The organism is Siphonobacter sp. BAB-5405 (genome assembly GCF_002872335.1).
Lineage (GTDB): Bacteria > Bacteroidota > Bacteroidia > Cytophagales > Spirosomataceae > Siphonobacter.
Genome location: NZ_NJAG01000021.1, coordinates 1 through 57,671, shown reverse-complemented (window position 1 = coordinate 57,671; position 57,671 = coordinate 1). Strand labels below are relative to the sequence as shown.

35 protein-coding genes and 1 CRISPR repeat array (1 of these 36 running past the window's edge) are annotated in these 57,671 nt (G+C 49.0%); of the genes, 20 read left to right on the top strand and 15 right to left on the bottom strand.

The window, feature by feature from the left end:
* The 7 genes from BWI97_RS16390 to BWI97_RS16360 all read left to right on the top strand — a co-directional run.
* Nucleotides 1-2,475, top strand: partial view of a family 78 glycoside hydrolase catalytic domain gene (locus BWI97_RS16390; RefSeq protein WP_102201879.1) — the 3' portion only. Its footprint begins 258 nt before the window's first position; only the last 2,475 of its 2,733 coding nucleotides appear in the window; its start codon lies beyond the left edge, outside the window; it ends in the stop codon at nucleotides 2,473-2,475.
* Nucleotides 2,476-2,684: 209 nt separating this feature from the next.
* Nucleotides 2,685-3,632 carry a hypothetical protein gene (locus tag BWI97_RS16385; RefSeq protein ID WP_146010964.1) on the top strand — a complete coding sequence of 316 codons (948 nt, stop codon included), beginning with the start codon at nucleotides 2,685-2,687 and terminating at the stop codon, nucleotides 3,630-3,632.
* Between the two features lie 286 nt (nucleotides 3,633-3,918).
* Nucleotides 3,919-6,030: a bifunctional aldolase/short-chain dehydrogenase gene (locus BWI97_RS16380; protein WP_102201875.1), complete on the top strand. Its 2,112-nt coding sequence runs from the start codon at nucleotides 3,919-3,921 to the stop codon at nucleotides 6,028-6,030.
* Between the two features lie 121 nt (nucleotides 6,031-6,151).
* Nucleotides 6,152-6,466: an L-rhamnose mutarotase gene (gene rhaM, locus BWI97_RS16375; RefSeq protein WP_094811795.1), complete on the top strand. Its 315-nt coding sequence runs from the start codon at nucleotides 6,152-6,154 to the stop codon at nucleotides 6,464-6,466.
* A gap of 151 nt (nucleotides 6,467-6,617) precedes the next feature.
* Nucleotides 6,618-7,898, top strand: a complete 1,281-nt coding sequence (locus tag BWI97_RS16370; RefSeq protein WP_102201873.1) for a TIM barrel protein — start codon at nucleotides 6,618-6,620, stop codon at nucleotides 7,896-7,898.
* A gap of 80 nt (nucleotides 7,899-7,978) precedes the next feature.
* On the top strand, nucleotides 7,979-9,364 hold the full coding sequence (locus BWI97_RS16365; RefSeq protein ID WP_102201871.1) for an FGGY-family carbohydrate kinase: 1,386 nt from the start codon (nucleotides 7,979-7,981) through the stop codon (nucleotides 9,362-9,364).
* A gap of 80 nt (nucleotides 9,365-9,444) precedes the next feature.
* Nucleotides 9,445-10,182 (top strand): (Fe-S)-binding protein, encoded by a 738-nt coding sequence (locus BWI97_RS16360; RefSeq protein ID WP_102201869.1) that lies wholly within the window; start codon nucleotides 9,445-9,447, stop codon nucleotides 10,180-10,182.
* A 58-nt stretch (nucleotides 10,183-10,240) separates the two neighbouring features.
* On the opposite strand, the gene BWI97_RS16355 is transcribed toward BWI97_RS16360, so the two are convergent.
* On the bottom strand, nucleotides 10,241-10,630 hold the full coding sequence (locus tag BWI97_RS16355; protein WP_102201867.1) for a hypothetical protein: 390 nt from the start codon (nucleotides 10,628-10,630) through the stop codon (nucleotides 10,241-10,243).
* A gap of 582 nt (nucleotides 10,631-11,212) precedes the next feature.
* Between BWI97_RS16355 and BWI97_RS16350 the strand changes: the two genes are divergently transcribed.
* The 5 genes from BWI97_RS16350 (at nucleotide 11,213) to BWI97_RS16330 (ending at nucleotide 19,294) form a co-directional block, all read left to right on the top strand.
* A complete protein-coding gene (locus tag BWI97_RS16350) occupies nucleotides 11,213-12,586 on the top strand; it encodes a lactate utilization protein B (protein ID WP_094811786.1) in 1,374 nt (457 codons plus the stop codon).
* A 12-nt stretch (nucleotides 12,587-12,598) separates the two neighbouring features.
* Nucleotides 12,599-13,186 (top strand): LUD domain-containing protein, encoded by a 588-nt coding sequence (locus BWI97_RS16345; protein WP_094811785.1) that lies wholly within the window; start codon nucleotides 12,599-12,601, stop codon nucleotides 13,184-13,186.
* Between the two features lie 405 nt (nucleotides 13,187-13,591).
* Nucleotides 13,592-16,729 carry a SusC/RagA family TonB-linked outer membrane protein gene (locus BWI97_RS16340; RefSeq protein ID WP_102201865.1) on the top strand — a complete coding sequence of 1,046 codons (3,138 nt, stop codon included), beginning with the start codon at nucleotides 13,592-13,594 and terminating at the stop codon, nucleotides 16,727-16,729.
* A 10-nt stretch (nucleotides 16,730-16,739) separates the two neighbouring features.
* Nucleotides 16,740-18,326 carry a SusD/RagB family nutrient-binding outer membrane lipoprotein gene (locus BWI97_RS16335; RefSeq protein ID WP_094811781.1) on the top strand — a complete coding sequence of 529 codons (1,587 nt, stop codon included), beginning with the start codon at nucleotides 16,740-16,742 and terminating at the stop codon, nucleotides 18,324-18,326.
* An 8-nt stretch (nucleotides 18,327-18,334) separates the two neighbouring features.
* A complete protein-coding gene (locus BWI97_RS16330; RefSeq protein ID WP_094811779.1) occupies nucleotides 18,335-19,294 on the top strand; it encodes a DUF1735 domain-containing protein in 960 nt (319 codons plus the stop codon).
* Nucleotides 19,295-19,349: 55 nt separating this feature from the next.
* Here BWI97_RS16330 and BWI97_RS16325 read toward each other — a convergent pair whose 3' ends face one another.
* From BWI97_RS16325 to BWI97_RS16305, 5 genes are all read right to left on the bottom strand, one after another.
* On the bottom strand, nucleotides 19,350-20,753 hold the full coding sequence (locus BWI97_RS16325; protein WP_102201863.1) for a BamA/TamA family outer membrane protein: 1,404 nt from the start codon (nucleotides 20,751-20,753) through the stop codon (nucleotides 19,350-19,352).
* Nucleotides 20,754-21,146: 393 nt separating this feature from the next.
* A complete protein-coding gene (locus tag BWI97_RS16320) occupies nucleotides 21,147-21,662 on the bottom strand; it encodes a DUF4136 domain-containing protein (RefSeq protein WP_094811774.1) in 516 nt (171 codons plus the stop codon).
* A 154-nt stretch (nucleotides 21,663-21,816) separates the two neighbouring features.
* On the bottom strand, nucleotides 21,817-23,304 hold the full coding sequence (locus BWI97_RS16315; protein ID WP_102201861.1) for an NAD(P)H-hydrate dehydratase: 1,488 nt from the start codon (nucleotides 23,302-23,304) through the stop codon (nucleotides 21,817-21,819).
* A 155-nt stretch (nucleotides 23,305-23,459) separates the two neighbouring features.
* On the bottom strand, nucleotides 23,460-25,940 hold the full coding sequence (locus tag BWI97_RS16310) for a PspC domain-containing protein (RefSeq protein WP_102201859.1): 2,481 nt from the start codon (nucleotides 25,938-25,940) through the stop codon (nucleotides 23,460-23,462).
* 58 nt (nucleotides 25,941-25,998) lie between these two features.
* Nucleotides 25,999-26,340 carry a PadR family transcriptional regulator gene (locus BWI97_RS16305; protein ID WP_094811767.1) on the bottom strand — a complete coding sequence of 114 codons (342 nt, stop codon included), beginning with the start codon at nucleotides 26,338-26,340 and terminating at the stop codon, nucleotides 25,999-26,001.
* A 253-nt stretch (nucleotides 26,341-26,593) separates the two neighbouring features.
* Between BWI97_RS16305 and BWI97_RS16300 the strand changes: the two genes are divergently transcribed.
* Genes BWI97_RS16300 through BWI97_RS16290 form a run of 3 tightly spaced genes read left to right on the top strand, consistent with a single transcriptional unit; the run spans nucleotide 26,594 to nucleotide 33,102 of the window.
* On the top strand, nucleotides 26,594-27,592 hold the full coding sequence (locus BWI97_RS16300) for an acyltransferase (protein ID WP_102201857.1): 999 nt from the start codon (nucleotides 26,594-26,596) through the stop codon (nucleotides 27,590-27,592).
* Nucleotides 27,589-28,749 (top strand): hypothetical protein, encoded by a 1,161-nt coding sequence (locus BWI97_RS16295; RefSeq protein ID WP_102201855.1) that lies wholly within the window; start codon nucleotides 27,589-27,591, stop codon nucleotides 28,747-28,749. The genes BWI97_RS16300 and BWI97_RS16295 overlap by 4 nt, the downstream gene beginning before the upstream one ends.
* A gap of 9 nt (nucleotides 28,750-28,758) precedes the next feature.
* Nucleotides 28,759-33,102, top strand: coding sequence for a C25 family cysteine peptidase (locus BWI97_RS16290; RefSeq protein ID WP_102201853.1), 4,344 nt, complete (start codon nucleotides 28,759-28,761; stop codon nucleotides 33,100-33,102).
* A gap of 151 nt (nucleotides 33,103-33,253) precedes the next feature.
* Here the strand turns inward: BWI97_RS16290 and BWI97_RS16285 are convergent, their stop codons facing one another.
* A complete protein-coding gene (locus BWI97_RS16285) occupies nucleotides 33,254-34,090 on the bottom strand; it encodes a universal stress protein (RefSeq protein WP_094808203.1) in 837 nt (278 codons plus the stop codon).
* 170 nt (nucleotides 34,091-34,260) lie between these two features.
* On the opposite strand from BWI97_RS16285, the gene BWI97_RS16280 reads away from it, so the two are divergent.
* On the top strand, nucleotides 34,261-35,940 hold the full coding sequence (locus tag BWI97_RS16280; protein ID WP_094808202.1) for a glutamine--tRNA ligase/YqeY domain fusion protein: 1,680 nt from the start codon (nucleotides 34,261-34,263) through the stop codon (nucleotides 35,938-35,940).
* Nucleotides 35,941-36,031: 91 nt separating this feature from the next.
* Nucleotides 36,032-37,801 (top strand): hypothetical protein, encoded by a 1,770-nt coding sequence (locus BWI97_RS16275; RefSeq protein WP_102201851.1) that lies wholly within the window; start codon nucleotides 36,032-36,034, stop codon nucleotides 37,799-37,801.
* A gap of 3 nt (nucleotides 37,802-37,804) precedes the next feature.
* Here the strand turns inward: BWI97_RS16275 and BWI97_RS16270 are convergent, their stop codons facing one another.
* From BWI97_RS16270 to BWI97_RS16240, 7 genes are all read right to left on the bottom strand, one after another.
* Complete coding sequence (locus tag BWI97_RS16270) at nucleotides 37,805-38,566, bottom strand: class I SAM-dependent methyltransferase (RefSeq protein ID WP_102201849.1); 762 nt, start codon at nucleotides 38,564-38,566, stop codon at nucleotides 37,805-37,807.
* A gap of 117 nt (nucleotides 38,567-38,683) precedes the next feature.
* The gene (locus BWI97_RS16265) at nucleotides 38,684-39,526 is read right to left on the bottom strand and encodes an endonuclease/exonuclease/phosphatase family protein (protein ID WP_102201847.1); all 843 of its coding nucleotides are present in this window, start codon (nucleotides 39,524-39,526) and stop codon (nucleotides 38,684-38,686) included.
* A gap of 95 nt (nucleotides 39,527-39,621) precedes the next feature.
* Complete coding sequence (locus tag BWI97_RS16260) at nucleotides 39,622-41,412, bottom strand: RagB/SusD family nutrient uptake outer membrane protein (protein WP_102201845.1); 1,791 nt, start codon at nucleotides 41,410-41,412, stop codon at nucleotides 39,622-39,624.
* A gap of 66 nt (nucleotides 41,413-41,478) precedes the next feature.
* Entirely contained in the window at nucleotides 41,479-44,763 is a 3,285-nt protein-coding gene (locus BWI97_RS16255; protein ID WP_102201843.1) for a TonB-dependent receptor, read from the bottom strand.
* 296 nt (nucleotides 44,764-45,059) lie between these two features.
* Nucleotides 45,060-46,274 (bottom strand): potassium/proton antiporter, encoded by a 1,215-nt coding sequence (locus BWI97_RS16250; protein WP_102201842.1) that lies wholly within the window; start codon nucleotides 46,272-46,274, stop codon nucleotides 45,060-45,062.
* 166 nt (nucleotides 46,275-46,440) lie between these two features.
* A complete protein-coding gene (locus tag BWI97_RS16245) occupies nucleotides 46,441-49,671 on the bottom strand; it encodes a hypothetical protein (protein WP_094808194.1) in 3,231 nt (1,076 codons plus the stop codon).
* Nucleotides 49,672-49,719: 48 nt separating this feature from the next.
* Entirely contained in the window at nucleotides 49,720-50,793 is a 1,074-nt protein-coding gene (locus tag BWI97_RS16240) for an FAD-binding oxidoreductase (RefSeq protein WP_102201840.1), read from the bottom strand.
* A 305-nt stretch (nucleotides 50,794-51,098) separates the two neighbouring features.
* Here BWI97_RS16240 and BWI97_RS16235 point away from each other — a divergent pair, with 305 nt between their 5' ends.
* Nucleotides 51,099-53,009, top strand: a complete 1,911-nt coding sequence (locus BWI97_RS16235; protein ID WP_102201838.1) for a M14 family metallopeptidase — start codon at nucleotides 51,099-51,101, stop codon at nucleotides 53,007-53,009.
* Nucleotides 53,010-53,228: 219 nt separating this feature from the next.
* On the opposite strand, the gene cmk is transcribed toward BWI97_RS16235, so the two are convergent.
* Nucleotides 53,229-53,915, bottom strand: coding sequence for a (d)CMP kinase (cmk, locus tag BWI97_RS16230; RefSeq protein WP_094808191.1), 687 nt, complete (start codon nucleotides 53,913-53,915; stop codon nucleotides 53,229-53,231).
* Nucleotides 53,916-54,161: 246 nt separating this feature from the next.
* Here cmk and ade point away from each other — a divergent pair, with 246 nt between their 5' ends.
* Both ade and BWI97_RS16220 read left to right on the top strand, forming a co-directional pair.
* Nucleotides 54,162-55,799: an adenine deaminase gene (gene ade / locus BWI97_RS16225; RefSeq protein ID WP_102201836.1), complete on the top strand. Its 1,638-nt coding sequence runs from the start codon at nucleotides 54,162-54,164 to the stop codon at nucleotides 55,797-55,799.
* Nucleotides 55,800-55,807: 8 nt separating this feature from the next.
* Nucleotides 55,808-56,455: a peptidylprolyl isomerase gene (locus tag BWI97_RS16220; RefSeq protein ID WP_094808189.1), complete on the top strand. Its 648-nt coding sequence runs from the start codon at nucleotides 55,808-55,810 to the stop codon at nucleotides 56,453-56,455.
* Nucleotides 56,456-56,720: 265 nt separating this feature from the next.
* A CRISPR array of direct repeats spans nucleotides 56,721-57,671; the repeat unit is 28 nt; unit sequence GTCTTAATCGTACCTAGTTGGAATTGAA.

Genomic DNA, 57,671 nt, shown 5'->3' with positions numbered 1-57,671 from the left:
AAGATCAATACTTCGCAATCCGTCTACGTCGATTATCAGGGAAAAAATCTGGAAAGTCGGCAACGGTATTTCTGGAAGGTAAAAATCTGGGATGAAAAAGGAAAAGCCTCGGGCTGGTCCAAACCCGACTGGTGGGAAATGGGCCTGCTGGCCAAAGACGACTGGAAAGCGGACTGGATCGGTATGGCGGGCGTGGTGGGCGAACCGCCCCGCTCGACGCAGGCCCGGAAGGAATTTCCGGTACGCGGCAAACTCGTGAAAGCCCGTATTTATGCTACAGGTTTGGGTGATTACGCCCTGCAAATCAACGGCCAACGCGTAGGTGATATGCTGCTAACGCCCGGCTGGACGGACTATCTCAAGAAAGTATACTACCAGACCTACGACGTCACGGAGCTACTCAAGGAAGGCAACAACCAGATCGACGCTTTTCTGGGGAACGGCTGGTGGAGCGGTGGCCTCGGCTGGGGCGGCGGTTTTCATCGGTATTCACAGGGCCCGCTACGGCTATTATGCCAACTGGAATTGACCTACACCGATGGTACGCGGGAGCTGATTACTTCGAATCCCAGCTGGAAAATTCGGTTGTCGCCCGTCATTTACGACTCCATGTACCACGGCGAGCATTACGATGCCCGGCAGGAAGCAAAAGGTACGGAGGCAGACGGCTGGGTAACGCCCGTCGTACTGAACACGGCCAAAAACCAGACGACCCTGTTTGGCCCCAATGCCGACGCCAACGCGAACGAACAAGCAGCCACGTTCGACATGAGTACCTTACAGGTGGTGGCTCAGGAGGCTCCTCCAATCCGCGTTACGGAAACCCGCAAAGCCGTAAAAGTGACGGAACCCAAACCCGGCCATTTCGTTTTTGACTTTGGCCAGAACATGGCGGGGATTGTGCATCTGAGTATTCCGAAAGGCGTGTACGGGCAGGAAGTAGCTCTGCATTTCGCGGAGTTGCTCCACGACGATGGAACCGTAGCTCAGGAAAACCTGCGTTCGGCCAAGTCTACGGATCGGTACATCTGCAAAAGCAATGGCGGAAAAGAAGAATGGGAACCCATGTTTTTGTACCACGGATTCCGTTACGTCGAAGTAATCGGTTTTCCGGGGAAGCCCACTGCCGACCAGGTCGTAGCGAAAGTCATTCATACGGATTTTGAGCCGATTGGCGAATTCTCTACCTCCGAGGATATTCTCAACAAAATCTACTCAAACGCCCGCTGGACGCTGAAGAGCAATGCCCTGTCCATTCCCACCGATTGCCCGCAACGCGACGAACGACTGGGTTGGATGGGTGACGCTCAGATTTTCGTGGCTTCTTCCTGCTATCTGATGGACATCAACAGTTTCTGGGCTAAGTATTCCAGGGATATTGCGGATTCCCAGCACCCTTCGGGGTACGTGTACGACGTTAATCCGAAGATGGTAGTGGGTGGCCCGTCGAAACCCGCCTGGGGCGATGCGACGCTGATTGTTCCCTGGACTTCCTACGAATTTTTCGGCGACAAACGAATCCTGGAAACCAATTACGCCAGCATGAAAGCCTGGGTGGAGTACATGAACCAGCACGCTTCCACGAAAAAAACGGGACTGTACTATTTCGCTGATCCCAGTGAAAAATGGTTCGGCTACGGCGACTGGGTTCCCGTCGTGGCCTCGCCCAGTAAGCCCATTGGCGGGGCGTATCAGGTTTATTCCAATACGCTCCTGGCGAAAGCGGCTACGGTTCTTAGCAAAACGGAAGATGCTACGAAGTACGCAGCCTTGGCCAAACAGTACACCTCGAAGTACAACGATCTCTATTTCAAGGACAACAATTACGAAGGCAAAACCCAGGCGGCCAACCTGATGCCGCTTACCTTCGGCATTGTACCAGAAAATCTGCGAGCCCGCATTGCTCAGAACGTAGCCGATGATGTGAAGGCTCACGACAATCACCTGACGACCGGTTTCATCGCTTCCCAGCAGATTCTGCCCCGCCTGTCGGATTACGGGTACAATGACCTGGCCTATCAGGTAGCTACGCAGAAAACGTACCCGAGCTGGGGCTATATGGCCGAAAATGGAGCTACGACGATGTGGGAACTTTGGAATTCGGACAAGGAAAAACCCGAAGGCATGAACTCCCGCAATCACTTTGCGTACGGTTCCGTCATTGAGTGGTATTTCCGGTATCTGGCCGGTGTGGAACCGATTGATCCGGGCTTCAAAACCTTCCGTATTGCTCCCAAGCCACCGAAAGACCTCAACTGGGTGAAGTTTTCGTATCAGTCGCTGTACGGCCCGATTGTGTCCAACTGGGAACGCAAAAACGGGAAGCTGCAGTTGAACGTCACCGTACCCCCCAATACGCAGGCCGAACTGGTACTGCCCCTGACAGCGGGCCAAACTGCTACGCTGGCCGGGAAGAAACTCAAAACCAATGCGACTACGCTGGCTCCGGGGTCGTACCGAGTGGAAATTCAGTAGGTCGAATCGCGTTAGGTCAGAAATCCTGGTTAGTTCGTAAACTACCAATCCGAACGAGGGTAAGATTCGTTACTTCAACGAACACTCCTTGAAAATTTCGAGTCGTGTTCGTTGAAGTGATCGTATAAAAGCGGTTTTACGTATTCGCGTGGATCGGTTTTTATGCAGGCAACGAATCCATACGTTATTCATTCTTAATCGGTAAGCTTATGACTCATTGGATTAACGTGTGTAATCTATCCGGGATGCTTTGCTTCGCTCTGCTGCTGGCCTGTTCAAATGATAAGAACGAAACCGTCGGCAACTGGCCCAATCTGCCCGTCAAAAGCAACCTGTTTTATTTCTCTTCCGGGAACATTCAGAAAGCAAATCTGGGTACCGGCCAGATTTCCAACATCGGCGGTAGTGGAGACAAGCCCGACCAGTCGATGGCGGTAGATGTTTCGAGGGATGGCAGCGAAATTGCCTTTATCTATTTTGGCTACGATTCGCAACAGGGAAAAGACATTCGCGAAATCCGAGTGATGGACACTAAGGGCAAACGCCTCAGTACCATTCCTTTACCCGAAAGTTTCAACCGGATCAAGATTTCCCCCGACAAATCTAAATTCATCTGCCAAAGCACGACGCAGGATATTTCCGTCGTGTTCGATCGGCAGGGAAAAATGATTACGGATATGCAGGGGGCTCGTTACTTCGCTTGGACGCCCGATAACCGGATTATTCTGACGTCGGAATTGGGCAGCATTTTCCTGACCGATGCTTCGCTGACGGCGGGTTCACTGATAAAAAAATTAAGTTCTCCCGTACGCGAACCGGACGTGAGTCCTGACGGACAACGCGTGGCGTTTTACAATGCCGGAAACGTCTGGTCTATGAAACTGGATGGCAGTGATTTAAAGCAGCATACTACTTCTTCACTGGAGGTTTTTGCTCCCAGCTGGAGTGCGGATGGGAAACACATGTCGGTATTATGGTCCGCCAGTCAGGAACGGAATCATCTGGGTTCACCCAAGGTCTTTCTGATTCCGGTTCAAAATACACCAGTGGAAGTTTCCGAAAACAGTCGCGATGCTATTATGCTGCATGAAAAATGGCCCGATCATCCGGATGGATATACTGAGCTTTCCAGCCGTTCGCAGGCGATGTTGCGATAATAAGGAAGCGATCTGTATGCCCGGGGTTATAACCCCGGGCTAATTAAATTAAACCCCGTTGGGGTTTTTAGAAGATCGGACTTTATGCTACTGAAACCTTAAACCACTCTTCAAACCTGATCCCCACTCAAACAGCCTTTTTCTAACCTTCTGGCTACGAACTCCTTCGAACGAGCAGCCATACAGAGCAGGATGGTTCACCCTAACAGACCATGACAGCTCATTCTTTTTCCTTTGGTTCATTTGTACCGCTAACTAAGGCCTATATCATTTTTTGTATACAATCATGACCGAGACTACCTCTTTCAAGCACGTAAGTTATTTATGGGATGATGCGAAAGCCGCCGAACTGGCTGGCGATGAAGTCGCTCTCCTGATTTACCGTTCCAACCTGTTAGGTGCCGACCTTCGCCTGACCAACTACGGAGGTGGCAACACGTCCTGCAAAGTGACCTCTCCCGATCCGCTGACGGGCGACGATACCCGCGTGATGTGGGTGAAAGGCTCCGGTGGTGACTTAGGTACGCTGAAGAAATCGGGCCTGGCGGCTTTGTATCTGGATCGTCTGCACGCCTTGAAGAATCGGTACCGGGGTCTTGAATTTGAAGATGAGATGGTTGAATTGTTCAACCACTGCATTTACGATCTGGACTCGAAAGCTCCTTCCATCGATACCCCCTTACACGCCTTTTTGCCGTTCAATCACGTCGATCACCTGCACCCCGATGCGGCCATTGCCATTGCAGCAGCGAAAGACGGCGAGCAAATCGTAAAAGACCTGTTTGGCGGTACGCTCGGCTGGGTCCCCTGGCAGCGTCCCGGCTTCGATCTGGGTCTGCAACTGGAACGCTGTCTGTCCGAAAATCCGGGTATTCGCGGCATTTTCCTGGGCAGCCACGGCTTATTTACCTGGGGTGATACGGCCTATGAAAGCTACATCAACACGCTCGAGGTGATCGAACGTTGTGCGGAATATCTGGAAGAAAACTACGGCAAAAAAGGCCCCGTATTCGGTGGTCAGAAAGTGCAAACCGTTGAAAATCGGAAAGACCAGGCAGCTAAACTGGCTCCCGTACTGCGGGGTTTCTGCTCCAGCTACGTACGCATGATCGGTCATTTTACGGATGATGAACGCGTACTCCAATTCATTAATTCCAATGACCTGGACAAGCTGGCTCCCCTGGGCACCTCCTGCCCCGACCATTTCCTGCGTACGAAAATCCAGCCGCTGGTACTCGACCTGCCCGCCGACGCGGATCTTTCGGATACCAAAGCTCTGAAGGAAAAACTGGCTCCGGCCTTCGAAGCGTACCGGGCCATGTACACCGAGTACTACGAAAGCTGCAAACGCAGCAACAGTCCCGCCATGCGTGACCCCAATCCGGTGGTGATTCTGTGGCCGGGCGTGGGTCAGTTTACATTTGCGAAAGACAAACAAACCGCTCGCGTAGCATCGGAATTTTACGTCAACGCCATCAACGTGATGCGGGGTGCCGAGGCTATTTCGGAATATACGTCCCTGCCCCGTCAGGAAGCTTTTGACATCGAATACTGGTTGCTGGAAGAAGCTAAGCTGCAACGCATGCCCAAGCCTAAGCCGCTTTCGGGTAAAATTGCCCTGATCACGGGTTCGGCGGGTGGTATTGGAAAAGCCATTGCCAAAAAATTACAGGCCGAAGGTGCCGTTGTATTCCTGAATGATAACGACGCGGATCGTCTGGCCGGAGCCAAGGAAGAGTTCCTGAAAAGCTATGGGAAAGATTCTTCCGCTTCCGAGTTGCTCGACGTCACCTCGGCGGAATCCATCGCCAAGGCCTTCGATGCCTGCTCACTGGCTTTCGGTGGCGTGGATATTGTCGTGAATAACGCCGGTATTTCCATTTCCAAATCCATCGAAGATCATACGGAAAAGGACTGGGATTTACTCTTCGATATTCTCGTCAAAGGTCAGTTCCTGGTATCGCAAGCCGCCGTAGCTGTCATGCGGAAGCAGGCTCTGGGGGGTGACATCCTCAATATTGCTTCGAAAAATGCTGTCGTGAGTGGTCCCAACAACCTGGGGTACGGCTCTGCGAAAGCGGCTCAGGCCCACGGTACGCGTCTGCTGGCGGCGGAAGTCGGTCCCGAACGCATCCGGGTCAACACCATCAACCCCGACGCTGTCATTGCCGATTCGAAGATCTGGGCGGGTGCCTGGGCCGAAGGTCGGGCTAAAGCGTACGGTATCACGGTGGAAGAGCTGCCCGCCTTCTACGCCAAGCGGACCTTGTTGAACGAAATCATTTTACCGGAAGACATCGCCAATGCCTGCTTCGCGTTCGTAGGCGGACTTCTCAACAAGTCCACCGGCAACGCCCTGAATGTAGATGGTGGGGTTGCAATGGGCTTTTATCGATAAGCAAGTTTCCAGTTTGCGGTTTTCTGTTTTCAGTTTGATCTCGCCATACAAGGTTGAATCATCCAGTGGTTCACTATTGAAAACTGAAAACCGCAAACTGACAACTATAATCTTTCCCATCATGCCTCGCGTTGCTTTTAAAATGCAGTTGTTTCCGGGAAACGTGGACGAATACCGCCGGAGACACGACGAAATCTGGCCGGAACTGGTGGAATTACTCCAGTCCAGCGGCATTCATAACTATTCAATTTTTCTGGACGAAAGCACGAATACGCTTTTCGGGGTACAGGAAGTCGATGATCTGAGCGTTACAGGGAAGTTACCCGAAAATCCCGTCATGCAGAAGTGGTGGGCGTACATGGCTGATCTCATGGAAACCAATCCTGATCAGTCACCCGTACAGGTCGCTTTACCGGAAGTTTTTTACCTGAAATGAGTTTGGTGTTTTGAGTTTAGGGTTTTGAGTGGCCGCCGCTGCGGTTATCGTCCATTTTGAATAAATGAGTGAATCTAACTATCCCTATTTCTGACGTGATAAAACTCAAAACCCTAAACCCAAAACTCAACACGCTAACACTAACCAACATATGCCTCTCGAATCCTATCAAATAGCCCAATATAACCAGCAGCATGAAGTTGCTCATCGCCGGAAGTTTGAGTTTTTAGCCGAAGAACTGGGCTCCGAAACAACCGAGCGTATCCTTGGTAAACTCATTGATTTTCAGATTGCCATCCCCAGCTGGGCTTTGGGTACGGGTGGTACCCGCTTTGGTCGCTTTGCGGGTGGTGGAGAACCCCGGAATCTCGAAGAAAAAATTGCTGATGTAGGCCTGCTACACGCTCTGAACCGTTCGAGCGGAGCCATCTCCCTGCATATTCCCTGGGATATTCCGACCGACGGCGAGGCCATCAAACAACTGGCGGCCAGCTACGGACTCGTATTCGATGCCATGAACTCGAATACGTTTCAGGATCAGCCGAATCAGGAACTGAGCTACAAGTTTGGTTCGCTGCAACATACCGATGCTGCTGTTCGCACACAAGCTATCAATCATAACATCGACGTGATTCGTTACGGCGAAGCTCTGGGTTCCAAATCCCTGACGGTCTGGTTATCCGATGGTTCGAGCTTCCCCGGACAACTGAACTTCCGCAAGGCCTTCCAGCGTACCTTAGAAGGTTTGCAGGAAATCTACGCGGCTCTTCCCGCCGACTGGAAGATTTTCGTCGAATACAAAGCCTTCGAACCCAACTTCTACTCAACTACGGTGGGTGATTGGGGACAGTCGTTCTTGTATGCCAGCAAGTTAGGACCCAAAGCCTACACGCTGGTCGATCTGGGTCACCACCTGCCCAATGCCAACATCGAGCAAATTGTATCGCTATTGCTGATGGAAGAAAAGCTGGGTGGTTTCCACTTCAACGATTCGAAATACGGCGACGACGATCTGACGGCCGGCAGCATCAAACCGTATCAGTTGTTCCTGATTTTCAACGAACTGGTCGATGGGATGGACACTCGGGGCATGAATCACGCCTCGGATCTGGGCTGGATGATTGATGCGTCACACAACGTAAAAGACCCGCTGGAAGATTTGCTGCAATCGGTAGAAGCTATCAAGCTCGCCTACGCTCAGGCACTGCTCGTGGATCGCGTGGCTCTGGAAGAAGCCCGTACTAATAATGATGTAGCCGCCGCTCAGGAGTTGTTACAGAATGCCTTCCGTACGGATTTACGGCCCTTGCTGGCCGAAGCCCGTTTGCGGGCCGATGCCGCTCTGAATCCAGTCGGCCTGTATCGTGAGTTATCCCTTCGCAACAAACTGATCGAAGCCCGTGGTCTGAAAGCCGTGGCTACTGGTCTCTAATAGCTACGTCAGGTACAGGCCTTCCCTGTACCTGACGTTTTTTTTAATCCACCCATTCATTAATTCATTCTGTACGCCCCATGTCTATCCCCTGCGTCGCCATTTTTGATATTGGGAAAACCAATAAGAAACTGCTTCTCTTTGATCAGGACTACCAGATCGTGTACCAGAAGCAGACACCTTTCGAAGAAATTCCGGACGATGACGGATTCCACGGGGATGATTTACAGTTATTGAGCAATTGGCTGATCGACAGTCTGGCGGAAGTGTTGAACGAAGGCCGATTTGACGTACGGGCTCTGAATTTTTCCGCGTACGGGGCGAGTTTCGTTCATATTAACGCCGACGGAAAACCTGTCACGCCACTTTATAATTACCTGAAAACGTTCCCACTGGAACTTCAGCAACGCTTTAACGATCATTACGGTCCGGGTTTGGAATGGTCGGCCCGTACGGCTTCGCCCGTTTTGGGTATGCTGAATTCAGGGATGCAGTTGTACTGGCTCAAGTACGAAAAATCCGAGTTGTACTGGCAGATTGAGCACTCGCTGCATCTACCCCAGTACGCCAGTTATCTTTTTACCAGGCGTCCGGTTTCTGAAATTACCAGCGTCGGTTGCCATACGGGGCTTTGGGATTTTACGCAACGCAAGTACCACCGCTGGGTATTCGAAGAAGGTTTTCATTCGCTGGGGCAGATGGTACTGCCTTCCTTTCTGACCTCCCCCGCCGTAGAAAAAGACGATATGCAGGTGGGCGTGGGGATTCACGACAGTTCGGCGGCTCTGGTACCGTACCTGCGGGCGTTCGGGCAGGAACCTTTTCTGCTGATTTCAACGGGTACCTGGTGTATTACCATGAACCCGTTCAGCGACGAACCCCTTACGATCAGCGAGTTACGTCAGGATTGTCTCAGTTACCTCACCTTCCGGGGCGATCCGGTCAAAGCTTCCCGACTGTTTGCCGGAAATGAACACGAACGGGCCGTTAAACACCTGGCGGATTATTTCCAAACGGATCTTTCGCAGTATCAGCGAGTATCATACGACGAAGCGATTCTTTTGTCCTTACGCAGTCGCTTCACCCAGGCTTCGCCCGATTCGGTACGGCTGGGTTCGCTGGAAGATTCCACTTTTTCGGAACGAAACCTGAACGAATTCAGTAGTTACGAAGAAGCGTACCATCAGTTGATTCTGGATTTGATGGCTCAGCAAATCGCTTCGGTCAAGTTAGCCAAAGGCAACACGGCCATCCGGCGAATTTTTGTGGACGGTGGTTTCAGCCGAAACGAAATTTACCTGAATCTGCTGGCTCAGGCTTTTCCGGAATGTGAAGTACTGGCTTCGGAAATTGCTCAGGCTTCGGCTCTGGGAGCGGCTCTGGTTATCGAGGACGCCTGGAATAAGGAAAAGCCCTTTGATGGGAGTTTATTTACGTTGAAGAAAACAGTTTGTACGGAATTATAAATCGTTATTGGCCGTCCGCTTTTCGCTGATCCGAAAGCAGAAACCCGAGTACACAGCCAATAGCGACAAGCTCAAAGCTGATGAAAGTTGCTCTTTTTGTTCCCTGCTACGTCGATCAATTTTATCCGAAGGTAGCCGTTGCTACCCTGGAATTACTTGAGAAATTTGGTTGTGAAGTCGATTTCCCCCGTAATCAGACCTGTTGCGGGCAGCCCATGGCCAATTCGGGCTTTGCCTACCTCAACGTCGGTTGCGACGCCAATTTTGTACGCAATTTTACGGGGTATGATTACATCGTAGCTCCTTCCGGTTCCTGCGTACTGCACGTCAAGGAACATTTGCACTATCCCGAAAATCAGTCGCTGGCGGATACCATTCGGCACCGGGTGTACGAACTCACGGAATTTTTGACGGACATCCTAAAGGTCGAAAAACTGGAAGCCCGCTTTCCGCATAAGGTAGGCGTTCACCAAAGCTGCCACGGCCAGCGGGGACTCAAAACCTCACAGATGAGCGAATTGAACTGCCCGGCCTTTTCCAAACCCGGCAAACTGCTTGGCATGGTAAAAGACCTGCAACTGGTTGAGCTGGACCGTAAGGACGAGTGCTGCGGTTTTGGTGGTACGTTCGCCGTCAGTGAAGAATCAATTTCCTCGAAAATGGGGAAAGACCGCGTCGCGGATCACCAACGCCACGGAGCTGAGTACATCACGGCGGGCGACATGTCGTGCCTGATGCACCTGGAAGGTATTCTAAAACGCCAGAAAAGTCCGGTTCGGATTGTACATATCGCCGAAATTCTGAACGCCCAGGAATAAAAAAAGGCGTCCCGTAAGCCATGGCTTACAGGACGCTGCAAAAAATGGGGGATTCTAATTAGTTACGAGCTAAAACCGTACGGTTCGTTTGCGTAGCGATTTCGAATGATTGCGTGTAGCGATTTTTGCCACCCAATACTTCGAACGTGTATTTGCCATCGCCTAAGGTCGAAAGATCGAACAGACGCAGGTAGTTTTCGTTAGTAGTCGTTTCAGTGAACAGCGTCGTGTTTTCCTTATCCTTGATAGCAATCGTCAATTTCTTTTTATCAGGATTTTGGAACGTCAATTGGAAACGCAGTTGAGAATCCTGAGCCAGTTGTGCGTTGTACGGATTTGCTTTTACCGTTTCTTTCGCAGGATCAGAATTTACGGCAGCAGTGGCGTTGAAAGCTACACTACTAAAAGCCACGAAGGCTGCAAGGATGAAGTTGATGGACTTTTTCATGGGATGATATGTTTTTCAAATGGGAAAAATACAAAACAAGTGCAAACAGCTTTTTGATTGTGTTTTGCCGTTTGGGTGATACAAAGGTGCACATAGTTTGATTATGAGTCAATTACCTAAATGTTAAATCCGAAAAGTTCCTCTTACGGTGCCACCATAAACTTAGAATAATACAACATTTCTATTTTTAGTGCCGAAAGTTGTTTAAAAAGTCCAATGGTTTTTTTGGCCGTTTTTTGGAATAGTTGAGTAAAAAAAGCTTCGCACTAAAAGGTGTGACTTAGAAAAGTTCTAATGATTACCGGAAGAAAACTTTAAAAAAGCTCTGTGTAATGGATTTTTGAGCTTCATAAATTTTACTAAATACGCTTTTTACGTATTTTTCGAATGGTTTCAGCCCCATCTGTTCTTAAAAACAAGAAATCAAGCTCTCTCTTTACATTCTGGGAAAAATTAAATTCACACAACTGGATGTACTGAAAAAGAAAGCTTCATTGGAATGCTTAAACTGTTTTTAGTTTAAGTATATAATAGTATGAAACGAAGAAGATCTTCTTCTTCCAGTAATCTAACATCAACGCCATGAGTCCGCATACACTTGATCACGCTGCCGCCTCGGAAGTATTCAATAGAGACGAGCCCCGGGTAGACTGGCACGATGAAACCCTGTGGTGGGTACGCCAGAAACGCGACCGGGCGGCCATGCAATTGCCCGAATGGGAAGCTTTACGGGAAGCAGCGTCGCAAATCAAGCACCACGTTTTATCGAACCTGGATACCCTGCTGGAAAACTTTGAACGCAAGGCTCAGGAAAACGGCATTACGGTACACTGGGCCGCGAATGCTCAGGAACATAATGAGATCGTCTGGTCATTACTCCACAAAAAGGGCATCGATCGGATGATTAAATCCAAGTCCATGCTTACCGAAGAATGTCACCTCAACGACTTTCTCCGGAGCAAGGGTATCGAAGTGATCGATACGGATTTGGGCGAACGCATTGTACAGCTTCGGCAGGAACCGCCCAGTCATATTGTACTCCCGGCCATCCACCTGAAGAAATCGGACGTGGGGGATACTTTCCACGAGCACCTGGGTACGGAAAAAGGAGCGACCGATCCGCAGTACCTCACGGAAGCAGCCCGGCAACACCTCCGCGAAACCTTCCTGACCCGACGGGCAGCCCTGACGGGCGTCAACTTCGCCATTGCCGAAACGGGCGGCTTTGTGGTCTGTACCAATGAAGGTAATGCCGACATGGGGGCTCACCTGGCCGAGATTCACATTGCCAGTATGGGCTTCGAGAAAATCATCCCGCGAGCTGATCATTTGGGCGTGTTTCTCCGCTTACTGACCCGCAGTGCAACCGGACAACCCGTGACGGCGTATTCCAGTCACTTTCACCGTCCCCGGCCCGGTCAGGAGATGCACATTGTCATTGTTGATAATGGCCGTACTACGCAATTGGGCCGACCCGATTTCCGGAATTCCTTAAAGTGTATTCGCTGTGGAGCCTGTATGAACACCTGCCCCGTATACCGGCGAAGTGGCGGTCATAGTTATCACAACGCCGTGGCAGGACCGATTGGCTCAATCCTGGCTCCGAATCTGGATATGCGGAAAAATGCGGATCTGCCTTTCGCCAGTACCCTCTGCGGCAGTTGTTCGAATGTGTGTCCGGTGAAAATCGATATTCACGACCAGCTCTATAAATGGCGGCAGGTACTGGCTCAGGAAGGCTACGTGGGCGGCATCAAAAAAACCAGCTTACAACTGGCTTCGAAGGTACTGGCCTCTCCTACCTTATTTAAACTGAGTTTCAACGCGGCTCGTACGGCCTTACGGATTGCTCCCTGGGCGGCCAACAATCCGCTGAATGCCTGGAGTATTCACCGCGAATTGCCCGATGCTCCCAAAGACAGTTTCCGGCAGTGGTGGGAGAAGAATCGTAAATAAACATTGTTAGCCATGTCCTCGAGTCGAGAAATCATATTACAGGCCATTCGGGCCAATAAACCCGATTTGTTGCCGCTACCATCCGTGTATACCTTCGAATCGAACTATCCGGATGTACTGGCCCAGTATCAGCAAACGCTGCAAATGATTGGCGGCACCGTGGAGGTAGTACCGGATCTGGCCAAGGTTGCCGAACGTTTACAGGAAATTTACCCGGATCTTACGCACATCGCCATTACCATACCCGAGCTAGCCCATCTGGCCGACGCCAATCTGGCGGTAAGTGACCCTCACGAACTGGAAGCTATTCAATTGGCAGTGATTCCGGGGCGGTACGGCGTGGCCGAAAACGGAGCCATCTGGGTAACGGAACAGGAAATGCAGCACCGAGCACTGCCTTTCATTACTCAGCATCTGGTGCTGGTTATTCGGGCGGAAACCATTGTACCGAATATGCACGAAGCTTACCGACGGATTCAGGTCGACGAGACGGGTTTTGGCACGTTCATCGCCGGCCCGTCCAAAACCGCTGATATTGAGCAATCGCTGGTGGTAGGAGCTCACGGAGCCCGGAGTTTGGTCGTGTTTATTATTGCTTAAAAGATTACTATTTCCAGAAAGAGCCAGGGCCGGATGAGAATTTCATCCGGCCCTGGCTCTTTCGCGTTAGAGTGGATCAATAAATGGATGCATACTTAATGTCTAAGTCGTTCACTATCTGACGTATACTTCATTTTATCTTATAAAAAGTCAAATACTGAAATTATCCTATTTAAGCTTTTGAGGGACCGCAGAAAATTTCAAAATCGTTTATTCTATTTTTTTTGTACATATTATTAAAGAGGCCTCTTTTGTTTTGTAATCTTCACAAAAAACAGGGGATTATTTTTAAAATACTTCAAATCTTTACCTTACAATAAATTTTACATTTTGATAGAATGCAAATATTATATTATGTTTGTAGACAGGATTCAATATAAATCCTTAACTCCTTAACCAAAACAAATGAGAAAAATTCTACTGGCAACGGTTATGTTGCTCAGTACGCTTGTTATGCATGCGTACGGCCAGAGTCGTGTTGTGACTGGAAAAGTCACTGCTCTAGAGGATGGTTCCGGCCTGATCGGTGTAACCGTCCGGGCAGTTGGCTCTACGGCGGTGGGTACTACCACCAACCAGGATGGATCTTACAGCTTAAATGTTCCTTCCTCCGTCAAATCCCTTTCTTTTTCCTTCGTTGGTTTCAAAACCTCAGTTCTTGATATTCCGGCTAACAATGTGGTTAATGTAAGCCTGGAAGTAAACCAAAGTGATTTAAATGAGGTCGTTGTCACCGCAGGGGGTCTTACGGCTCAACGGAGAGAGCTCGGTACGCAGGCTACTACCATCAAAAACACTGAAATTACCCAGGGAAAAGCGGCTAACCTCGCGGCAGGTTTATCCGGTAAAGTTCCTGGTTTGTTGATTTCAGCCGTTAGTAGTGGTTTGAACCCTAACTACCGTCTGGTACTGCGGGGAAACCGTTCGTTGACGGGTAATAACCAGGCACTGGTTATCATTGATAATATTATCTCGCCAAACAGTATCCTGGGTAACCTTAACCCTGAAGATATTGAAGACATTCAGGTATTGAATGGAGCCGGTGCGGCTGCATTATACGGTTCTGATGCTTCGAACGGTGCCTTGATTGTGACGACGAAGAAAGGTAAGGCCGGACGGACGGAAGTAAAAATCGCTCATACTACTACGCTGGAGAAAGTAAGTTTCTTACCCCAGTTACAGAAGCAATTCGGTTCAGGAACAACGCCTGATGATGTCCCCAGCTATACGCCTTACGAAAACCAGCAGTATGGTCCGGCTTTCGATGGCTCAATGGTTAACATTGGTAAGCCTCTGCAGGATGGTTCTATCCAGTCGGTTCCCTATTCTTACAAAGGCTCACGGGAAGATTTCTGGGAGACTGGTGTTCAAAATCAGACGGACTTCAGCATCTCTTCTGGCGACGAAAAATCGACCTATTATATCTCAGGCCAGTTCTTTGATCAAAAGTCTACGGTTCCTTACGATAAATACCAACGCTATAGCGTACGGGCCAATAGTACGCGTAAAATTAGCGATAAGCTGACGGCTACTTTTAACACCAACTTTATCGCTAACCGTTACGACCAAAGTAGTCAGGCGGCTACGGTGTACCAAAACCTCCTGATGTCTCCCGGACAGGTAGATGTTACGCAGTATTCAGACTGGCGGAACAATCCCTTTGCCAATCCGAATGGTTACTATAATGAATACTATACGAACCCTTACTTTACTTTAGAAAATAACCGCGTTAATACGCGTAATGATTATTTCCAGGGTAACGTTGAATTGAAATGGAATCCCATCAAACCTTTATCGATTACGTATCGGGTAGGTTTGAGTACGCGTAACGTTTCCAATAAGAGCACCGTTGGCAAGTTTACGTTCACCGACTATACGAAGAGCATTTCCGGAAGCTCAAAAACGGATATTCCTGGTTCTGTAAGTGATTACAGTGGCTTCAATACGCAGTTAGTCAATGACCTGATTGCTCAGTACAATACGAGCCTGGGTTCTAATTTTTCTTTGAACGTAGTAGCCGGGATTAGCTCCCGTGATAACTCTTCAAAGGATGTTAGCGTCGGAGCTAGTGGACTGGTTATCTCCGATTTGTACAACGTAGGTAATAGCCTGAATAACCCTACGGCAGGTGAGAGTAATTTTAAAGCTCGTCAGTTGGGTGTGTACGGAGATGTTCGGTTAGGCTTCAAAGAATACCTTTACCTGCACGTAACGGGTCGTAACGACTGGCGTTCGGTACTGGCAAAAGATAACCGCTCCTTCTTCTACCCTGCTGCGGATCTTTCTTTCATTGCTTCTGACGCTATTCCAGCGTTGAGCCAGAGCAACTGGTTACAAAGCTTGAAACTTCGCGGTGGTTACTCGAAAGTAGGTCAGGTCAACCTGGGTAACTTTACGAACTTTGGTGCCTATGCTTTAGCTACTACGTTCAGTCAGGCGTATGGCTATCCTTACGCAAGCGGAGCCGGTTTCACTTTAGGTAATACCCTGGTTGCTTCTAATATCAAACCTGAAATGACGACGGGTGCAGAAGTCGGTTTCGACTTCGAACTGAAAAAGCTTGGTATTAATGGTGGTATCACCCTTTACAAAACCAATACGGTTGACCAGACGATTACGGTTAACGTATCTTCTGCCAGTGGTTTCTCAAGCCTGCGGACCAACGTTGGTGAAGTGCAGAATAAAGGGTTAGAGTCTTACCTGAACATCACTCCCATCCGCACAGCGAGTGGCTTTGAAGTATCCCTGGGAGCTAACTATACGTACAACCAGAACGAAGTTATTTCTCTGGCTGATCAGCTGAATGAGTTAGTATTATCATCGGTTGGTACTGCTTCCCGCGTATTAGCTAAAAAAGGTTCTCCGTTCCCCCTGTTACAGGTAACGACTTATAATCGCGATCCTCAGGGCCGTATCATCGTTGATCCGACCACGGGTTATCCCGCCAGCAACGGTACTTTTAGTGACTTGGGAATTACTACTCCTCCGCACGTGTTAGGTTTAAACACCGGAATCAAGTACAAGGGTCTGCGACTCTCTGCGTTGTTTGAATACCGGAATGGCCATTACATCTACAATGCCATTTCAACGGGTTATGATTTCTCAGGAGCAGGTATTCGTACGGCCTGGTACAACCGGGATCGCTTTGTTATTCCGAACTCTTCTTACCAGACGGCCGATGGCAATTACGTAGCCAATAATAATATTGCCGTACGTAGCGGTGGTGCTGACTTCTGGACTGATGGAACCCGTAATACGAGCATTGGAGAAAACTATGCAAACTCGGCTGGTTTCTGGAAGTTGCGGGAATTGGTAGTGGCGTATAACTTCCCCGCTTCTATCCTCTCTAAAGCCAACTTCATCAAGGCTGCTACGGTTAGTGTTCAGGGTAGAAACCTGTTTATCTGGGTACCTAAAACCAACCTGTATACGGACCCAGAATACAGTGCCAATGGTACGGATAGCAATGCCGTTGGTATCACCAACTTAGGGCAAACGCCTCCTGCTCGTTACTTCGGAGGTACCTTATCCTTAACGTTTTAATTGATCATTGATGAAAAAATATAACTTGTACTGGTTGCTGACTTTTGTCATTCTGGTCACAACCTCCTGCGATAAGTATCTGGATATTAACCAAAACCCTAATGATCCTACCGAAGCCTCTGCCCAACTGGTGCTTCCCCAGGCTATCGTAGGTACTGCTGCCACCACGTCTTCTTTTAACTTCAGTTACGGAGCACACTTCGGGGGCTATGTAGCGAATGCTGGTGGTTTCTCCGGATTTGGCAACTTGTTGAACTATAACATCGTTCCGGGTGATTATAACTTCCTCTGGACTAGCTCATACGATAACCTGCAGGATTACAAATACGTACTGAATCAGACGCAGGGTATTGATGAACAATCCTACCTGAACGCGGTTGCTCGCATTATGACAGCCTTCAATTACCAGCGTTTGGTAGATGCGTTCAATAATGTTCCTTACACGGAAGCTCTACAGGGCAATGGCAACCTGGCTCCTAAATACGACGAAGGTTCGGTTATCTATCAGGATTTAATTAACCAGTTAGATCAGGCCATTGCTACGATTGACAATGCTAAATCACCGGTTGCGTTAAACTCCTCGGCTGATCCGATGTTCGGTGGAGACATGGCCCAGTGGAAGCGATTTGCCAATACCATTAAACTTCGTATTCTCATTCGAATGTCAGGCGTATCTTCCCTGTCTTCTTTTGTGACCACCAAGTTTGCGGCACTGGATCAGACCTTAGGCTTCATCACCGGCGATGCGATTGTTAATCCCGGTTACGAAAAAAACAAGCCCAATCCTTCCTGGAATACCTTCGGTTATACAACCACCGGTACCCTGTCGAATTCCTCACGTATTCCTACGCAATTCGCGTTTGGATTCTACAAGGGTCAGAAATTGACGGATAACGGTCGCGGTAGTGTCATCTACAAAAACTTCACGTCTGCGAGTGCTCCAACGCCCGTTAACCAACTGGGTAACGAGACGAACGCTCCGACGATCATTACCAACTACTCCACCTGGTATACGGGTACGTTTAGCAGTGCTACCAGCATCTCTAACTCCCTGGGTGTTCTGAAAGGCCCCGGTCAGGGACAGCCTATCATGCTGGCAGCTGAGTCACGTTTTCTCCAGGCCGAAGCTCGTTTGAAAGGTTTCCTGAGTGGTGACCCGGCAGCTAGCTTTAACCAGGGCATTACGGATTCATTTACGTACCTGTACAAAGATGTAACCAATACGGTATCTGCTTCTAAAAACGTGGCTACGGATGTGGCTACGTATAAAAAAGATAACCCAGAAAGCTACCTGGTTAACTTTGAACTGGCGACTACCAATGAGCAGAAGCTTGAGGCGATCATCACCCAGAAATACATCGCCGTTAATATGATTAACTCGGATGAGGGATGGAATGAATACCGTAGAACGGGTTACCCCCGGACGAATCCGTCAGGTAATGGTTATACCAACATTGCTTCCAACAAATCCAACTCTACTCGTCCTGATAAATTACCAACTCGCGTACTGTATCCTTCGTCTGAGCAATCGTACAACGCTGGTAATTACATAACTGTTAACCAATTCTCAGACCGTATTTTCTGGGATCCTAACTGATATTACACATGAAATCAATCATAAAATTCATTGGGTTTGTATTGCTGGCTTCAGGATTTTCCTCCTGTCTGAAAGATGAAGCAGCTCTTGATCCAGATAATTCTGTTAACGTAATTGAGTTTAAAAATCCTAGCAACTTCGTTTCTCCATACGGAAGCAAGTATTCTTTGTACAGTAGAGCTTTCGATCTCGCAACAGAAAACGATTATCCTATTACTGTAAGCTATTCAGGTGCACACGTAGCTCCTCAGGATATTACTGTTAATCTGGGAACAGACCCTACGGCTCTTACGCAGTATAATACCGAGCAGCAAGCCCATTATGATCTCATTCCCAGCTCCCTGTATACGCTACCTGCTTCCGTAGTCATTCCTAAAGGACAGCGTACGGCAACGGTGAATTTGAAGGTGAAAAGCAGTAGTTTCGATTTTACCAAAAACTACGTACTGCCCATTCAGATTCAATCGACTTCTTCGGGAACCGTTAGCGGAAATTTCGGTACTATTCTTCTGAATGTAAGCGTGAAGAATAAATATGATGGACGGTACCGCGTAACGAACATCACCTTTAGACACACTACGAATGCCGCATTCTCGGCCAACACGCCACGTACGCGTGATCTGGTAACGCTTAGTGCGAATTCTAACTATTTATTCGATCCGAACCTGAACGGCGGCTCTGCTTTCTTCAGCTTCTTGAATAATGGTTCTGGAAGCTATTTTGGAGCATTCTCTCCCGTATTCGCGTTTGATGATGCAGGAAATGTCACCAGCGTTACAAATTCAGTAGCCGTGAACGATCCAACTAATGCAAATAGAAGAACGGCTCGGTTGGATCCCAGTGGTGTGAACAAGATTACGATTAGTGGAAATTCCAAAGTAATGGAAGTGAGCTACATCATGGTTCAGGGCGGCGTAGACATTCTGTTCCTGAAAGAAAAATGGGAGTATACCGGTGCCAGACCCTAAGTTTGAAACCGTTTTCATTTGAAAAAAGCCGGGTGTCTTACCCGGCTTTTTTCATTTAAAATTCCCTTGCTACATTGAATCGAAAGCCCCCTACCCCATCCCGGGTAAAGGCGTAATGAAAGCGGAAAACCGCATTATACCAGGTGACAATATCCAAGCCTACGCCGTAGCCTAGCATAAAGTGGTTGGCGAAGCGGCTATTGTAGTAACCGCGATACTGATTCCAGGCCTGCCCGCCGTCGAGGAAAATATTGGGATAAACTTCAATCGGCAGCGTATTGAACTGCCTGATTTTTCGCAGCGGTTTCAGGAATATCTTTCGCTCCAGCAACTGATACCGCAGCGTATTTTTCAGATACAGGTAATGTTGCCCATCTACTGTAAAAAGCTCGTAGCCGCGAACCAGGTCATTCAGATAACCCAATCCCCTCGTTTGTAAGTACGGTTGTAATTGTGGGTAGGACGTCTTCCCTTCGGCAATTGCCCCGAAATACCACTTGCCCCCCAGGGGTCGATACCGGGCAAAGCTCAGCGTCAGGTCGGTCAGGTTGATTTGATCCTTAGGCAGTATCCCATAGCGATTGGCTACCGCCTGAAAGACAAAACCTCGCAGGGGATACTGAGCCTTGTCCCGAAAATCGTACGTATAGCCGTAGGAGACCAAGAAATAGCGTTGTCGGGTTCTTTGCTGCAGAAAATAATTAGGATTTAGATCTACTACTGTATCCGCAACAGTATGCGTTGCGTAGCGAATCTCCAGATTCTGAAAGTCATAATAGTGATTACGACGGCTGAAGATTACATTGGTATAGAACCGCTCCCGTAACAGATTTTCGCTGTGCAGATAGATTAGCTTGTCCTGATTGGTACGGTACGGCAGGTTTTTAGTAGTGTTGTATGAAATGCCAAAGGTGACGCCCAGCTTCTGTTTACGGTCGATGTATGGAATGCGGTACGAAAAGTCAAAATAGCGGGCAAACCCAAACTCAAGATTGATTTTCAGCTGCTCAGCCCGACCCCGAAAGTTGTAATGCCGCAGGTTTACGCCGTAAATGGTACGGCTCAAATCGCGGTTACGCTCAGTCCACCATTCATTAAAATTTCGGTCAGCCAGCTGAAAAATGGGAAAGCCCAGAATGTACCATTGCTCCCGCAAGTCAAATTCAATGGTTGCCGTACGTATCGAATCGACCCGAGGTTCCAGGTTGACTTTTGCTTCCGCCGTTACGAACAGGTTAGTATTGAAGACTTTCCGACGATTTTTTTCCAGTCGCTCCGGTAGCATTTGCAGCGATAGCGTATCCCCTTCCCTGAAATCCAGCTCTCTACGAATAATGTAGTCTTTCGTACGTCGATTCCCTACCAGCCGAATTTCCCGCACCACTACGTAGTTCGAATCAGGCAACGCAGGGCTAAGTCCCTGAAAATGAAGCAAAGTACTTAATAAGGTGGCCAGCATAAGGGTTGGACTATACCTCAAAAGTATCCATTAAACCTAGCATGAGCACCCTGAGAAATTTTGCGATTTATTCTTTAAAAAAATTTACGTAAAAAAATTCAACTATTTCTTTAGATGTTTCAATATTATTCGTATCATTGCATAAGAATTGTTACGGACAACGCCGCAACGGTTCACTAAAACTGATACCAATCGTCAATGAATGACATTCAGCGACGTAAACGATATGGTTTTCAAATGGGAAGAAAGACCAATAATGGATTCGCCGATCTCTCTGAGATCGGCGAATTTTTGTTTTAGGTACAGTCACTAATTATTGCGTACCCATAAAAAAAGCCCCAACGTGGATAAATCCTGCGTTGGGGCTTTTTACCTGAACTAACTAAAGACTGCTTACTGCTTGACTACCATTTTTGCCGGAGCATAACCATAAGCCAGAGCCGGGTACTGATCCATGATACGCCGCGTAGCCGCCCGTAATTCGCGTTCGGATAAAGTCGTTTCCTTTTCAAAAAGGCCCGAAGCATAGCCCATCCACACGGAGCGGTTGAGGGTTTCATCGACCAGATGAATCAACAGCGTACCTTTCTTCAGTTTTTGATTCGCGTAGGCGGGACTGCTTTGTTTGAGTTTAAACTGATCCGTGTATACGGAAAACAGAACGGATAAATCCCCTCCTTCTTCCAGGGCTTTGTAGCCACGGGCATTCATCTGTTTTTCAATTTCCTGTAAAATAATTCCCTGCTCGTATTCGCCGAGGTTCTTTAAATCAGAACTTTTCAGGATAGAATACGTACGGTTATAGGCTAATGAAACTTGTTCGTCCAAAGTAGTATCGACTCGTACTTTACTCGTAGTACAGGCGGAGATCAGCAACGTGCAGGCAACCAGATAAATAAATGTTTTCATCGCGAGTCAGCGTTAAATGTGACGTAGACCCGAACTTAACCATTAATTCATTAAAATTTAACAATTTGGTAACATTAAAATTCAACTCCCTTTAAAAATCTCTTTTCATGCCTCTGAAAAGATCATAAAAGGCTATTAATCAGAAACCTACGATTCACCACCGTAATCCATCGATTACATCCCCGGCAGTGAGAGCAACCATTCCCCGACGGGCAGCGGCTCGATCGCCAGCCTCACCGTGACGGTATACCCCCAGAATAGCCGCTTCTTTGGGTTCCAGTTTTTGAGCTAGTAAGGCGGTCAGTACTCCCGTCAGGACATCGCCCGTACCGCCCGTTGCCATTCCGGCATTACCCGTGGAATTAAAATGAAATTCGCCATCGGGCGAGGCTACGACCGTATGCTGACCTTTCAGTACTACCACTACCCGGTAGCGAGTACTAAAATCCTGAAGCAATTGTAGTTTTTCGTAATCATCTTTCCAGGGTTTACCTAATAGGCGTTCAAACTCTTTCGGATGGGGCGTCAGGATTGTTTTGGGTGGTAGTTGTTCTAACAAATCCCGCTCCTGCGACAGCATGTTGAGAGCATCCGCGTCGATCACGCAGGGAATATCCTGAGCCTGGGTAATGAATTGGCGGAGTACATGCTGGTTTCGCTCCGACTGCCCCATACCAGGACCAATGCCGACCGCCGAATACTTGCTCAACTCATGCAATTGCGATAATTCCGTTTCGTGCTCGTCCGTCAGGCACATTGCCTCCGGCACGGAAGTCTGGATAATCATATAACCGCACTGGGGCACCTGAACCGTTAGTAATCCGACCCCACTCCGCAGGCAGGACCGTGAAGCCAGTACGGCGGCTCCAATTTTACCGTAACTACCAGCCATCAACAAAGCGTGTCCGAACGTTCCTTTATTGGAAAACGAATCGCGATCCGGGAGCTCGGGTACAGCCCGGGTATCGGTATAGAAATACGGACTAGGCGTTTGTTCGGCGTACGCTTGACTCAATCCAATGTCTACCAGATGCCATTTGCCTACGTACAAGGTATTCTTAGGTTGAAGAAAAGCTAATTTCGGTACCTGGAAACTTACCGTATGCGAAGGCTGTACGATGACGTCATCCGCTCCATTAGCCTGATCGGCAAAAAGACCCGAAGCAATATCTACAGAGATTACTTCTGCCTTACTAGTATTGATTTGCTGAATGGTATGAGCCAGTAAGCCCGAAGCGGGTCGGGTCAGACCAGAACCTAGCAGAGCGTCAATAATTACGCTCGTTTGGCTTAGAGGCAGGGCTTGCTGATCGCTCAGCCACTGTACACTAGCTAGTGATTCGTAGCGTTGCAGATTGACATTGAAGTCGTCTGAACTGCGTTCGGAATGGCGAACCACATATACGTGAGGCCGATACCCCGCCTGATGCAGGAGTCGGGCAATGGCCAGCCCATCTCCACCATTATTACCCATACCGCAGAGAATGAAAATTTCCCGGTGTGTCTCGGCCAGTCCCGTACGCAGCAACCATTCGGTAAAAGCCGCCGCAGCCCGTTCCATTAAATCCACCGAAGTAATGGGTTCATTCGCGATCGTATACGCATCCCACTGGCGTATCTGCTCTACGGTAAAAAGTTTCATGATTATATTTCGAGTTAAAAGGGCCGCTACTACGTCCAGAATTTTCGGCTTCTGTCCTGTAAATGCCTGGTTGATAATCTGGGCAAGTAACGAAAAAACCCTGCCTCGGCCATCGAACCGAAGCAGGGTTTTACCTGTATTCTGAATTTGGAATGTTACTCTTCGCGGTCTATTGAGCTGCCCCCTGAATGGTTTTCTTCCACTTTCGCGTTGCCTTTGTATTGAATCCGGCTGGCTCCGGAAGCCGTGGCATTCAGAATGGTATTAGCCATGACATGAGCTTTAGAGGCCCCGGAAGCATCTACTTCTACTTCATTTGCTTTGAGTGAGAAAGCTTCTAACTGTGAAGCTCCGGAAACATCCGCCTTGAGTATCTGAGCTGAACCCAGTAACGTAAGGCCCGCAGCTCCGTGTACCGTTACTTCCATTTTCTCGGCGTTAAGTCCCGAGAACGTGGCTTTGGAAGCTCCCGCCAGTTCAATGTCGCCGACATTATCAAAGCCTTTCACGATGGCCGATACGGCTCCGGTAAATTCTACGTTTTCCAGCTCCGGCATTTCAATCCGAATGCTTTGACGCCGGTTGCGGAAGCCAAATCCAAGTCGGTTTTTCCGGTTTATTACCAGCGTATTTCCCGAAACCCGTACGTTTATATCATCGAGCTGGCGTTCATTTTCAGCGTACACCGTCACTTTGTAACTGCTTCCACGTTTCACTTCGACGGCGTATCCACCGGAAATATCCAGTTTGGAAAAGCCATCCAGGTTATATTCCTGAGGCGTACCTCTGCCGATTTGGCTTTCGTACGAATGGTCATTTTCATCTTCGTTGTAGGATTCTTCTTGCTGCGGAACGTTACGGTTCAGGCAAATCAGCTCGCCATCCCGCGTGTATTGCCAGAGAGAACCTTCAAACTGATTTTCGTCGAAAAGCTGCCGGGGGAATACGTTGGTTACGTACTGGGCGAAACGCTCCGACATACTGAAGGTTTTTTCGTACGGGATGTACAATTTCATCCGGAGTTCCTGTGCCCGGAACGGCGTGCCTTCGGGTAGATCAAAATACTGATCAAAGACAATGATGGAATCCCGCTGACTGACTTTATGCGTGATTTGCGACGCTAACCGTTCGGCATCTTTCCGGCTCTGGCCACGGCTGGAAAATTCTTCGATCAGTTTAATTTCCGTGCCGTCGTAGGCTTCCATGCTTAGGCTACCGTTGCGATGCTCGTCATAATCGTCGTCGTTCATGTCGAATACAGGCGTTTGAGCCGTGGGCAAAAACGTCGTTTTTTCAACCGTTCCGCGTCGGGAAAAATTGGACACGTACTGTGGAATCATCACCGACGAACCAATGGTACCGATCAGAAAGACGCCCAGTAGCGTTTGCCAAACCACGGGCCGGAAGTAATTCTGCCGACCTAGTAAAGACAATCCAGCGACACCCAAGGCAATAGCCGGAGCAACCAGTCCCAAAAAGCTGAACACGAACATCCAGGGCGAAGCATCACTCAGCAAACCCACGGGAATATCCATGCCCATACGCGAGTGGTCGAGTCCGGAAAGGCCCAGAGCAATGCCCAGGGTTACTACCAGGCCCAGAATAAACGATAAACTGATGACAATCAGCATCACTCCAGCGGCAATGCGAATAAGTACGAACAGGAAGTTAAAAAACGGTCCTAAACCCTCGAAGATGGCCGCAATAGCCCGGAAAGGGAACAGCAGAATCTTCGTAGCCGTACTTTCTATGGGCTGATTTTCTACGTTCAGCGTCTTCTTGATATTGGTTTCAATATTGGTAAGCGTAATAGGCTCCCCCTGCATTTTCATGCGATCCGTGAGGGTCTTGGCCTGTGGCGTAATGATCCAAAGAACGAAGTACAGAATAAGCCCTGAGCCAAACAGCAGAATACTCAGTACCCATACAAAGCGAATGATTCCCAGATCCCAACCTGTGTAGGCAGCAACCCCAGCGGCAACCCCACCTAAGGCCTTTTTTTCGGGATCACGGTAGAGTTTCCGTAATTTTTCATCTTCTTCCAGGTTAGCATTACCGGGGAACGATACCCAGCAGGCTATGTAGATAATAAAGATAATACCACTGAGGGGGCCAAAAACGTCGCCCAAGCCGGACATGCCACCAAAGACGGGCGTACCAATGAACAGCACCAGAGCCGCCAGCCGAACCCAGAGTGGATCGACGTTGAGGTAGTGTGCAATCCCGGAACATACGCCTCCCAGGACTTTACGTTTGGTATCCCGGTACAGGCGTTTCTGAACGGGGGGAACCGTCGTTTGAGCCGGTCCTGCCGTCGTGTACGTGGACTGCGACGAGGTTTTGGGCGTACCGAAATCTTCATCCTCTTCCAAGGCTTCAAAATCGGCTACGGTACCCATGGCCTGAATCAGCTCCTCGACATCCTCGGAAGTGATGGCCCGTTTTTCGTCTTTTTTGACCTTCTCGTAGAATTTTTCGGCGATACGGGCTTCAATGTCCTCGATGATTTCGGCACTGCCTTCGTACGAAGAAAAATAGCGTTTAATGGACTCCAGATAGCCTTGCAGGCGGTCGTAGCCGTCTTCTTCGATGTAGAAAACAACTCCCGCAATGGTGATGGATATGGTCTTTTTCATTGGTTCAATGACTGAATGTTAGCATGATAGCAGACAGGAACGGGGTACGCCGTCGGTCTTATTCGCCCTTCGATTCTTTCGCCACAATTTCATTTACTGAAAACTGAAGTTCTTCCCAGGTAGTCTGTAGCTGAGACAGGAACTGGCGACCGCTTTCAGTCAGGATATAATATTTTCGTGGGGGCCCGGAAGAAGACTCTACCCATTTATAATCCAGCAAACCCGAGTTTTTGAGGCGGGTAAGAAGCGGGTAGAGAGTACCTTCTACGACCATGATTTTGGCCGCAGTCAGCTCCTCTAGCATCGTAGAGGCGTAAACCTCTCCCCGCGAGATGATGTGCAGAATGCAGTATTCCAGGATTCCCTTCCGCATTTGCACTTGAGCATTTTCCAGGTTCATTTCGCGTAATGTTTAAACAGGTTCGGGAAGAGCTCATTTCATTCCTTGATCAAGTGGACTGAGCAGGCTATTCGTCCCGAAGCCTAATCCGGTTTCTGAAACAAAAGTAATAGCAGGTACTTTGTTATGCAAGGTAGTTGGCAAAATAAATTTTATCGTAGTTTATATATAGTAAGAATGGCTCAAATACGGGATGAGATGGAAGTGAGTACTAAAAGCTCTCTTTTCAGGAAAACATTCTATTTTTGCCAGCATGACATCAACCCAGCGACTACAGAATATTGATGCTCTTCGGGCAATAGCTTCGCTGTCGATCTGCGTATTGCATCTGGGCACAGATCAGTTATTTTCTCCAGAATCTGTATTTGTAAGACTCCTGTATCACAATCCATTTAATGTGCTGGTCTTTCGTGTCATTAGCGGTTATGTCATTATTCAATCCTTATCTGATCACCCATACCAGTGGCGTCACCTTGGCTCATTCCTGAAACGACGCTACTTACGTTTAGAACCTGCCTTTATACTTTCCGTATTCCTGGTCGTTTTTCTCAACTACCTTTCTTCCATAGCTCCAACGTATGCGGGTTCTGCCTTTCAGCTCAACGTACCCGTCATTTTCACCAACTTGGTACATATCAACTCTTTGTTTGATTACCCTTTTCTGAATGCCTCGTACTGGACCTTGTTTGTAGAGTGGCAGTTTTATCTGTTGATAGGGTTAGCCGCACCTTCTTTTTTCAGAGCCTCTCCCACTGGGCAAAGCGTCGGACTGGTGCTACTGTCCAGTTTAGGCTTCTTCACGGATAATCATCTTTCCGTATTTCATGACTGCTCCTTATATGCCTTGGGAATTTTAGCGTGGCAACGACACCGTACGGCCCTGGTACCCTCGACGTTTTGGTGGACGTTTTCTGCCCTGCTATGTATTTCGGTCTACACCCACCGATCTGATCTCATCCATTTGCTGGGCGTCCTGTTCGCTTTTTTCGCTATTGTTTTTCGACTACCGCTTCGCCTGCCCCGGTTCCTGGGTCAGATTTCGTATGCCTTGTTTTTAACCCACTTACCCATTGGTACCCGTTTCACCCATTTAGCCAGCCGCTATTATGCAAGCATAGAATCCCGCCTGGTTATTTTAATGCTGGGGGTTGTGGTATGTATCGCCTTTGCCTACCTTTTTCACCATACGGTCGAGAAGTTTTTCCAAAGAAGATTTAAAAATGTTCTCTTCAGAAGGATGTATCTGTCATGAAGCTCGTTTTTTCTCCCCTGTGTAAGCTACTGGCTTTGGCAGCTTTTTACAGTTTGCTGATTTGCGAAGGCCTCCGCTTCGTCCCTGACCAGGGGTGCACACCTGATTCGTACGCTTATCTCGAATCAGCCTTGGCTTTATCGAGCGGAGAAGGGTACCAATGGCACGGTGGCTGGAATACTCTCTGGCCCCTGGGCTATTCGGCCTTTATTGCCTTCGTTCATTGGCTGCTGCCAGTATCTCTTTTGTGGGCGTCCAAACTGGTTAATCTCCTTGCTATTTATGGGCTCCTGTATGTATTACACCGAACCTACGGTAACCGGGCATACGTGCTGGGTTCGGCCCTGGGTTATCTAACGAAGATGGCTATTTACACCTGGTCGGAAACCTTATTCATCGTCATTCTGGTTTTAGTCTGCCTGCAACTTTACCGCCACTGGACGCATGAGGCGGCCAACTCTTTTGCCTTTCTTGGCTTAAGCTACGCTGCCTTTTTAGTACGTTACATGGGCGGCTTTGTGGGTGTGAGTCTGGCAATTGCAACCGTGTATTTTCAGCAGAACCGACTACATCTACAGGCTCAATGGTCCTTACGTATGTTCTCTACGTTAGCAGTGGGCTATGGCTTGTATTTTGGAGTAAATCTCTGGCAGGGCGATTCACTATGGGGTGGAGCACGTTTCGTGGAAACCGAGCCTTTACCTGCTCTCCTGGGTGGAATAGCTCAGGGATGGTTCAATGAATTTATAGTACTGCGGGACGCTGCCGTAGATGACCCCTTGCTCTGGGTAAGTCTATTGATAGAGCTGGCTCTTTTCATTTACATCTTTAATGTTTATTCCTGGAAAGGGACGACGTTCAACCTTTCCAGAGCTGGTATATACCTTTACGTGGGAGGAGTGTATGGCCTGATCATTACCTTCTTACGCTTGATTAGTCCGTTTGATCCCTTAAATTATCGACTCCTCGCTCCCACTACCCTGCTTGGATGTCTGGCTGCCCTGGACTGGCTTTCCTCACCCTTACAAGCCCGGTACTGGGAAAAAGTAAAACGACCGGTATTACTATTTTTTATAATGATTCCGCTGACTAATTTACTACCCAAAGAATTGTTTAAATTGCGTACTTTATTCCAGCTTATTATCCCTAATCTATAATTCACCTTTATGTTAGCCAACCGTTATACTTTATATATTCTTTTTATTGGCTTGCTCCTATTTAGTCGAAGTCATGCTCAGCAGGGCCGATTTGGGAATGAATGGATTAACTACGAACAAACGTATTTTAAAATTCCGGTCTGGGAAAAAGGCGTTTATCGTATTCCTTATGACCAGCTACGGCAAGCCGGTTTTCCTGTTGAAAAGAACCCCGTTTCCTATCAACTTTTTAAACAAGGTACGGAGCAAGCTATAACGGTTAGTGGACAGGAAGATGGCAAGTTTGACAGCAACGATTACGTTGAATTTTACGGTGTTCCCAATGACGGTAGTCGGGATGCTTCTTTGTACCGGGATCCGAAGCTTCAAACCAATCCGAAAGTAAGTTTATTCAGTGATACAACGTACTACTATTTAACCTACCGACTGGACAGTCAGCCCGGAAAACGAATGGAAACGGTGGCAGCACAGGCTCCCGGAACCTTGCAGGCGGAACCCTTTCACTGGCAGGATGAGCTTCTGTTGTTTAAAGCGGGTTATCCCGTGGGGCCTACGTATCCAATTGGCGTACGGTACCTTTCAGGAATGACGATTAGCTCTTATGAAGTAGGCAAAGGCTATACCGACGCAAGGATCAATAACGGGCAAAGTAAAAGCTATACCTTTTCCCTTACCAATCCCTATACCGCAGGGGACAAACCTAAATTGGAGCTGTCAATCTACGGAGGTACACCCGATCCCCATAAACTTGAGATCCGAGGAGGAACCAGCTCGACCCAAAACCGACTTTTGGGAACAATCGATTTCAAAAATTACGATCTTCAGCTATTCAAGGCCGACCTCGACTGGAGTGATTTGTCAGCTCAATCACACGTTTTAACGGTTGCTTCTACCAAGGGTTCTTTCGATAATGAATATAACTACGTGGTTTACACGCAACTTTCGTACCCGCAAGCCCTGACGCTGCAGGGAGTGAATACGGGTAAAACGTTCCGTTTACGAGCCAATACTACAGGCACTTCGTTTGTTCAGCTTGGTTCCGCCTCCGCAACCGATCAGATTTACGACATTACCCAACCCGACCAGATACGTCGTATTACAGGTACGCTGACGAATGGTGTTTTATCAGCTGTCATTTCACAAACCAGCTCTGGACGTAGTCTCTGGGTGAATCGACAATTAAAGAATGTAGCTACTATCAAACCGACCGGCTTCCGCAAGATTGATCCGGCTAAAAGCAACTACCTCATTGTTACGAATAAACGTCTGCAGAAACCTGCAGGGGGTTATGCAGATATTGTCAAAGAATACGCCACCTACCGAGCATCAGCAGCGGGTGGTAAACACGATACACTGGTTGTCGATATTGACTTTTTAGCCGATCAGTTTAACTACGGTGAGCGTAGTGGCGTGGCTGTTCGCCACTTTGCGGATTACATGATTCAACATGGCAAACCCGAGCACCTGTTCCTGATTGGCAAAGCTCTGGCTCCTCAGTTTTACCGTTTTATTCCTGATTTCTACCAGAATAACCTCGTACCTGCGGGCGGCTGGCCGGGATCCGATTGGGTTACCGTTGAAGGTCTGACGGGTGAAAAGGATATTCCGGGCGTTCCGGTGGGCCGTTTGAGCGTAACCAAGCCGGAAGAAGTATTAGCCTATCTAAATAAAGTCAAAGAATATGAACGGCAGGAACCCGCATTGTGGCGTAAATCCTTCCTTCACCTGAGTGGTGGTAAAACTACTGGAGAACTCAACTTATTTCGCAACTACGTTGAGAACTACAAAACGATTGCTGAAAAGAATAATCTAGGCGGAAAAGTATCCATTACTTCTAAAAAAACGGATGATCCGGTTGAGTTTATCAACATCTCCAGCTCCGTCAATCAAGGCCTGGGCTTCATTACTTTTTTCGGTCACGCCGCAGCTCAAATCTCGGACATCGATGTAGGATATGTGACGAATGAGTCACTCGGCTATCGGAACAAAGGAAAGTATCCCATTATGATTATTAATGGTTGTGATGCCGGCAACATTTTCGATAACAACCTGGCGGCCATACCACTCAGTTCCGACTGGGTAAATACAGCCGATCGGGGAGCAATTCTGGCTCTTGCCACCAGTTTTAGTGGGTTCCCTACCTATTTGAACGGCTATTCTACGACCCTCTACGAACAGATGTTCAAAAACGAATTAGGTCTGGGCAAATCCTTTGGTAGTTCCCTGCTCACGACCATCCGTAGTTATCTCAAAGCTTATCCGGGTGAAATGGCTTTAGGACATTCTCAACAATTTGTCCTTCAGGGCGATCCTGCTATTGTTCCCTTCCCTTATACCAAACCCGATTACGCCGTTACGAACTCTGGCCTGTTTCTGAAAGGTTTTGATGGAAAAGAGGTCGTAGCCAGTGCGGATTCGTTCCGCGTAGGAATGGTGGTCAGTAACCTGGGTCGGAATCTGGTTAAACCTTTTACCATCAGCCTGAAGCGGACACTTTCTAATGGCCGCGAAATTGACCTGGGTTCGCGTCGATACGCTCCGGTTGCCTATCAGGATACGCTGTACTTCACCGTAACCAATGCCGCAAACAGTGGTGGAACCAACCGCTTTGATGTGACGATCGACGCGGCCAATCAGATTGATGAATTAAACAAACAGAACAACAAAGCATTCATTAGCCTCGCCCTGCCCGGTTCGTTAGCCCGGCCCGTATTGCCGCACGATTTTGCCATTGTAGGAACGCAGGAAAACGGTGCTCCGACGGCTCGTCTGATGGCGGACTATACGCCAACGAATGCCAGCGTAACTGCGGGAAATATCCTTTTCGAACTGGATACGTCGGCGGCCTTCACCAGTACGTTCAAGAAAACAACGACGTTGCCTTCCAGCAATGTCGAAGGCTGGAAAGTAGCTCTGCTTGCTTCTGACAGCACCGTCTATTACTGGCGGGTACGCGATGCCGATCAGGCCGTAAGTGGTACCAACCAGTGGTCTACGTATTCATTCACGTACATCAAAGGGGTGGAAGACGGCTGGGCTCAAAGCCAGTCAAACCAGTTCGAAAACGTACTGACCGATCAGGTACTGTTGCGGAACGGCCGCTGGGATTTTTCGGGCTCGGCGACGTCGGGTGTGCTGACTTCTTCGCTGATTGGTCCTACCACTCGCTGGGGTGCCATTCGCCAGCAGGTCACCAAAAACGCTCAGCAGAAGTCTTCGCTCGACGTGTACGGGGTAGATGCCCGTGGCAATGAAACGCTGCTAATTACTAATCTTACGTCAACGCTGATTGACATCAGCAAGATTGACGCCAGGCAATATCCGTATTTGCGATTACGGGAAAAAATCAGTGGTCCTACGGCTCCACAACTGAAACGCTGGCTGGTTTCGTATCAGGGCGTTCCTGAAGGAGCCTTGTACGTACAGGGACGTACTTCGTACCTGTCCACACTACCGCTGACACTGGAAGAAGGGGCTTCCTTTACGCAGGCTCTGAATTTCAATGTACTCAGCACGGCTACCTTTACGGATTCACTGCTGGTTACCGAAACCCTCACGAATGCCGCCGCCAGTGTTACCACTACGAAACAATACCGGGTAGCCGCCGCCAAGTCGATTCCCCTGTCGCTGACGTACCGGAATTTGCAGGCCGGAGAAAATCGTCTTTCGATTAGTGTCAATCCACAGGTGTTACCTGAAGTAAGTTATACCAACAACACCGTTACGTTTGCTCTGAACGTGCAGGCCGACCGCACGGCACCCACGCTGGAAGTGACGTTTGATGGCCGAACGATCCGCGAAGGAGACTACGTTTCGGCGAATCCCGTGATTGTCGTTCGTGTGAAAGATTCGAATAAATACGCAATCAAGAAGGATACCGTGGGAATCGATTTATACTGGCAAAAACCGGAAGGTGCGTTACAACGCCTTTCCTACAAAAACCCGGCTATGAAATGGGATACGCTGGCCGGTAATGAAGTACGGGTTACCTACCAGCCTAAAAACCTGGCCGAGGGCACGTATTTCTTCCAGGCCCAGGGGAGTGATGTGGCTGGTAACAATGCCGGAGCTTTGCCTTACGCCATTCGTTTCCAGGTCAAGGCGGAAACGGGACTTCAGCAGTTTCTGGTTAGCCCGAACCCGCTGGAGCTGTATACCCGCTTCCATCTGGTACTGACGGGCGACAGTCTCCCCGATGCCATGACGGTTGAGATCATGAGTATGCAGGGACAATTGCTACGCGTACTTAGCAACGAAAGCCAGCCGCTGCGAGTAGGAACCAACGAGTATTTCTGGAACGGTACCGACCATCAGGCAACCGCCTTCCGCCCGGCACGTATATCTACCGACTGAAATTGAGCCAGAACGGACAAACCTATCCGATCATTGATCCGGCTTTTAAAGCAACGGGTCGTGTGGTTATCGTTCGCTGATATTCTGTATAAAAAGTAAGAAGTCCGAAGCGGTACCGCTTCGGACTTCTTGCTTTTTATACAGAACACCATTAATCCAGTCGGCCCAGCGGGAAAATCAGTGTAGGCACTGGGCTATGCAGCAATAACTTTTTAGACTTACTGGGATTCACGATCTGCGTAAACAGATTCCGGTGGTGTGAGCTCATCACCAGTAAATCGGCTTCTGTATCGTGCAGCAGCTCCTGAATACCGTCTTCCACGGAGTCCGCTTTCCGTTGTAATACCGTAGTATGCCGATCGGGAAACGCCGTTCGAATTTCGTTCATTAGCTCTTCATCGGAGTTAATGCTGGGTTCGTGATCGGCCTGCACGTTGATGATCTGTACCGTCGCTCCCATGTAATCGGCCCAGCGATACAAATCCTTCAGTACGTGCGTTTCCGTAAATTCAAGCTGGGTAGCGTAGGCAATCCTGGTAAATCCGCGTTGCGAAAACTCCGAAGGCACCATCAGCAGAGGTACGGTCAAATCATTCACCAACTGCGTAGCAGTACTGCCAAATAAGTCTGACAGCCAACTATCGGATTCACTCCGACCCAGAACGACCAGATCAATGGCGTGAGATTGCACCATGTCTTTCACTACGGGCCCTACGGGGCCAAGTTCGAGGTAGATTTCCGGAGCCAGGCCCCGCCCCCGCATTTCTTCGGTCAGAGTATCCAGTTGGGTCTGAGCGGACAGCCGATAGGTTTCCTCCCATTCCACCGTCACGGGCGGACCGCTTACGGTTTCGGTCATGGGGTAAACCGGCAGATACGTATGCAACACATGCAACGTTGCTCCGCTTTTGGAGGCCAGAAAAATGGCTGATTCGAGAGCAGGCCGTGAATTTTCGGTAAAATCAACCGCGACAAGAATATTTTTCATAGAAGTTGAGGATTAACGAGCCGAAATGACTAATTTTTTGTTAGCAGGACAAAGGTAACAGGTTAAAAAATTGTCATCATTTCACGAAAATCAGGGATAGTGATGACCCTTTTCATATTAAATTACAGGAAGGTTTTTATTTTCGCCTTTCCAAACGAGCCGCACCGAGTATGACGGAAGAGACCAAAGAAGTTAAGTCCCTAAATTTCTTAGAAGAAATTGTTGAAAACGATCTCCGTGAAAATAAAAACGGAGGCCGTGTCCTGACGCGTTTTCCACCCGAACCAAACGGGTATCTACACCTGGGTCACGCCAAAAGCATTTGCCTGAATTTTGGACTAGCCCAAAAATACGGAGGACAAACCAATTTACGCTTTGACGATACCAATCCCATTACGGAGGATACCGAATACGTAGATTCTATTAAGGCAGACGTTCGCTGGCTTGGCTTCGACTGGGCCGCTGAACTGTACGCTTCCGACTATTTCGCTCAGCTGTACGAGTTCGCAAAAAAATTGATCCAGATGGGCCTGGCTTACGTGGATGATTCTACGCCAGAGGCCATTGCCAGCCAGAAAGGTACCCCTACCGAACCCGGTCAGGAAAGCCCGTTCCGGCATCGTTCAATCGAGGAAAACCTGGATCTATTTGAGCGAATGAAAGCCGGCGAATTTCCGGATGGCAGTCGGGTACTGCGGGCCAAAATCGACATGGCTTCGCCCAACATGCACTTCCGCGATCCGGTGATTTACCGTATTAAACACGCCCATCACCACCGGACGGGCAACGAATGGTGCATCTATCCAATGTACGATTTTGCCCACGGGCAATCGGATTCGATTGAAAACATTACCCATTCGATCTGTACGCTGGAATTCATTCCGCACCGTCCGTTGTACGACTGGTTTATTAATAAGCTGGAAATTTTCCCCTCCCACCAGTACGAGTTTGCCCGTCTAAACCTGACCTATACGGTCATGAGCAAGCGTAAACTCAAGCAATTAGTGGAAGAAGGACACGTAGCAGGCTGGGACGACCCGCGAATGCCAACACTTTCGGGTGCTCGTCGTCGGGGCTATACGCCCGAAGCCATTCGCGATTTCTGCGAACGCATCGGCGTAGCCAAACGTGATAACCTGATCGATGTCGGCTTACTGGAATTTTGCGTACGCGAACAGCTGAACAAAACGGCCACGCGAGTGATGGTCGTACTCGATCCCGATCCGATCAAAGTAGTCATCACGAACTATGCCGAGGGACAAACGGAGGAACTTTCCATCGAAAACAATCCCGAGAACCCTGAAGAAGGCAATCGGGCTGTCACGTTCTCCCGCGAAATTCTGGTTGAACGTGAAGATTTCATGGAAAACCCACCGAAGAAATTCTTCCGGTTGGCTCCCGGAAACCGCGTACGCCTGAAAGGAGCATACATCATCGAATGCAACGAGGTGGTGAAAGACGCCGAAGGCAAAGTGACGGAACTGCACTGTACTTATATTCCCGAAAGTAAATCCGGTTCGGATACTTCCGGTTTGAAAGTACAAGGCACCATTCACTGGGTTAATGCGGCGGATGCGGTACCTGTAGAAGTTCGCTTGTACGACCGTCTGTTCCAGGTAGAAGATTTAGCGGAAGCAGCAGGCGATTTCAAAGATCACCTGAACCCAAATTCACTGCAAGTGGTACAGGCCTTTGCCGAACCTAGTCTGCGGGATGCCAGCGGTAAAGCGTATCAGTTTCTGCGGAAAGGCTATTTCTGCCTGGATACGGATTCGACGGAAGATCGTCTGATTTTTAACCGTACCGTAGGGCTGAAAGACTCCTGGGCGAAAGATCAGAAGAAGAAATAATACCTTTTTCATTAAAAACGAGTCCCTAAGTTAAGCGTAACTACTTAATTTAGGGATTCATTTTTTTATGACGTAGTTCCATTCAAACATAATGCAACAAGCTTCCCCTCTAGTAAAGATCACCCGCTGGGATTTAGGAATTTTGTTTTTTTTTGTCAGTCTTTCTGCTTTCCTCTATAAACTTACCAGCGATTATTCGTACCCGCAGGCCATCTGCTGGATACTCACTCGGTATGCAGATGTCCCGGCCATTCATTTGCTTCCTCTGGACTTAACGCAAGATCGGTATACCCATTTTTCTTTATTTTTCTTCGGTTACGGACTCGTAACTCTGGTGGCTTTTCTTTTCTGCCTAAAGAAGCTGAATTTTTCCTTCATTAGCTTTATTCATACAGCAACGACTCATCTTCTTGCCCTGCGTACCGTTTTTCTACAGCATCAATTCAGTACTCTTTTTTTACTGGGAATACTCGCTCTGGCTATTTTCCGATGGATCTATTACCTGACTCAGTACGCTCCTTACATTGATGAACTCTACTCGTATTATAACTGTAGCAAACCCGGATTCCTGCTCACGTTGGTCTACTATCAGAAGGGCAATAATCACGTTTTTTATAACCTGATCAATGCTTTACTCGACACGTCCCTGATCAATCCACTTGTTTTGATTCGTGGCGTTTCGCTGGTTTATTTTCTCCTGACTTTAGTGTTGGTGTATACTTACAGCCTGAAAAAATGGGGATTGCTTTGCAGCCTCTTTACCACGCTGACGGTTCTGATCCTGCCCTTGAGCAGCCAATTTGCTCACCACGGACGAGGTTATACCCTGATTAGTTTATTGGCTTTACTCTCGGCCTTTAGCGTACGAGCCTGGTTGAAATCATTCCAGCCTTTTTACCTGCATCTGCTGGTTTTTTGTACGGTTTTGGGGGCCTATGCGATTCCCGTGTACATTTATACCTTCCTGGGTTTGCTTCTGTTTATTGCGTATACACTCCTGAAAAATCGCCTGTATCAGCATTTGCCAGCAATCATCTGGACAGGATTAGCCATTGGCTTGGGAATCTTCTTTTTGTACCTGCCCATCTTCTTATTCAATGGCTGGGATGTACTCTTTCAGGCCAATAGTTTTTTTGAAAAGCTCAGTGTATTTGAAATTATTACCAACGTTTATGAAAAGACCTTTTTAAGGCGGTGGCATGCCCTGTTTTTCTGGCAGCAACTCACCTTCGTTGTTGTTTTGCTAGCGATAATCATCGTGGGTTATCGCTATCGAAACAGACTACTCTTTCACCTATTTTCGGATAACGCCTGGGCGATTCTTTTTCTGTGTGGAATCCTAGGGGGAATGATCGTCGTAGCGTTGCAGGGCATTATTCCCGGAGGTCGGGTATGGACGTATTTGGGCGTATGGCTGAGCTTGGCTTTGGGTAATTTTCTGTATCAACTCTTACGGGCGAATGTACCCCCAAAACTCCTTTGGATCGGGATGGCGATCGGGCTCCTTCTGCTTTCCGTCTACAGCTTCCGCGTGTATCAGGATGCGATCTCCAATTTATATTTTCCAGGATCCGGAAACTTGTCCCGAACCACTCAGCAGTTGGCCCGGCAACTGGTACGTACCGCACCGAAACGGATCTTCGTCAGCGAGTACCACATGCTCCACATGATTCTGTTCGAAAAAGACGTACAGGCCTCTAATTCATTGATCGTTGACATGAACCAGCCCCTGCCGGTACGTTACGATTATCTGATTTTAAGTCCCGATCAGACGGTTCCTTCTTACCCCAACTATCATAAAGTTCTGGCTTTGAGTCACCGGGGAGCCTTGGTTTATAAAGTTTATCAACCGATTCCTTAACGATTAATTACCCTTCTTTTCCAATACCACGTAACACCGAAAGGCCAGCAACGATCGTACCGGCGTAAGTATTTTTTCGACAAACTGGAATAGCGGAATCAGACCGTCGGGAATGAAAGATTTGTTTTCGAAACCACCCGAAGCGGGGTACAGAAGGCAGCTTAAGCGGTTTTGCTGTTTGATCTGAAAACGGCCTTTGAATTGCTCCTGGAATTTCTTTCGGTCCCGGTAAAAAAGCAGGTACGGGATAGCCTGATTAGCGTCCCAGGGGTCTTTCTGATCGATACCGGTTTTGTTGAAATAATCGACGTCCATGATGAAAGGCTCGGGGTGAAACTTCCGGTATACGGGCAGCGAAAACGGCGACGGATACGGTTCCAGCATGATCAGACGCCCGCCCGGCTGTAACACCCGATAGGCTTCTTCCAGAAAATGGACCGGATTGGACAAATGGTGCAACACGTCCACCATCACCAGATTACTCACCTCCCCCGTCTGAAAAGGCATCTGATGAGCATCGAAAACCAGATCGATCCAGGGATGCGGCTCGATGTCGGAGGTGATGACGTCGGGTTTGAACTCCTTGAAATTACCGCCCCCGCCCCCCAGCTCTACAGTCGGACCGGATACGGGACTCAAATCCTTAAGAATCATCTGATACCACTCGGAATAAATGATCCGCAGAATTTTCTTTTCGTGCCATTTTTTTCGATGGCGTCCCAACATGTCTTCCAGTTGCTTGGGGGTGTACGCAGAATGACTCATTCGTCCGTTACTAAGGTTCGTCGCAAAGAAAGGGAATAAAGCTGCCTTACCAGAAATTCCGGCAAAAAAAGAACTTCCCGAATCGCTCCGGGAAGTTCGATCAATTAGTGCCTTGCGTTACTGAATCACCAGTTTCACGACCACCGGCTGGTGATCAGAGAAATAACGCTGATTCAGGGATTGGTTAAAGGTAGCGTAGCTGAGTACCTGAATGGACTTGCTTGTAAAGACGTAATCAATCCGGTCTTTCATCGGAGCGTCGAATTTAAAGGCATTGAACGTTCCTACCGGACCGTACGGCGGCATTTTAGTTACTTCGCGGGAATCATTCAGCAAGGTCTGCATTTCCTTGATCTGCTCGGTTTCGGGCGTTGAGTTGAAGTCTCCCGTACAGATGGTCGGTGCTCCTTTGGCGATTTCCTTGATTTTTTTCACCATCAATTTCCCCGATTCCCGACGAGCAACCACGCCCTCATGATCAAAGTGTACGTTGAAAAAGTAAAACTGCTTTTTGGTCTGCTGATCCTGTAATTTCACCCAGGAACAGATACGGTTACAGCAGGTTGCATCCCAGCCCTTGCCGGGTTTCTCGGGCGTTTCGCTCAGCCAGAAATTTCCCGAGTCCAGTACTTTGAAGCGGTCTTTTTTGTAGAAAATCGCGGAGTGTTCACCCCCTTCTTTTCCGTCGTCACGGCCTGCTCCGAAGTAGGTATATTCGCTGCCTTCGGCAATGTCTTTCAACTGACCTACCAGAGCTTCCTGTACCCCGAAGATATCGAAATCATGGTAGCGAACCTGAGCTTTCAGATTGTCTTTACGATTGGGCCAGGCATTTTCGCCATCGCCGGGATTGTTGTATCGAATGTTGTAGGAAGCCACGGTAATGGCGTTGTTTTTCTGAGCAAACGTGGCCGAGATCATACACACCGCAGCCAGAAAGGTAAAGAGTACTTTTTTCATTGCATAGAGAGATTACGGAGCGGCCTCCGCCGTGATTCAGTCAGAGGCCGCCAAATACGAAAGTAAACTTACGAGCAAAAACCGGGAACCACCGATTACCAGCCCGGATTTTGTCCCAGAGCCGGGTTCATCTGACGATCCGCTTCGGGAATGGGATACAGGTAATGTTTTGCTTCCCAGCGACGTGGAATGTTGTTCAGCCAGGTCAGTTCGCCCGAGGTATCGTTGGACAAGCGTTGGGGATTGACCACGCCGTTTACCGTTTCGGCCACGTTGATATACGTTACGCCGGGTAGTTGCGTTGCGGGTCTTACCTTATAAAATAATACATCGTTGATGCCATCGCTGTTCAGATCCAGCGGCGTATTCAGGGCCGGTACGTAGAAACCGTTCCATTTCTGATCCATCAAGGATCCCCGATTCCAGCGTACAATGTCATAAAACCGGAACCCTTCCAGGGCCAGTTCAATCCCCCGTTCCCGGCGGATTTCCAGCAAGGCTGCATCCGAAATACCCGGAAAATAATTGGTTTGCAGATACGGATCGGCTACGGTTGGTTTGGCCGTTAGTCCCGCCGTGATGCCCGCCCGTTTGCGTAAGGCTCCCACCGTCAGAGTCCAGTCGGCGTCGGTAAAGGTGCCCAGCTCGGCTTTGGCTTCGGCATAGTTCAGCAGAATTTCGGCGTAACGCATCAGTGAGATGGAGTTGGTATTACGTGAGCCACCGTCGTAGAAAACATCGTCGAGCGTCCATTTGATGGGCTGGTATCCCGTGTACGTGTACGAGAATACGGGCGGAGCGGGCTCCTGTACGTTCCCGTTGATTCGCTTGTAATTACCCATGCGAATGGTTTGCTGCAAGCGTTTATCCCGGTTTTTAACCTCCTCGGCAAACGGTAAGGTCTGATACCCTTCCTTGGACGTAAACGGCGTACCATCCGTGTTGAGATACGTATTCACGAAGGTACGGATGAAACTCACGCGGGAACCGTAGGTGGCACTCGTCCACCACCAGTTAGCATCGTGTAAGACGTTCAGCGTCGCGTCGGCCACGCTGGAGAGCATGATTTCGTTCGTGACCGGCGTTGTACTAATGAACAACTGACGATACGAAGCTTCGGAACCACCCGCTTCGTTAAGCGTAAAGCCGCCCGTTTTGATGACCGTTTCCGCCGCCGAAGCCGCTTCGCTCAGCCAGCTATTGGCGGTATTTTGCAGGTTGTAGCTCGTATGGTACTTGCGGAAAGTTCCTTCGAACAAACAGATCCGGGATTTGAGTCCGTACACAATGGATTTAGTAATCTGGCTGCGGGAATTATCCGTAGTCGTCCGAAGATTCGCAGCAGCATAATTCAAATCAGCCAGTACGGAATCCATCACCATCGTCCGCGGATCGCGGGCTTTGTACAATTCCTGATTGTCGATGGCCAGCGTCTTTCCATACCAGGGCACATCCCCGAAACGCTTCACTTTATCAAAGTAAAACCAGGCCCGGAAAAAGCGAGCCAGGGCGTTGTAATGCCGCCGGGTTTCCGCCGATACATTGGGATTCGTGTTATTTTCCAGGAAGTAATTGATGTTCCGCAGCGGTCGCCAGTTCCAGCCCGTACTTTGCCGGGGACCGTAGGCACCTTCCCGCAGAAAATCATCGACCTGCGAACGGGCCGAATAATCGGCTAACGCATCGCCCCGGATGATGTCGCCCGAGGTGGGTAGAATTTTCAGGTTATCGTCCGTCGTATAAAAGGAATTGGCGTACAGGGCCAGCCCGTTTTCACTGCCAAAAACTACGGAACCCGTGGCCGTCGACTGGGGCATTTGTTCGAGATCACTACATCCGGCCAGTAACACGCCCGCCAGTAGTATACCCAACACTTGATTTCTCATGAAAAGTATCGTTTTCAGGAATTCAGTACTAACTGAATCGTGTACTGAATTCCTGTTCTTGAAAGCTTAAAAAGTTACAGAAAGGCCGAAGGTCAGGCTCTTCAGCATGGGGTAGTTGTTACCGTTCCCATTTCCACCGTTGGTTAATACCCTGTCCGATTCTCCCGTATTTTCCACGTCCATATCCCGGGTGATGCGGTAGAAGGGCGACCAGCTCCAGAGGTTTTCTCCAGACGTATACACGCGGGCCGTCTCCATGCCCAGTCGCTGAATCCAGCGGGCAGGCAGGTTGTAACCGAGCTGAATATTTTTCAGACGGATATACGCCAGGTTTTGCAGGTACTTGGTTTGCGTCTGGTTGAGTACGCCCGAGCCATTCTGGGACGTGTAGCCCCGGTAGCGGGGCAGATACGCGTTCGGGTTTTCTTCCGACCAGATGTTATTCAGATGCCAGGTCGGAATTTTGTTGTACGGACGATTGTACTGTCCCCAGAAGTTTGAGTTTTCGGCTCCGGGCCAGTAATCGCGTTTGCCCACGCCCTGGAAGAACAGCGAAACGAAGAAGTTATTCCAACTGGCATTCCCCGCAACGCCAAACGAGTACCGAGGCGTAGAGTTACCGATGATGCGGCGGTCACCGGGGTTTCCTACGGTATTGTCCCCGTTATTAATTACCCCATCACCGTTCAGATCGCGGAATTTGATGTCGCCGGGCAGGTATTGGCCGCTCGTGGACGCCTTGTATAGGGTTTGCTTAGGCGATTCGGCTACGTCAGTGGCTGAGGTGAAAAAGCCCGCCGTTTCGAAGCCCCAGATTTCACCGACCTTCTGACCGGCGTAATAATCCGTCAGTAACTTCTTCTCGTTGTTGTATTTCAGAATTGTCGACTGGTAATCGCTCACATTGAAGCGGATTTCGTAGTTCAGTGGCTTGGTAGCTACCGTAAACTGATCCCGCCAGGTAACGATGGCCTCCCAACCGTTCGTCCGTAAATCAGCGTAGTTTCCTTTCGGTACGTCAGTGCCAAAGACGGCAGGTAAGCTCATGCCCACGGTGAACATATCCGTCGTTTTCCGCGTGTAGGCATCGGCTACCAGCGTCAATCGGTTGGACAGTAAGCCCAGGTCGATTCCCACGTTTGTCGTCGTAGACGTCTCCCAGGTCAGTCCATTCGGAATCACGCCCGGTTGCAGCGTTTGCTGGGGCCGTACGCCGCCCAGCACGCGGTTTGATTGGGAAATGGCAAACTGTTCCTGAAACGCGTAGGAACTGATGTTTCCGTTACCGAGTGACCCATACGAAGCCCGGATTTTCAGGTCGCTAATGGCTTTAGGTGAAACGTGCCAGAAGGACTCGTTGGCCACCCGCCAGCCCGCCGAAACGGAGGGGAAGAAGGCATACCGCTGGTTGGACGGAAACTTGGATGAGCCATCGTACCGACCGTTTAATTCCAGCAGATACCGTTCTTTAAACGAATAATTGAGTCGGTAGAAACCACCTAGAATCGCCCATTTTTCCCAGCCCCCACTCGTCGTAATCGATTGGCCCAGAGCCAGGTTAATATCCGTCGCATTCTCAGAAATCAATCCGTTCCGAACGGCTTCAAGTCGCTTGAAAGTTGACTGTTCGCTGTTCAGACCCACCAGGGCTTTCAGGTAATGATTCTTGTTCAGCAAGTGCGGTTCATACTCGGCGTATAGGTTGGAGGCCGTATACACCGTTTCCCGGTTCAGGTTCTGAATGTCGTTCGTAGTCGTACCCACGTACTCAATTACGCCCGGTCGGCGGCTGTAAGGTACGGGTACCCGCAACCGCTGTTCGTTGTTATCCGTATTTTGGAAGGTAAAGTTTCCGTTCACCCGCAACTGATCGTTGAAAAACTGCGTCGCGAAACTGACCGTATTCCGGAACACCCGGCGGTCCATGTCGATTCCGTTTTTGCCGTACCAGAAATCACCGACACTGTACGCGGCCGAATACGTCAGCGTACCATCGGGATTGAACATCGGAGCCATCGTATGGCCTTCATCCTGAATGTTCCGCCAGATGCCCCCACCTTCGCCCACGTTCAGCGGATTGTGGTATTTCAACGACGAATAATCGGCGTTATTTGTCACTTTCAACCAGGGGAATACCTGTACTGAACCTTTGGCCCGCAGGTTATAGACGCGGTAGTCATCAGAATTATACCGAAACAAACCGGGCTGATTGAAATACCGTCCCGTAATGTAAAAGTCTGACTTGCCGCTACTTCCCGAAAACGAAAGGTTGTGTTCCTGAGCACTCGTACGGTCTTTGTAAAGCAGCTTGTTCCAGTCGGTATTCTCATAATATTCGTATTCACCGGCGGAATTGACGATGGTTTTGGGTAAGCTGGGATCATTCGCCCGACGCTCGAACTCTGCCAGATACGCCGGCGAAAAACGAACCGTTTTGTTTACGTTCTGGGGCGTCTGCGAGTAATCGTTCCAGGCCGACCAGCTTTCGTTGAACATCCGGGCAAAGGTGTAACCATCGGTAACAAAGTCCGGCAGAGTCGTCGGTGACTTGATCGACTGGTTGAAGGTGTACGTCAGACTCGTCTTATCCTTCGTTGGGTTCTTCGTCGTGATCAGTACTACTCCGAAAGCCGCTCTTGCTCCATAAATCGCTGCCGAAGCCGCATCTTTCAGGACGGAAACACTGGCAATATCATTCGGGTTGAGTCGGCTGGGATCGCCTTCCACGCCGTCAATCAGTACCAGTGCGTTACCGCCCTGACCAATCGAGGTCGTACCGCGAATGTTGTACGCAGGCGACTGAATGGGTTTTCCATCACCCGGTAACAGGTTCAGGTTGGGAATCACCCCCTGTAAACCCTGCGTCAGGTTGGGTAAGGCCCGGTTGTCGAGTACTTCACTCGTCACCTGATCTACGGCACCCGTCAGGTTTACTTTTTTCTGCGTACCATAGCCTACGACGACTACTTCGTCGAGTGCTTTCGAGTCCGATTGCAACGTAACGTTCAGCGTCGTCAGATTTCCTACGTTGATTTCCTGCGTTGTGTAACCAATGTAACTGAAAACGAGCGTTACGTCGGTGTCAGGTACAGAGATCGTAAATGCTCCATTTACATCCGTAGTGACGCCTTTGTTAGTCCCTTTAATTCCCACGTTCACGCCGGGCAAATTGTCTTTTCCGTCGCTTACGGTACCTCTAATGATGATCGCTTGTCGATTGGTAATATACAGTGGGGCAAAAATCGGCGTTGCGTTCGCCAACGGCGTAGCACTTACGCTCAGACAGGCAAGAATAATGCACTGTTTGAGACTTAGGCCTGGTAAAAAACCCGGTGGTACAGGGTGTTTCATTCCGGTAATGGTTAGTGTAAAAACAATAGAATTCTTCCGTCACACGGGTGGGTGTGACTGGCCTTCAGCATTAAATCAGGAAGTTGGAAATAAGTATCTAACGACGATCGGCGGATGCAGCAGAAGCACTCTTCACAAGACTACTCGTCGAAAGATGCTGCAAAAGTATTTCGCTTGAGCAAGAAGAATATTACCAAAATATTAACCCGAATCATCAAATTGTTAAAAAATGATGACAGAACTATTAACTTATTACGAATCTAATAATTAATACAATGGATTAAAGATGGTCCTTATCAGGTCTGACTGGAGGCGGGCTGGTCTTCATTCAACCCTAATTTGTTCGCCAGCCAGCCCAGCGTTGTTCCCTGCAGCAGTACGGAAATCAATACCACGGCAAAGACGATATTGAAAATGACGTCGGCCACCCGTACCCGGGCAATGAGCGGAATCAGGCTAAACACAATGGGCGTCGCTCCCCGTAACCCCACCCAGCTTACAAATACTTTTTTCTGCAAACTGGCTTTGAACGGGGCGAGTGATACGAAGACGCTGAGCGGTCGGGCAATCAGAATCAGGAAGAGACAAACGATGAGGGCCTGGGGCAGATAGGCTACCATGTTACGCGGAAATACCTGTAAGCCCAGTAGGACGAAGAGACTGATTTCCATCAGCCAGGAAATGCTTTCGAAGAAAAGATACGTTTCCTTACGGCCCAGCCATTTTTCGCGGTGACTGCTAATCACCATACCGGTTACGTACATGCCCAGCAGTACATTACCGTGCCACATCATAAGGGCACCGATCCCAATCAGAATCGTCGCCAGAATCAGTACCGGATACATGCCCCGATTGACCAATTGCAATCGCTGCAAAATCAGACTCGTAGCCAGCCCCAGCGAGCCGCCCGCCAGCAAGCCAATGGACATTTCCTTGACGAATAACCAGAGCCAGGGCCCAATATGAATCTCCGGCTCGTGAAGCATACTGGTAAACATGGTCGTCAGGAAAAAGGCCATGGGGTCATTCGTACCGGACTCCAGCTCCAGGGTTTCTGAAATGTTTTCTTTCAGTCGCAGGCCTTTCGAATTCAGAATGGAAAATACAGCGGCGGCGTCGGTAGAAGATAGCACGGAACCAATCAGAAATCCTTCCAGATACCGAATGCCAAAAGCGACGTGGAGAAACAACGCAACAGAACCCGCCGTCAGCAGAACGCCTACGGTGGACAAGACCAGCCCTCGGCCCAAAATGGGTTTGATATGCCGAAAATCGGTTTCCAGCCCGCCAATGAACAGGATAATGGCCAGGGCCAGATTGCTGAAGGAATGAGTAAATTCAGGGTAGTCGTAGATAAAATCGAAGGGGCCGCCGTTTCCTAAAAAAATGCCCAAAGCCAGGTATATTACTAAACTGGGTACCCCTAAACGATGCGATGATTTGGTTAGGATGATACCAAAAAACAGGAAAAAGCCGAGCAACAAGCAGATCAGCGGAAACGTAAGCGGCATAGATTCAGGGTTGGGATTAGATTGATGATCGTAAAAGCTGTGCCAGTAGGCAAATAGCCCGTTCCGGTTTCTGGCTACTCCTCACTCGGGGTTTTTATGACGCACCTCTATCAACAAAAAAGCAGCCCCCTGTGGAGAGCTGCTTTCTTTTCAGGATACGAAATCATTAAAAATCATAACCAAGCGAAACGTGTAAAATGGGCGTTTGCACTGCCGTGTCTTCGATACCCCAGGCCAGATCGCCTTTCACGTAGTAACCCAGGAATAACGTCCGTACCCCAACGCCGTAACCAATCAGATACGGGTTTTTGAAGTTATTGACGGAAGCGTACCAGGGACTTCCCTGCGGGTTGATGATCTCGGTGTTCAGACTGTTTTGCCGACTAAACGGCCCACTTCCCGTCCAGGCGGTACCAATATCCGTAAAGGCCGTCAGCTGGAAGTTCTGCAGGAACGTAGACGTAATTGGACCGCGGCTCAGTACTTTAAATACCGGCCAGCGTAATTCAGCGTTGAACAACGCGTAGCTTTCACCCGACAGTTTATTCATCCGGAAACCCCGTAAAGGCGTTACAAAATCCGTAAAGAATACGTTGCGGTAATCCATGTTAAACGGATTCAGAGGGTTTTCGGCATTCCGCACTTCCCGCACGGTACCGAACGGGATCCAGTTATCAATTCCGCCGAGTATACTTTGTTTCGGAGCTTTTCCACCCGAGTGACCCAACGATATACGAGTGGCCAGCGTCAGATCACGATAGACTTTGGTATAGTTACGAGCATCCAGCGTAATCTTGAAGAAGCTTTCGGCGTTCGACCGCATACCCTGCTGCTGCTGAGCCCGCAGTTTCACCCGGGTTCCTTCGAGTAGATTCATACCGCTGCTCCGCGTATCGTCATAGACTACCTCACCCTGTAATCCGACAAAACTCGACACGGCGTCGGGTAGGCCAATCCCTCCCTGCGAACCATCTACGCGGTTCAGACGCGTATACATCGGGGAAGCGGATACTCGCAAGGCTTCCGTAATTGGATACGCCGCCGTTAACGTCAGCCGGTTGTAGCGATACTTGGTAAAAAGTCCTGAAGCGGGGAAACCATCGGTAAAGGCTCGCCGGTCAAAGCGGGCACTGAAGTCAATCCGATGAACGAGGTACTGATATTCGGCAAAGATTTCGCTGGTCCGGAAGGTCGGTGTAATGAACAGGCCCCCTTTAATGATGTTATTTTCGAGTAAGTCGTTGACTGTAATGGTATTCTGCCAGCCAAAGCCACTTTGATTCACCAGATACGGCAGAACCAGAAACTGGTTATTGGTATTGTTAACGACAAAGACATCCTTATACGCAGTCGGACCTTTCAAACGCGTGGCATCGCGGCGTACTACGGTCGTTCGGCTACGGGAGTTCGTAATCACCCGTGGCGAAGACGAAGGCTTGTCGGTACGGCGTTCCGTTACTTTCAGTCCTTCCAGATCAAACTGATAATTATCCGTATCAATCTCACCCGGACGCAAAGAATTAAGTCGCGAGGGCGTCCCCACCCCTACGGGAGCTCTGGTCGGATCGGTGGCACCACTGGCAGGCTGATTCGTGCGGGCTACGCCCCCATTTAGTCGAATACTCCGTCCGGTAGCGGTTGTTTCACTGGCTTCTACGGGAGCAAGTCGGGGCAAGAATTTCACGGCCTGCCGACCGTTTTCAATACTTACGTACGCCAGTGCTCCACTGGCTGGATGATAATCGTAGGCCGTCATGCTTTCAACAAACTGACTCAGGGGTCGGGCTTGCCGCGAGGTCGTATCATACGTGAACAGATTTTGAATGCCCTGCTGATCACTCAGGTAAAACATGCGTTCGCCATTGGAAGCCATGGGTTGCAGGGCCTGATCCGCCAGCCGTTCCAACACCTGACTTCGTGGATTACCGTCGTGCAAATACAGATTAAAGCGATTGGGCAGTATTTTGGGAGCCGCCGTTGAAAGCGTATCGTTGGTCCGGTTGGAAGCAAAAAGCACGCGGGTCGTCGAACGGCCTACGAAGGCAGGCGTCAGGTCGTCGTACAAATCGTTGGTGAGTTGTAATACGGAGTTCCGACTCAGGTTATACAAAAACAGATCATTTTGTCCTTTACGGTCGCCGCTGATGGCCAGTACTGAACCGTCCTGCGAAATATCGAACCCGGCGATTTGAGTAAATCCGCGTACCGTCCGGCGAGCTTTCAGGCGTAAGCCTTTCTTTTCGCTTTCTACAAACTGATGCAACAGGGTACGGTCATCTTTTTGTTCGAGCACGTTCAGCGTACCGTTAGCCTGCCAGGCCAGCAAGGGTGCCGATACGGGAAGTTCCCGCGTTAGAAAACGGTCGCCACCTTTCAGTAACTGCGTTTTCTGCTGCCCCTGCGTATCGGTCAGGTACACGTGGTACTGTCCGTTATCCATGACCGAATAGGCGATCCACTGCCGGTTGGGGCTTAATTTCACCTGCTCGATTTTGTGACCCGTAAAGAGCGGATAGCTGGCTAACGTACTACCGGAAGGACTCTTGAAAGCCGCCGCGGAAGACGTCGCCATTTGCGTATAATAGTCCCGCCAGTCGCTCAGGAAACGGTTATAGGAAATGCCAAGTGTACTGGAAATACTGGTTTGCTCCGTCCGGATGATCCGGGTCAGGTTCAGGATATTCGAGATATTATCCCGCCCATAACGCTCCGCGATAAAGTTCCAGATCGACTGTCCGACGCGGGTCGCTTCAGGTCCGCTGAGGTGAGCGGGTTTCTTGAATTTTTTGTTCAGGGCCACATCCCGCATGTAGTCGTCAAGCTCGCGGCTCCAGCCTTCGGCTACGTAAGCCGTGATTCCCGAAATAAACCATTCGGGCAGCGACAGCAGCAACTGACTTTGCAATGCGTCTTTCAGACTGCCGCCGTAGAGCATATCGTACACAAACACCGACGATACTTCCTTGGCTAACTTCTGCCGAAAGGCAATATGATCGGCTGTGAAGGCAATTTGTACGCGGGATTTGGAAAGGTTTTCTTCCCGAATGGCTGTTTCGGAATTGAGTGAAATACCAATGTTGCTCTGCTTGAGGTCGCTGGGCGAGTCGTACAGAAATATCTTGGTACGGCTGTAGGGCGTATAGCTCAGAATATCGGTGATTCGATCGAATTCCGACTCGGCCATTTGTGCTGTATACGTCGCCAGCGAGCGGCTGTTTCCGTGAAAGTATACTTCAAAGTTAGGGGTGGTGTAAACCTGCCATTCGAAGCGTTCCCGCTGGATTCGATTCTTCCCGAATTCCTCCATGGAAGGCATGAATACTTGGGCCTGGCTAGTAGCCGCTCCCAGCAGGATTCCACTCAATAAAGAAACTTTAATAGTATTGGTCCAATTCATGGTGTAGGGCTGGGTCTACTCTGTACACTCACCCACAGAAGCATACAGTTATTCGTTGATTTTGCTGAAATATAACGAATGGAACCGCTGGATATTCGCTTCGGGAGCCAGTTCTTTCGTATGAACCAGAAAATCAGCGAATTGTTTAGCCAGAAAGGGTGCCATCGAGGTGCCCTTGGAGCCTAATCCATTAAAGATTCCAATACTGCGATACACCGGATGGAGACCCATAAACGGCCTGCGTCCTTGCGTAGCCGGACGTATTCCGGCCACCTGTTGCTGAATCTGGTAGGGTACCTGAAGCAGCTTGTTCAGCTTTTCCGTTAGGTACGCCCGCCCTTTCTCCGAAGGATCCCAGGTAAGGTCGTTCCATTCGTAAGTGGCTCCGGACCGGTAAAGGCCCGCTCCCTGCGGTTGAATCCAGACGCTCTGGTTGACAATGCCCGGTACTGCTTCTTCCGGGAGCTGTAGCGTCAGGATTTCTCCCTTCACAACGGCCCAGGGAAGCCAGCTGAAATACGGATTGAACCGACCATATGCTCCCTCGCAACTGATGATTTGGCGGGCTTCGTAGGTACGCCAGGTAACGGAGTCCGAACCCGGTACGACTTCTTCCCACCGAAATTCGGTCTCTACCAACGAATCTTCCTGTACTAAAATTTTACGAATGGCCGATAATAAGGTGGGCAAATCTACCCAGGCCGCTTGCAGGGTTTCGAGTCCGCCTAACGCGTTATGGATCAGACCAGCGTAGGCTTCGTTATTTTCCGCCAAACGAATGTATCCTTCCAGAACCGGATTGGCCGTTTGGGCAATAAAAAAGTTCTGTTCCTCAATGGATTGATACGGGCGATAAACCGGAATGGGATAAAAAAAGGATGCCTGTAATTCCTGCTCCAGTGCGGGGTAAAACTGATGCAGATAGGGAAATAAATCATCCGCCAGCCAGGTCTTGGACAGCTTACGGCCCGTGACGGGATTGCAGATCCCCGCGGCCACCCGCGAAGAAGACGGACGCAGGTCATCGATGACACGTATACTGTAGCCCCGCTGCCGGAGGGTCCAGGCTAGTACCGACCCGGCAATCCCCTGGCCCACGATCAAGTAATCAACTGTTTGCATACTTACTATTCAAATACAGTTTCAAAATACGACAAAAAGAACGGCCCTGTTGCAGCGTTTTTGGAAGCCCTGACAAAAACACGCGGGTTATGCTTAAAAAATTTCAAACTACCCTTAGAATATTGTATGGCAATCAAAATACATAGCCATACATAAGTTTAACTTTTATGTTTTTAGCCATATAATCTTTCTTTTTTATTCGTCGCATCCGTTTTGTCTAACGACAATCTTTCATTAAAATCAGGCTGCAAAATTTCGGGTCGCCTCCTTTTTGAACTTTAATCCTTTCTATTCGCACGCTACGCATGAAAAAACGCCTTACTTTCATTTTATGTCTTACCCAATTAGCCAGTGCCTACGCCCAGCGGTCGTACTACGGAACGGAGGAGAAATGGCCGGAACAGGATACCACCAGTAAGTTTTACACCGTAAAAGGTGAACGCCATGGGGTTAGCTTTTTCAGAAAACATCAGTTTAAAGAAGTAGAATACAAACCCGGCAAAACCCTGACGTTCAATACTTATCATTCGCCGGATGTCATTTATCACTGGTGCCGGACCTGGGCTGCCCAGTATCCCAACCTCGTGGATCTGTACGAGGTAGCCAGGAGTTACGAAGGTCGGCCCATTTTACAGATGACCCTGACCAATAAGAAAACCGGCAAGCATACGGACAAGCCCGCGGCGTATTTTGAAGGCGGACGGCACAGCGGCGAAGTCACCAGTAGCGAATCGGTACTGTGGATGGCGAAGCATTTGATTGAAAACTACGGTAAAGACGCGGCCATTACCAAGCTACTGGATACCAAAACCATTTACCTGCGACCCGAAAATAACCCAGACGGTTCGACGATGTACCTGTTTACGGCCCAGCGAAACCGCAGCACGGTACACCCCAAAGATGACGACCGGGACGGCCTGCTGGACGAAGATCCGGAGGAAGATCTGGATGGCGACGGCGTGATTTATCAGATTCGGAAGAAAGCCAGTACGAATGAACGGGAAAAGGCCAATTACGTCATCGACCCCCGGGATCCACGATTAATGAAACGGGTACTGGAAGGTAAAGGTGACTGGCTGGTGTATACGGAAGGGATCGATAATGACGGGGATGGCAAGTTCAACGAGGATGGCGTGGGCGGCCTGGACAATCACCGGAACTACCCTGAAAACTGGCGTCCGGATCAGGGCGGCGACTTTACCGGACGCGGCTACACGCAGGGTGGTGCCGGAGCCTATCCGCTCAGCGAAGTGGAAACCCGCTCGACGGTACTGTGGCTGCTGGGACATCCGCATATTTCGGTCGTCAACTCCATGGACACGCGGGTACCCATGCACCTGCGACCGCCTTCGACGTCAAAAGATACCGAAAGTATGTTTCCGGCAGATTTGGCCATCTATCGCCACATGGATAGTCTCGGCCTGGCTCATACGGGCTACCCCTGGGCGGGTGATGTGTACCATACCTACAGCACCCGGAGCAAAACCAACCGAATGACCGGAGACCCCAGCAAACCCGAACCCTTATTCGGGCACGGTCCGGATTTCGGCTATTTTTACTACGGTTCGATCTGGTACGGGGATGAACTCTGGAATGGCGGAGCCATGAAAGATTACGATGGCGACGGGCAGTACGATGAATACGACGGCCTTCGCTGGGACGATGAAGCCAACGGCAAAAAAGGATTTAAGCCCTGGACCAAGTTTACGCACCCGCAACTGGGTGAAGTCGAAATTGGTGGTTTTCACCCAAAATTCTTTGCTCAGAATGGTCCGCCGACGGTACTTGAACACTGGATTTCCAAGCAGGCCAAATTCAACCTGAGCATGGCTTTTGAACTCCCCCAAATTGAACTCACGAACGTAACCGTTAAACCGTTGGGTACGGACGAATACGAAATCAAGGTAAACTGGACTAATTCCGGCAAATTACCCGTTGCACTGGAACAGGCTCAACGCATCAAAATTGTACAGGAAGACCGAATCATGCTGGACCTCGACAAGGCTCTTCTGAAAGGCGATGCTCAGGCTAAAGTCATCGTCACAGAACCTTCCCTCTTTGACAAAACCATCTACGCGGGCTATACCGGACCGGGCGAGAAAAAGGAAGCGACTTTCAAGGTAAAACTCAATCAGAAGGGAAGCGTAAAAGCGAAAGTTAAACTTCTCTCTACGCGGGGCGGCTATCAGGAGAAAGAAATCACGATTGGTAAATAGGGGTTTTCTCTCGTAGTGAAGGGGTATTGTGGTTTGAAAGATTTTAGGGAGTGTAAGGTTTGAAAAAGACTTTTCTCACCCATTACAGGGTTTACTATGGTTTGAAAGAGTTTGAGGAAATGTGAGGTTTGAAAAAGATTCTCTCACATCAACGGGGTTATCAGCCCGGAAACCCATCAAAGCAAAGAAGTCCGCTCTTTCGGAACGGACTTCTTTCGCTTATAAAGTCTGAGCGATTTTCTCGTCAGCCCAGCCTTTGATCAGGGCTACCTGTTCATCAAACGTCAGGTAGGAATTATCCAATACCCGGGCATCTTCGGCCTGACGGAGCGGCCCTTCCGAGCGGTTCATATCGATGTGGTCGCGTTTGGTTAGATTTTCGAGTACTTCATTCAAGTCTACCAGATCGCCTTTTTCCAGTAATTCCGCCTGCCGACGCTGGGCCCGAATCAGTGGATCGGCGGTCATGAACACTTTCAGTTCCGCCTGCGGAAACACGACGGTGCCAATATCACGCCCATCCATGACAATCCCTTTGTGTTTGCCCATCCGCTGTTGGAGGGCCACCATCGCCCGACGCACTTCCACTACGGCACTTACCTCGCTCACCATCTGGGAAATGTACATCTTACGGATTTCCTCCTCTACACACAGGCCATTCAGATACGTTTCATTCAATCGTTTCTCCGGATTGAACTGAAATGAAATGTGAATATCTGCCAACGCCTTTTCCACTTCGTGGGGGTTCGTTCGCGATACGTAGTGTTGGTGAAAATACAGGCTCACGGCCCGGTACATAGCTCCGGTATCAATGTAGCCGTACCCGAGCTGAGCCGCCAGAGATTTGGCAGTCGAGCTTTTTCCACAGCTGGAGTACCCGTCGATGGCAATGATTATTTTTGGCATTTTTATCAGAAATTGCTTCGAAAAGCACCTGGGAAGTTCTTTCTGTATAGAACTTTGGCAAAGGTAGAAAGTTTAAGCCAGCGTTGGAGGGCTATTTTTGAGTAAACCCGGGTGGAGGTTTAATGTTTGAGGGTTTGATTCTTGGTTTCAGGTTTGAACCGAGTTTGAATTAGTTTAAACGTAAAAGGGCAGGTTATTGCTGTTGATCCGCTTACGGTAAACTTCCATCCGAAAATTGAATGCATTATGACAGAGATCAGTGGTCAGCTTGTTGATATTCCGGGTCGAGTGATTCGTCCGGTTACAATTTTGATTGAAAACGGCGTGATTAGCCAAATACAGGATAATCCCCAGGCTCCGCTTCAGTATCTGATGCCGGGCTTTGTGGATGCTCACGTGCACGTCGAGAGTTCGATGCTCAGTCCCGCCCAGTTTGCCCGACTGGCTGTACCGCACGGTACCGTCGGCACCGTTTCAGATCCCCACGAAATTGCTAACGTACTCGGTGTGCCGGGCGTGGAATGGATGATTGACAGTGCCCGAAAAGTGCCTTTCCACTTTTGTTTTGGAGCACCGAGCTGCGTACCTGCTACGCCCTTCGAAACAGCCGGAGCTGTCGTAACGCCTAGTGATGTAGAGTACTTACTGAGCCAGTACCCGGAAGTGGGTTATCTGGCAGAAGTCATGAATTTTCCCGGCGTCATCAACGGCGATCCGGATATGCGGGCTAAAATCAGTATTGCTCAGGAACTGGGTTATCCCGTCGATGGGCACGCTCCCGGCTTACGGGGTGAAGCGGCCAGACAGTACATTGCGGCGGGTTGCCAGACGGATCACGAATGTTTTACGGCCGAGGAAGCACTCGATAAATTGCAGTACGGCATGAAGATTCTGATTCGGGAGGGCTCGGCGGCCAAGAACTTTGATGCGTTGATTCCCCTGTTGCCGGAACATTACGCCAACCTCATGTTCTGCTCGGATGACAAACATCCCGACGGACTGGTACTCGGCCATATCAACTTACTGGTCAAACGGGCCCTGGCTCTATACCCCGATCGCCTCTTTGAAATCCTGCTAATGGCCTGCCTCAATCCCGTCGAGCACTACCGACTCCCCGTCGGCCAGTTACGCGAAGGTGATTCGGCGGATTTCATTGTCGTTGATTCCCTGACGGATTTCAATATTCTGCAAACGTTCATCAAAGGCGAATGCGTAGCCGAATCGGGCCAGTCCCGCATTCCCAGTTACCTGAGTGAACCCATCAATCACTTCCAGGCAACCGAAAAATCACCGGCTGATTTTCAGATACCATTCCCGGGTAGTGAGGCTCAGGTACGCGTCATTGAAGTACTGGACGGACAGTTGATTACCAATGCTCTAACCGAAACAGTAGCTGTAACGAATGATCTGGTAGGAACGGATACCGAACGAGACGTTCTGAAAATTGCCGTAATCAATCGGTACGCGGATGTACCTCCGGCGGTGGCCTTCATTCGCAACTTTGGTCTGAAAAAAGGAGCCCTGGCGTCCTGCGTCGCTCACGATTCACACAACATTGTAGCCGTGGGCGTTGACGACGAGTCCATTGCCCAGGCCGTCAACCTGATCATTCAGGAAAAAGGAGGTATTGCTGCGGTTGATGAACTGGAAGCTCTGGTCCTGCCCTTGCCCGTCGCGGGTATTCTTAGTGGTGAAGATGGGTACTGGGTGGCCGAGCAATACGCGACGCTGGATGCCTTTGCCAAACAACAACTGGGCTGTACGCTGGCGTCGCCGTTTATGTCGCTTTCTTTTATGGCCCTGTTGGTCATTCCGAGCCTGAAGCTTAGTGACAAAGGACTGTTTAACGGCGATACTTTTCAATTTACCAACGTATTCAACTGATTGTTTTCATGCGAAATCTGCTTCTGTTTTGCTTCGGCTTAGTGGTCTTTTCAGCCTGTAAAAACCGCGAAATACCTCAGGATGAAGTTGTACAAACCCTAACCGAATACGGCAAGGAACATCCGGAGAACCGTGTTAGTATACACACCCGATTCGGGGATATTGAGATCAAGCTGTACGACGAAACGCCGCTTCACCGGGCCAATTTTATCCGTATGATCAACAGCGGCTATTACGACGACCGGGGTTTTTACCGACTGGTCAAAGGCGTCTGTATTCAGGGGGGTGGCGAGCAGCGGGATCAGTTGAACTATACGGTTCCAGCGGAATTCCGGCCCAACCTTATTCATAAAAAAGGTACGCTTTCGATGGCTCGGTACTCGGACAATAATCCGGAGAAACGCTCCTCTTCTACGGAATTTTTTATCGTCACGAAGGGCATTTTCTATAATGAAGAAGAACTTGCCAAGTACCCACCGGCCCTGAAATCCATTTACCTGAAGCAAGGGGGCGAAATCATTTTTGATCAGGAGTATACCGTTTTCGGTGAAGTAACCAAGGGCCTGGACATTGTCGACAAGATTGCTCAAATGCCCCTCGGCGGTTTCGAACGGCCAACCGAAATTGTGAAGTTCTCCATGAAAGTGCTGGATTAGAAAAGCAATTTTTCATCCGAGCGTACCCGTTAACGGAAGCTTTCGAAAGGTGGTTTTGTCGTCGATCACCTTGGAGATTTCTCCGTACCAAGTAAAAATAGCTTAGTTCTGAACTAAGATCTTCATAAGTAACTGATTACTAACAGTCGTCGATCGCCAGGGGTTTTCCTATCATTGGCAATCGACGACTATTTTAATTTTTGGAATGAAATAAAAACTTTCACAGGAGTTTAGAAAAGGGGGTTTTAAGCTGTAATTTAAGGGGGTCTTAATCGTACCTAGTTGGAATTGAAATCTATGAGAACGCTTTTATACCTATATGCTTCTATAGTCTTAATCGTACCTAGTTGGAATTGAAATATGAATCAGGATTAGATCACGATTAGGCACATTCTGGTCTTAATCGTACCTAGTTGGAATTGAAATAATATTAGAGCGGTTACAGGAGTCTTGAGAATCAGAGTCTTAATCGTACCTAGTTGGAATTGAAATTCTTTCTGCCTTGGGCATAAAGAGCCGTTTGTTCTTGTCTTAATCGTACCTAGTTGGAATTGAAATACGTTGACGGCCCGAAAAGAGGCAAAGGGCATATTTGTCTTAATCGTACCTAGTTGGAATTGAAATAGAAGAAACGGGAAGCAGAAACGACCTTCGGCATGAAGTCTTAATCGTACCTAGTTGGAATTGAAATAGCCAAGCCTTTTGTGATCGAGGCCAGTGTTATGGAGTCTTAACCGTACCTAGTTGGAATTGAAATAAAAGCTCAAGCAGGCAGAAGAGTTGGTTGCCAAATGTCTTAATCGTACCTAGTTGGAATTGAAATTTTGGATACTTGTTAGCGATATAGAGTGCCTTATCAGTCTTAATCGTACCTAGTTGGAATTGAAATAAGTAGATTCCGACATTAAGGAGTTAATTATTTCGGTCTTAATCGTACCTAGTTGGAATTGAAATACCCGTAACTTAATGCCCCTGCGTTTCGCCTCGTAAAGTCTTAATCGTACCTAGTTGGAATTGAAATTCAGAAGCTCCCATTGCGAGGGACGTTCGGCGAAGAGTCTTAATCGTACCTAGTTGGAATTGAAATACGGGACCCTGTATGAAAAGGCCATGGCCGCGGGCGGTCTTAATCGTACCTAGTTGGAATTGAAATTGTATTCGAGTGATGCTGGATTGCTATTGCCTATAGTCTTAATCGTACCTAGTTGGAATTGAA

What these genes read in the sequence shown, in the direction of transcription:
- BWI97_RS16310 (WP_102201859.1), bottom strand. Translation starts at nt 25,940, where the DNA reads ATGAAAAAGACCATATCCATCACCATTGCGGGAGTTGTTTTCTACATC.
- BWI97_RS16350 (WP_094811786.1), top strand. Translation starts at nt 11,213, where the DNA reads ATGAGTCCGCATACACTTGATCACGCTGCCGCCTCGGAAGTATTCAAT.
- BWI97_RS16250 (WP_102201842.1), bottom strand. Translation starts at nt 46,274, where the DNA reads ATGCCGCTTACGTTTCCGCTGATCTGCTTGTTGCTCGGCTTTTTCCTG.
- BWI97_RS16270 (WP_102201849.1), bottom strand. Translation starts at nt 38,566, where the DNA reads ATGAGTCATTCTGCGTACACCCCCAAGCAACTGGAAGACATGTTGGGA.
- BWI97_RS16340 (WP_102201865.1), top strand. Translation starts at nt 13,592, where the DNA reads ATGAGAAAAATTCTACTGGCAACGGTTATGTTGCTCAGTACGCTTGTT.
- BWI97_RS16305 (WP_094811767.1), bottom strand. Translation starts at nt 26,340, where the DNA reads ATGAACCTGGAAAATGCTCAAGTGCAAATGCGGAAGGGAATCCTGGAA.
- BWI97_RS16220 (WP_094808189.1), top strand. Translation starts at nt 55,808, where the DNA reads ATGCGAAATCTGCTTCTGTTTTGCTTCGGCTTAGTGGTCTTTTCAGCC.
- BWI97_RS16380 (WP_102201875.1), top strand. Translation starts at nt 3,919, where the DNA reads ATGACCGAGACTACCTCTTTCAAGCACGTAAGTTATTTATGGGATGAT.
- BWI97_RS16345 (WP_094811785.1), top strand. Translation starts at nt 12,599, where the DNA reads ATGTCCTCGAGTCGAGAAATCATATTACAGGCCATTCGGGCCAATAAA.
- BWI97_RS16315 (WP_102201861.1), bottom strand. Translation starts at nt 23,304, where the DNA reads ATGAAACTTTTTACCGTAGAGCAGATACGCCAGTGGGATGCGTATACG.
- BWI97_RS16260 (WP_102201845.1), bottom strand. Translation starts at nt 41,412, where the DNA reads ATGAGAAATCAAGTGTTGGGTATACTACTGGCGGGCGTGTTACTGGCC.
- BWI97_RS16320 (WP_094811774.1), bottom strand. Translation starts at nt 21,662, where the DNA reads ATGAAAACATTTATTTATCTGGTTGCCTGCACGTTGCTGATCTCCGCC.
- BWI97_RS16325 (WP_102201863.1), bottom strand. Translation starts at nt 20,753, where the DNA reads ATGCTGGCCACCTTATTAAGTACTTTGCTTCATTTTCAGGGACTTAGC.
- BWI97_RS16285 (WP_094808203.1), bottom strand. Translation starts at nt 34,090, where the DNA reads ATGAAAAATATTCTTGTCGCGGTTGATTTTACCGAAAATTCACGGCCT.
- BWI97_RS16330 (WP_094811779.1), top strand. Translation starts at nt 18,335, where the DNA reads ATGAAATCAATCATAAAATTCATTGGGTTTGTATTGCTGGCTTCAGGA.
- BWI97_RS16240 (WP_102201840.1), bottom strand. Translation starts at nt 50,793, where the DNA reads ATGCAAACAGTTGATTACTTGATCGTGGGCCAGGGGATTGCCGGGTCG.
- BWI97_RS16290 (WP_102201853.1), top strand. Translation starts at nt 28,759, where the DNA reads ATGTTAGCCAACCGTTATACTTTATATATTCTTTTTATTGGCTTGCTC.
- BWI97_RS16275 (WP_102201851.1), top strand. Translation starts at nt 36,032, where the DNA reads ATGCAACAAGCTTCCCCTCTAGTAAAGATCACCCGCTGGGATTTAGGA.
- BWI97_RS16365 (WP_102201871.1), top strand. Translation starts at nt 7,979, where the DNA reads ATGTCTATCCCCTGCGTCGCCATTTTTGATATTGGGAAAACCAATAAG.
- BWI97_RS16245 (WP_094808194.1), bottom strand. Translation starts at nt 49,671, where the DNA reads ATGAATTGGACCAATACTATTAAAGTTTCTTTATTGAGTGGAATCCTG.
- BWI97_RS16355 (WP_102201867.1), bottom strand. Translation starts at nt 10,630, where the DNA reads ATGAAAAAGTCCATCAACTTCATCCTTGCAGCCTTCGTGGCTTTTAGT.
- BWI97_RS16385 (WP_146010964.1), top strand. Translation starts at nt 2,685, where the DNA reads ATGACTCATTGGATTAACGTGTGTAATCTATCCGGGATGCTTTGCTTC.
- BWI97_RS16255 (WP_102201843.1), bottom strand. Translation starts at nt 44,763, where the DNA reads ATGAAACACCCTGTACCACCGGGTTTTTTACCAGGCCTAAGTCTCAAA.
- BWI97_RS16300 (WP_102201857.1), top strand. Translation starts at nt 26,594, where the DNA reads ATGACATCAACCCAGCGACTACAGAATATTGATGCTCTTCGGGCAATA.
- rhaM (WP_094811795.1), top strand. Translation starts at nt 6,152, where the DNA reads ATGCCTCGCGTTGCTTTTAAAATGCAGTTGTTTCCGGGAAACGTGGAC.
- BWI97_RS16360 (WP_102201869.1), top strand. Translation starts at nt 9,445, where the DNA reads ATGAAAGTTGCTCTTTTTGTTCCCTGCTACGTCGATCAATTTTATCCG.
- BWI97_RS16335 (WP_094811781.1), top strand. Translation starts at nt 16,740, where the DNA reads ATGAAAAAATATAACTTGTACTGGTTGCTGACTTTTGTCATTCTGGTC.
- ade (WP_102201836.1), top strand. Translation starts at nt 54,162, where the DNA reads ATGACAGAGATCAGTGGTCAGCTTGTTGATATTCCGGGTCGAGTGATT.
- BWI97_RS16295 (WP_102201855.1), top strand. Translation starts at nt 27,589, where the DNA reads ATGAAGCTCGTTTTTTCTCCCCTGTGTAAGCTACTGGCTTTGGCAGCT.
- BWI97_RS16265 (WP_102201847.1), bottom strand. Translation starts at nt 39,526, where the DNA reads ATGAAAAAAGTACTCTTTACCTTTCTGGCTGCGGTGTGTATGATCTCG.
- BWI97_RS16370 (WP_102201873.1), top strand. Translation starts at nt 6,618, where the DNA reads ATGCCTCTCGAATCCTATCAAATAGCCCAATATAACCAGCAGCATGAA.
- cmk (WP_094808191.1), bottom strand. Translation starts at nt 53,915, where the DNA reads ATGCCAAAAATAATCATTGCCATCGACGGGTACTCCAGCTGTGGAAAA.
- BWI97_RS16235 (WP_102201838.1), top strand. Translation starts at nt 51,099, where the DNA reads ATGAAAAAACGCCTTACTTTCATTTTATGTCTTACCCAATTAGCCAGT.
- BWI97_RS16280 (WP_094808202.1), top strand. Translation starts at nt 34,261, where the DNA reads ATGACGGAAGAGACCAAAGAAGTTAAGTCCCTAAATTTCTTAGAAGAA.